Consider the following 57,671-nt stretch of genomic DNA (forward strand, 5'->3'; position numbering starts at 1 on the left):
CCTGCAAGCGCCCCGCCCCATCATCGCGCGGTAGACAGCCCGAATAACCGGCATTTGCACAGGAACCTGCACAAGATTTCCACCCGGTGTCGTTTTCGCGCCGAAAAGCCATTGCGCAAGCCGCGATCCATTGTTACTGGCGCTTCCTCCACACCGAAGGCCCGATGGCGGAGTGGTGACGCAGCGGACTGCAAATCCGTATACGCCGGTTCGATTCCGGCTCGGGCCTCCAACTCTTACATTTTTCCTTTTAATTTCAGATAGTTATGAAGAAAAATGTCTAACCCGATGTCTAACTTTTCCCAAGGTTAGACATTTGCCACGCCGATAGAGCCGATTTTGCGGCCTCCGCGAGCGCATCTTCCTTTTCTGTTTCAGGCAATTTTTCCCAGTCGGAGACTCGGGCGATAGCGGCCGCTGCAAGACGTCTTTGCTCAGCCCCACGGACATAGATTGCCACCTCTTCGTCGCGGCTGTGACCAGATACGGATTTGAGGCCTTGCTGGCTCGTCTCAACGTCAGCCAGGCGCCGCATCATCGCCTTTCGCAGGCCATGCGCCGTGCACTGATGCAATCCGGCCTCGTCGCATCGATCTCGAAACCAGTTTCCAAATCCGGCGTTGGTGAACGGACGCCCCAGTTCATTCAGAAGGAAGCATTCTGCACCTTCCGGCAATGGGGGCATGGCGACGATTGATTCGAGAAGTTGGGGCGCGACGGGTAGCCCAAGGACCTTCCCGCCTTTGGATTGGCTGAGTTCAATACGTCCGGTCGCCACATGCCTGGGACCAAGATGGATGGCATCAATGCGACGCTGCCCGGTCCACAACATCAATTCCATCGCCAGCCGAGCGCGTGATCCCAGAAGATGACATTCGCGATACTGTTCAATGTCGCTCTCAGTCCAACTGTAATAGCCCTTGGAACGTTCGCCAGGAGCGATCTTAATGCGGTCGGCAAGGGCTGCGGGATTGCGATCTATCAGCCGGGATTTGACGGCGAAATCGAACAGGCGGACCAATTCCTTTCGGAGTTTGCGAGCGGCCTCAACGCCGCCTTCGATTCGAGAGCCGACCTTCCGCCTTTCCATTTTGCGCTGCAAGATGGCCTCAACATGCTCAAATTCCAGATCCGCAACAGTGCGATGCCCATGCTCTTTTCTGAACTTCTCCAGGATACCGCGAATTTTTCGCTGCGTCGTTTCAGTGGGGCCGAGCCGTGACGGCAAAGAGCAATAGCGAGCCACCAGATCATCAATAGTTCCCGGAGCACTGCGCTTGACCTTGACTGGTGCGGCCACTTCCCGACCATCCAGGCAAGCTCGATATTCCTGTCGAAACTCCTCGGTTCCCAGCTTGGATTTGAAATAGTGGCTTTCGAATCCGGTACGCCGAAAACGCAAGCGCTCCTTGCCGTGACGGTCGACAAACGCCGTCACGTATTTGGGCAGAAATCGGCGTCTCATCGCAGAAGATCATCCCAGCTGTTCTCACGCTGAAACATCACCGTGCCGGGGGCTGAAACTGCATGGAGGATGATTCGCCCGTTGGGATCAATTTCGATCCGGCCGACATGCATGCCGGCGGCCTCGGCCGCTTTGATTGCGCGAGTAATGTCTGACTGTTTGAAACGGGATGGTTGCGTCATCGCCGAACCAGTCTCAGTTCCGCGCATGGCATGTTCCGTCCGCTCAAATCTCCACCCCGCCCTCCCCTCCCACCTTGGTTTCCTTGGCCAACTTCGAACCAAGTGCGCTGCGTGGGCTTGATGTGCGACAAGCGTAAGCGTCGGACAAAGCGCGCCCGGCATTTCGCCAAAATCGCGCCTACCAACCGGGTCATTGCTGATGAGCGGGGCGCGGCGAGCGCACGTCTGAATGGAAATAAATCCAGTGGCGCCACAGTGATCCCTGCGCACATCAGTGCGCAACAGCTGCGCCAACGATCAAGTCGGCTGCCGCACAAGTCAGCAATGTCTTGGAAGTGAATGACATCCAAGTCCCGGGTTCCTCACGGATTGCCCGGCGCGGTGTCATGAAGCAGCTAAATCCTATACGAATTTCGATGCCGATGGAATGAGCAAATCGAGCTTGCTGGTCGCCGCCGCTTTAAGCACATGAGCCGTTGAGATAGACCGCCTCGATCGCGTAACAAAAATGTCATGGTCCAATTTGCGGCCAGTAGTATATTCATGGTGCTGATCGCGATTTCGAAATCAGGATTGGTTGCGGTCATATCGGTCAGGGCGCACGCACGATGGTTGTCCATGACCATATCTACAACCTGCAGGCGATCAGCCTGGCTGAATGGAAACGCTTCGAAGTAGCGAGAATAGACTGGTCGCCAGCCAAACCGAATGCCTGCGCTCCAACAGGGGAAGTGCTGCATGTTTATCGGTTCAGAGCTTATCGAGTTTTTTCTCTGCCTCGGCCAGGTGCGTTCGGATACGGACTTCTTCGACCTCATGCTGGAGACGACCCGCAGGCTCGGTTTTGAGCAGTTCGCGTTAGTCAGTCACGTCGATCTCGTCACTGCGGCGCAGGAGGCCGTCGCGATATCGAACTACCCCGACGGCTGGGTCGAGCGGATCCTAACCGAGCGCTATTATCTCGACGATCCGATCCATGCAGCCAGCATTGGTCGCAACACACCGTACGCCTGGAATGGCATCGGCACAGAACTGATTCAGAGCCGGCGTCAGCAGACCATATTGAAGGAAGGCGCCAGCTTCGGCCTCCAGGATGGCGTCACCGTGCCGGTCCATTCACCGGGAGAATACCGGGGCACATGCTCCTTCGCGACTTCCCAGCCTGTTTCCATGACGCCGCAAATTCAGGGGGCCGCCCACATAATTGCAGGATTTGGTTTCGAGACTGCACGCAAGCTGGTTCGCATGCGCCTCGGTCTTGAGCGGACGATGCCAACCCTGCCGAGATTCAGTCCGCGTGAGGTGGACTGCGTCGGCCTGGTCGCATCGGGCATGGGAGATACGCAGATCGCCCATGCCCTCGGCCTCTCCGAAGCCACCGTTCATCAGCACATCACCGGCGCCATGCGCAAATGCGGCGTTTTCAAGAGAACCTCATTGGTGTTTCGGGCACTGTTCGATGGCCATATCTGCTTTCACAGTCTGCGCCGGACATCCTCTAAATAGAGGAATTTTCGCGAAGGTCCGTTTCGCTGATTTTTTCGCCATCGCAAAAGGAGATGGCGAACATGACCCATGTCATTCAAGGCGGATGGGTGGCGGCGCAGGGACCGCTGCTTGCCCAGATGTACCAGGAACGCAAGCGCGTATTCATCGATCTGCTGCGCTGGGATTTGCCCGCGCTCGATGGCCGCTATGAGATCGATCAGTTCGACACCCCTTCCACGATCTATCTCATCATCGCCGATACCGACGGCAATCACCTCGGTTCGCTGCGGCTCTTGCCAACCATTCAGCCCCATGTTCTGGGAGATGTCTTTCCCGGCCTCTGCGACCTCGGCAGCCCAAGCGCGTCGGATGTCTGGGAGATCTCGAGACTGTGCCTATCACGCGGCATTCGTGCGGCTGAACGGCGGATTGTGCGCGACAAACTGGCAACGGCCCTGACGCTATTCGCGCGGGATAACGGTATCCGCGCTTACTGCTGTGTGGCCGACATGCCCTGGTATACGCAGATACTCTCCTTCGGTTGGCGCTGCGAACCGCTCGGCCTGCCCCAAGACCTGCCTTGCGGTATGCTCGCGGCCCTGATGATCCACATCGACGACGAGACACCCCGGATGCTGGACGACGCCGGCATCTGGTCGGAGACGCTCGCGCCGCTTGTCGCGCTCAACCAGTGACGAAGGGGAAACTGCGATGACCGCCAATTCACCTTCCTCGCAGGGCTCGGCACGACTGCGCGATCAAGGCTATGCCATCTTCGAGGATCTGGTTTCACCGGACCTGATCGTAGGCTTGAACGCGGACCTCGAGACGCACTTTGCGGGAACCGCATTTTCGCAAGGCTGCTTTTCCGGGACAGGAACGCGGCGCTTTGCCGGACTCCTCAAGCGATCCAGCCATGCAGCACATCTCGTCGAGCACGATGTGATCCTGGCGCTTGCCGACGACCTGCTGGGCCCATGGTGCGATCATTTCTCGCTCAATCTTACGCAAGCGATCGAGCTTGCTCCCGAAGCGAGCCAGCAGGTGCCTCATCGCGACCAGGACATGTGGCCATGCAGCGGCTTCATTGACCGCGAACGCGGCATGGAATTCCTGATCAACGTCATGTGGCCGCTGTCGGCCTTCACGCAGGACAATGGAGCAACGCTTGTCTGGCCTCGGAGCCACCGGCGGCAGGATGAGTTGCTCATCACCCCAGAAGAAGCCGTCATTGCAGAAATGGCACCGGGCTCAGCACTCGTATTCCTGGGCTCGACGCTGCATGCCGCAGGCGCCAATCGCACCGCCCTTCCCCGCCGCGGCGTGATCATCAGCTACTGCCTTGGATGGCTGAAACCCTACGAGCTCCCCTGGCTTGCATACCCACCAGAGGTGGCACGCACATTCCCACGGAGCCTTGCGCGCCTTGCCGGCTACAGGGTGCATCGTCCCAACCTTGGTACGTTCGAGGGCCGGTGCCCTTCCCTGCTACTCGAGGAAGCTGCAGGGCCGAGCGGAGCGATCGATGCCCTCTTGCCCGAACAAGAAGCCCTGATCGCCGCATGGCGCCAAGGTGCTGACGCACCGGGGGGCCATCCAACAATGCTGCCCGCGCATCTGAATTCCGGTGCGGCCTCGCTCGGGACGGAGCAAGCAGGTGGATAGCCCCGGTGCGGCGAACCGGCACCTTCCCCTTTGCCGCGCGCTGATCCGCCAACGAGAGCTTGTTACAGATCTTGTCGGATCGATGCTGTGCGCAAATCCGGTATGGGACATGTTGCTTGACCTGTATGTCGCCGACCATGAGGGCAGATTACCCTACATCTGGCCACTCAGCGTCGCCGGTAAAGTGCCGATTTCCAGTGCCCATCGGAAGATCGACGCCATGGTTCAGCAAGGCCTTGTCATTCGCGTTATTGATGAGAGTGATCGCCGCCGGGTCGGAATTCAGCTGACCGCGGAGTTCCGCGAAAGGCTGGAACTGCTTTTTGACAGGCTGATGCTGGCATTCCACGATGCCTCCTGTTCGTGACGGCGCCGCGATTGAAGCCGCGGCGAACCTGTCATTGCCAGGGCCTTGCCAGTCCCAGTTCGACCAGATGATCGCCAGCATCCCTTCCATCGACTAGAAGACGGGCGAGCGTGCGACCGTATCTATCCGTTCCGCTTCGCGAAATCGCCACATGACCGCCCTTCAGAAATGAAGCGAGTTCATCCCTGCTGCGCACAGCAAGGCTATAGTCGCACCATCCTTGCCGCCGTCTGTCGGCGCATTTGGGGCTATTGGGCAGTTCCGGCGCATCGATATTCTCGATCCGCACGCGTTCTCCGGCGCACGTGCGGATTGTATCGCCGTCGTGTACACTGCCAATGCAAAGCGACGGTGCCGCATTCGTGTCGGCAACCCCGGCGATCCCGGGCCAGCCCGCTTCCATCCATATGCTCAGCCTCAGGCCGATAAGACCGCCTGCGACGAGACCGAGCGCGATGATGAGAAGACCACCATGCCGGCTTGCCCCCTTGCTGGGAACTGTCCTCGGTTTCGGCCTGTATCCCCGGAATTGCACGACGTTTGCCGGACGCCGTGACTGTCTCGATGATCTGCGCATCCCCTTGATATATCGCGCTCATCTGCATTGTCATGGGCACATGCGTCACCTTCATTTCGGTGCAGGCAAGGTTTCAGGCAGATTTTCTGCCGCAAGGGCGGTGACCGGTCGCCTGCGTCCGGCTATTTGAGCAGCCATGTCGCTCCTCTGCTACTTCGGCCGCCACAAGCCTTCGGTGCATTCCATCTCGCGCGGAAAGCAGGGTGGATACGGCGCGCTGTGCGATTCGTGCGGGGTGCCTCTCGAACGGAACGATGCAGGTGCATGGCGCGTTGCCGCTCCAAGTCCTGCCCAGGTCCATCCGCGCACTGAGCGGTAATTTTACCGATAGCACTCCAACACTGGTCGAATTTCCGGCAAAAATCCCGCGCCAACATCGCGACGACCCGAGAGGCCTTTGAGAAATTTAGGCTTGTCTCGGTTTCGTCATCAGTCCATTCTGCAAATGTTCCCGTAAACAGAACGGGAATGGGGCGTGGAAACCCCTCCAAGCGAAACTCGGTCACAATTTTTGCGGCCGGGTGGCACGTGCGTATGTCCAGCCGGCTTGCCGGTAAAGGCACGTGCGCCTGACCGCTTGGCAGGTTTCCAACATCCGGCTTTGGCCGTCGCCCCGAGTGGACATAGGCGCGACGCATGGACCAGAGCTACGGACGGCCAGAATTTGCAAGCGACAATGCCAGCCTCTTCGGGGCCGCGAACTGATGCGCGCCGGGGGCAACCAGGAAGGTTCCGTCCGGCTGCCCCGGCCCGATGAGGCGTGGAGTGACGCTTCCGCGTTCAATGATATCTATCGCAGCGAGGCCCCTGCCCTTGTCCGCTTCCTTCGCTCCAAGCTCAAATCCCAGTGCGACGCCGAGGACCTGGCGCACGAAGCCCTGGTCCGTTTCCTGCGCGCTGCCGACCAAACGCAAATCCAGACCCCGCAGGCCTACCTTAGGCGGATTGCAACCAATCTCCTGATAGACCGGGCCGAACGCGCGGCGACCAAAGTCAGCGACCGATCGGTGGAACTGGCCGATGCCCGGGAACTCGCTGCCCCTGATGATCAGCACCGCGACCTGGTCGGGCGCGAGGAGTTAGACCATTTCAATGAGGTGTTACGCAAACTGAAGCCGCGAACGCTCAAGATTTTCCTGCTCAGCCGCGTCGAGGGGTACACCTACAAGCAGATCGCCCGTAAGCTCGGCATGACGGTATGGGGCGTCAAATGGCATATGCTTAGAGCAATCGAACATGTTGACCGGCATCGGGGCGAGCGATGAGCATCGCCTCCTGGTTCTCTCGCACGCGCAGGATCGAGCGGCAGGCGTCGCGCTGGGTCATGCTCATGATCGACGATCCCCACCGATATGGGGCCCGGGTAAAGCGGTGGATGGAGCGCAGCCCGGAACACCGGGCTACTTACAGCCGCATCGTCGCAGGACTGGGACGCGCCGGTAACGCGGCCCGGATGTTGCCTGAACTGCAGGACGTAGCTGCCCCCAAATCGACCATGGCCCTATGGCAGGTTCGAACGTCAATGGCCCTCGCAGCCCTCGCCGGGCTGGCTGTTATTGGTGTGGCCGCCTACCAGCAATTCAAAGTTGCGCATCTCCATCCCTCCACGATAGCCGACGCGGCCATCTCGCACTCTGAGCCCGGCCAGAAGACGGTCGAGCTCGCCGATGGATCGCGTGTCATCCTGTTTGGTTCGACGAGGCTCATTACCCATTTCAGCGAGAAGGAACGGCGCATCGATCTGCTGGGCGGTAGAGCGCGCTTCAACGTCACCCATGACGCCTCACGTCCTTTCGTCGTCACAGCACGAGGCGGCAGCGTCACCGCACTTGGCACCGTGTTCGAGGTTGAAGTGGGGCAACAAGTAGCGGTTCACTTGCTCCGCGGCCGTATCCGCGTGGTCATGCCCAAGGCTGCCCCAGATCGCCCCTTGAAAGATGTCGTACTGACGCCGGGTCAAAACGTTTCCTACGCACCAGACACCCGCGCCGATGCAAGCATCCGGCACGACGCGCCTGTTGCCTCGTCCGGGAACGCCACCGACCTGCAAATGGATAGCAAAACTTTCGACGATGTACCGGTCTCCACGATTGTCGCCGCCGTGAACCGACAATCCGCAGTGCAAATCGAACTGGCCGATCCTTCCATCGGCCAGGAAAAAATCTTCGCCCAAATAGATTTTTTTAGCGCGGAGTCCGTTGCCCGCAAACTGGCGCAAATCCTGGACCTTTCGATAGATCGCAGCCGCCCCGGACGGCTTCGTCTGGCTAGAGCCAACTAACCACTTTTCGCGCCTCCCGGTCTCCCTCGGTTGAAGCCGCCCTTTTGGAAACGGCGGATCAACAGGGGGTTAGACATGAGAGCAAATCACGGAGTTCTTCTGGCCGGCGCGGCCCTTCTCGCACTTGCAACCACGGAAGCGGCCTGCGCGCAGGATAGGGGCGCGCAAACCTACGACATCGCCGAACAGGACCTCAAATACGCCCTTGGCACCGTTGCCCGCCAGGCCGACCTCGAACTGGTCGTGCGCAGCGATGCCATCAAGGGTAAGCGCGCCGCGGCCCTCCACGGAAATTACACCCCCCGCGAGGCGATCGAGAAACTCCTGAGCGGCAGTGACCTTCGCGCAGAAATCAGAGACGGCACGATTTTCGTCACCGAAGTCTCGACCCCAGTCCCGGGGCGCGCAAGCGCAGGCCCGGAGAGTTCGGAAATTCTTGTTACCGGATCGCGCGTGCGCGGTGCACCGATCGCATCGCCCACCATCAGCATCACCCACGAAGAGATGCTCAATGCCGGTCAATCGCGCTTGGCCGACGTTCTCCGCGACATCCCGCAAAATTTCGGAGGCGGCACCAATCCCGGGATCGGTTTTGGGGTTCCGGAGTCCAAGGGCAACAGTCTCGGCAGTGCGTCAGCCATCAATCTGCGCGGGCTAGGCTCCGATGCCACGCTGACGCTGCTCAATGGCCACCGGCTTACTTACAATGCCGCCGATCAGGGCATCGACATCTCCGTCATACCGCTCGCTACGGTGGACCGCATCGAGGTTGTAGCCGACGGCGCTTCGGCTCTGTACGGTTCGGATGCTGTTGGCGGGGTGGCCAATATAATCCTCAAGTCCGATTACGATGGCGTCGGAATCAGCGCGCGCATTGCCGGATCAACCGAGGGCGGCGGGTTTCAACAGCAATACGGCGCAACGGTAGGACAGGTCTGGAATTCGGGTGGGGTCATCGTCGCCTACGAGTTCGAACGCGACAATGCGCTCATGGGGCGGCACCGGGCCTACACGAAAGACCGCCCCGCCCTCACCCTGTTCCCGTCGATCAAGCGCCACAACGTGCTCGTAAGCGCGCACCAGGAGCTGACCAGTTCGCTGACGTTCTCCGTCGATGCCCTCTACAACCGGCGGCGAACCAAGCGCAGCTATGCCTCGACGAACGATCCCGATTTTCAGGTGGCGGGCAACTACCGGCGCGACAAGTCGAGCGCCTATGCCATCGCGCCCGAACTGGCCCTGGACCTCGGCGCCACGCGCCTGACGCTTTCGGGAATGTACGGCGTCGACAGGACGCATTACCTTGCCAATGTTTACCGCGGTGGCAGCCTCATTTTCCAGTCGGGCGGGTGCTACTGCAACAAGGCCCAGGCTATCGAGCTAACGGGTGAGACCCCGCTGTTCGCCCTTGGTGGCGGGGATGCGCGGATCGCCTATGGCGCGGGCTACCGCAACAACGACCTTCACGGGTTCCGCACCCTCGGCGCAGCACAGGATATCCGGGCCTCGCAGGACAGCTACTACGGCTTTGCCGAGCTGAACCTGCCGCTCATCGGCCCGCAAGACGAACTGTCGTTCCTGCACCGGCTCAACCTGAGCGCGGCCGTGCGTTACGAGGACTATCCGGGCATCGACCGGATCGCGACGCCCAAACTCGGCCTGATCCTGGCTCCAACTCAGGACTTCGAGATCAAGGCATCATGGGGCAAATCCTTCAAGGCTCCCACGCTCTACCAAGGCTACAGCGACAAGGGCGCGGTGGTCGATGCCGCTATCTACTATGGCGGGCACAGCTACCCCTCGTCGGCCCAGGTGTTGGAAGTTACCGGTGGCAACCGAAACCTGAAGCCTGAACGGGCATCGACTTGGACGGTGACATTCGCGGCGCATCCGGTCGCGGTGCCCAATCTTCGCTTCGAGATCAGCTATTTCAACGTGCACTACCGTGACCGGGTGCTGCAGCCGGTCACCTATCTCTCGCAGGCATTGAGCAACGCTGCCTACGCGGACCAGGTATCCTTCGACCCTTCGGTTGCCGACCAGCAGGCCGCGCTCGCCGATGCCCTGTTCTACGACTATTCTCCGGCGGGCTACGATCCTGCCGCGGTCGTCGCCATCGTCACCAACAACTACCAGAACATCGCACGCCAGGTTGTGCAGGGCGTCGATGGATCGCTGCGCTACCAGGCCGATGTCGGCGCGGCGGGCCGCCTGCTGTTCAACGCCTCGGCCTCGTATCTGAAAAGCCGGCAGCAATCGAGCCCGCTGCAGCCCAGCGCAGCCCTTGCCGGCAATATCTTCAATCCGCCCCACCTTCGCGGACGTTTCGGGGTCACCTGGGAGAACGGGCCTTTCACCGCCGCTCTCAATGGAAACTACATCGGCCCGGTCAAGGACATACGCACTGCACCCTCGATTCGCGTCGGCTCGATGACCACGTTCGATATCAACCTTCGCTACGAGTGGGGGCCGGGCAACGGAACCCTGAGCGGGCTCAGCATCGGGCTGCTCGTCCAGAATGCGCTCAATACCCGACCCGATCTGATCGACTCGCCCCGACTCTACCAGGCCCCCTACGATTCGACGAACTACTCCCCGTTCGGCCGGGTGCTGGCTCTCAGCGTTGCCAAGAAATGGTAGCGAACGCCTCCAGCCTGAAGCCGGCGGCCTTGTCCCTTGCCGCCGCTTTCCTCGCGTTCACTGCTACCCCGGGCGCCGCGCAAGCCGGCGTCCGGGGAACCCGGGATCCTTGCACGGGCGTGCTGGCAAGCCCGCTCGCCTCGCCTTCGCAACGGACCGTCTCCGCCCGGGATCTCGTGAGGCTGAGAGACATTGGCTTTTATACCGGCTTTGCTCGCAAGAGCCCCCTCGGTGTCGCACCGGACGGGCGCAGGATCGGCTACGTGATCACACGGGCCGATCCTGACACCAACGCCTGGTGCCAGGCGCTCGTTGTCCAGGATCTGGGTAAATCCGAACCCCGCGTGGTGGACACCGGTGGCACCTACATTCCCGTCATCCGCTATATTCGCGGCAATCGCACGAACACCGGCGCTCCCGATGTGATCAGCCCGGCCTGGTCGCCCGATGGCAAATGGATCGCCTACCGCAAGCGCGTCGACGGCATCACGCAGGTGTGGCGTGTGCGCGCCGATGGCAGCGAAAGTTACCAGGTGACCCACTCGGACGTCGATGTCTCCGACACCGGGTGGTCCACTGACGGCAAGAGCGTGCTCTTCACCCGTGAGACCGGTGTGCTGGAAGCCGCCGAGACCATAAGACAGGAGGGCCTCGGCGGGTATCATTACGACGCGCGAACTACGCCGTTCTCGGGCATGAAACCGGCCGTTTCGGGGCCCCGCCCACTCGAATATCTAGCTATCGACATTGCGACGGGCAAAATTCGACAGGCCACGCCCGAGGAGAAACGGATGCTGGGGGATCGAAAGTTTGACGGCGTGCCTGACGGCGCCTTGAATGTCTCCCAAGGCAGCGACGGTACTCTGGTTTGGAGCATCGCCACCGACCCGCAACGCCTGATGAGCCCGAAGGCTATCTGGCTCAAGCGGCCAGGTAAGCAGCCTGTCGTATGCACCGATCCCACATGCCGCGACATGAAGCGCGATGTCGAAGCCCTCTTCTGGGACGGCAGCGCCGTGCTTTTCCTCAAGCGGGAAGGCTGGGCGGACGCCATGACTGTGCTCTACCGATGGGCGCCCGGAGCCGCCGCGCGCCGCCTCCTCGAAACCGAGGATATCCTGATGGGCTGTACGCTCACGGGAAAGCGCCTCCTGTGCATGCGCGAGGGCACGCGCCAGCCCCGCCGGATCGTCACCATCGATGCCCGCAGTGGCAAGGAGACCGTGATCTACGATCCGAACCCGGACTTTCAGAACCTGAAGCTCGGCAGAACCAAACGGCTCTACTGGCACAATCGCTATGGCTTACCGGCCTTCGGCGATCTCGTGCTGCCGCCCGCCTACGACAAGGGCAAGCCGCTCCCGCTCATCATCGTTCAATACATCACGCGGGGATTCCTGCGTGGAGGTACCGGCGACGAATACCCGATCTGGCTATTTGCTGCTCACGGCTATGCGGTTCTCAGCGTCCAGACGCCACCGATCTTCTACCAGTCTCTGCCCGACCCGGGTTGGCATACGTGGGAAGAAGCCGAAGCCGCCAACACCAAAGGCTGGAGCGAAAGGTGGAGCACGCTCACATCCGTCCTGGCTGGAATTGATGCTGCAAAACGGGAAGTATCCATCGACCCAGCCCGAATTGGCATTACCGGACTCAGCGATGGATCGACGACCGTTCAGTTTGCGCTGGTGAACGCGCCTGAAGCCTTCGCAGCTGCTGCCATTTCATCGTGCTGCATGGGCCCCCAATCCACCCGGGTGACTGGCGGTCCTGCCTTTTATGCCCTGTTGCGCCAGGCGGGCTACCCCTCGCTTGCACAGGACGATCCCGCATTCTGGAAGGACCTTTCGCTTTCCGCCAATGCGGACAAGATCAAGGTTCCGCTGCTCATGCAACTGGCCGATCACGAGACGCTGCTTGGCCTCGATGACTATGCATACCTGCACGACTACGGCGCACCGGTGGACCTGTACGTGTTCCCGGGCGAATATCACATCAAGTCTCAGCCGGCCCATCGCCTGGCGATTTATCAACGCAACCTTGCCTGGTTCGACTTCTGGCTGGGCGGGCACGATGGGGAGGCCGAGGCCCAAACGGAGGAATACAAGCGCTGGAGCGCGATGCGAAAGGCTTTGGCAAACGGACGCCGTGACCGCACATCACCACTGAACCTGCGTCCGGGAAGCTAGACTGCGTGCCCACATCTCGGCGTCTAGGAGTTTCATCACGCACAGGTATTTCTGCCCGATCACCGGCCCATCGCCATGTATGAACATCTCCAAGGCCTGGACGTCGAGCAGCCCTTGCCCGGCAAGTTGCCCGTGACAAAGCCAATCTCTTATCTGCTTCCGATGATGATCGAAGAGTCGGGCAACAAAGCCGTCGGGACCGCCCTTCTCTCGCCGTTCAAGGACCTCGTGAGGGAGCCGATCGGCAAAGGCTCGCCTTGCGATCCAGCGGTCCCGGCCATTCCTGGACCATGACGAGGCCGGGATGCGCAGGCATAGCTCTACGATTGGCTGGGCAAGCAGCGGAGCAATGACCGGACGCTCATGCTCGCGCGCAAAGCCTTCGAGGTGATTATGAATGTTCATGATCGATGCGATGTGTCCGGCCTTGCCCGGAGCCGCGCCACGCGGTGCAGTCAGCCAGTGATGCTCCAGCGGCTGCAGGGGGAGATTCCTGATCTGCTCGCTCAGAAATGTAAAGTCGCGGCGCCAACGAAAATCTGGACGCCGCAGCCACGCCCTGCGTGCGGCTTTTCCCAAGACCTGCAATACGCTTGCCTCTCCGAGGCATCCGAGGTCGCGCGCTGCGAGCAGGGCTGAGATGAACTCACCGCGGCGCAAATGATCGGCAACCGGTGCGGCCGAAAGCAGGAAGCAAAAGACATTGTCACCGCCCGCGCCGCTCAGAAAGGCCCCTGCGCCGACTTCATCGGCAAGTTCCTGGCAGGCCCGATCGATGGACTGCGCGAAGCCGCGTGAAATCGGGCGCGGCAGGTGTGCGCTGTCGCACCGCGTCAGATCCACCGCGCCCATATCCTCGAACCGTTCAACGAGCGGCGCCCCGCAGGCCCTGGCCATCACCTGCGCATAGCGCCGTTCATCGCCCAGCGGTTCCTGTGTCGCCATGGTGAGGCCGGTGAAGCGCGCGCCGATCGTTGAAAGACTGGCCGCCACGATCGAGGAATCGAGTCCGCCCGACAGGGTCAGCACCATGTGCTCGTAGGGCAAGGTCAGCGACCGAACGCATTGCACGATCGTCTTGCGAAGGAGCGAGGCCGCGTGTTCCTCGTCGATGATCTGCCTTTCGCGCGCCGCGAAGGTCCAGGGCGACCATACCGCATCGATCGCCGGATGCTCGGCATGGATGGACAGGCGCTCGCCACCGAGCAGTTCGGTCAGCCCGCGAATGCAGGTTTGTGCCCGTCGCAGCTGGCTCGCCTGGAGATGAACGGCAAGTTCCTCCCAGTCGATGTTCAGGGACAAGTCTGCGCACCGGCTGGCAATGGCGATGTCCGAGGAGATGACCGTCACACGGTCCTGCAAGTGGTAATAGCAGGGCATGCTGGCCGATGGATCACGGATAACGCAAACCTCGCTGCCTTCGCCGCGTATAACGAACACGACGTATCCGCCCCAAAACTCGCGCACCAGCGCCGCGCCGGCGGATTTCAGGATCGCATCGCAAGCGTCAGGTTTCAGCGATGTCAGGCTGGTGTCGCCAAGACCGGAAAAGACCTGTCCGAGAAGGATCACCTCACCTTGGCTGGTAGCTGAAGTGACGGCCGGGCAGTCCGTCACCATGCACAGGCGGCCTGCCGAGATCGTGCGTACATCGGGGCCAAGAAGGTGCGTCGCGCGCTTGATTCGCTGATCAATCTTATGCGACTGCCATCCGGGATGCGGCAGGATCCAGGCGATATAGCGCGGCCGACTCATGCGGCGAGGATCTGCGTAAACTGGCGAACGCGCTCAAGGCGATCGTTGAGGAGCCTGTCCCCCGCCTGGACCCAGGCATGGGCCTGGAAGGGGTTGATCGCAACGCCGATCACGAGCTCGCAGGCGTGTCCGCCCGCACGCAGCGTTGCGGCGAGCGCCAGCGAACGGGACAGGCAATTGCGCAAGGGCGTGACCAGAAGCCCCGCCGCTTCGAAGGCCCAGCAGATCCGCCGCGCATCCTCGGTAGTGTTCGAACTCTCATCATGCTCGGATCGGCATGCCGATAGTTCATTGACGAGATCGTAGAGCGGCCGGGTCTTCAGCTCATGCTGGGAGCGCTTGAGAGCCCAGGCCGCGCGCGCTTGGCGCCACGCTCCAATGGGCAAACGCTCCCCGTCGAGCAGACTTGCCGCAGGAGGAAATGCAGGCTTGAAGGGCAAAATCGAACCCTGCCCGCTCACCTGCTCCAAAATGCCCTCGCGTACCAGGCCATCCAGTCTCGTGGGATCTGCATCCTCCGGACGGTGCCCGTCCATAAGCCGCAAGAAGGCCGCTTCGGACCGCGAGGAAAGACCGAAATACCGGTCGCTGCGAAGATCGAGGAAGATGACGCGTTCACCGAGACGGGCAAACGAAACGCCTTGTGCCAGAACCAGGCCCATGCCGACGCCCCTTGTGGAGCGGTGCACGCCCGAAGGCGCGCACCGCGGGTAGAAGTCAGTCGTCGGAAATGCCGACCTGATTGCGCTGCCCGGCGATATCGAGGCCAGCTTCACCGTTGCCCTCGGTGCGCTCGCTAACCGCGCCGAGTTCGATCACACCGTCTTCGATGTGCTGGGTTTCACGTTCCATGGGAACCTCCTTCTGTCTGCCGCAGGATTGCGGCCTGAAGGATGCTATGCCCCGGCGTACATATACCCGATCACATAAGTTCCCAATCTGGGAGGGATAGCGTGGGCTGAGCGACGCACCATCCGCAACATCCCAAAACCCTCGTCTTTCAAGGCACATAGATCGCGCGAACAATGGCCGGCACCCGCCGCAACCGGCGCCTGTGGTAGGCGCGTATCGCCGCGATCGCGGTCGAAACCGGACCGGCGCTCAGCGCGCTCCAGACCGCGACAAGTTCGGCTGACCGATCACCGAGTTGCGCTTCGTGAAGGCGCGCGAGATGGAGTCGGCTTCCGATAGCCTCGATCGCCACCCCATGTTCCGCATTGGACGAGCCTTGACCGATCGCTGCGAAGAGGTCAGTCGTGGCCTGGACAAGGGCTTCGGGATCGTCGTCGCGCAGCATCAGCAGGCGTGGCAGCAGATCTTCTGCGTCAGCGCCGGAATCGCGGTCTCGCAAGGCAAGACGAACGACGTCCTGGTGCCATGCATAGAGGTTTTCGAGAGCACTCGCTTCAAAGTGCGGGACCTCAAAGCCGCCCCCTGCCTGATGGTGCAACAGCCTTTCCGAGGCGAGGCGCTGCATGGCATCACGCACCGGCGAAATGCTGGTCCCGAATTCCTGGGCGATGCTGTGCGAAATGACCTGAGTTCCGGGTCGAAAGCGCCCGTGCATCACCTCACGCTTCAGGCGCTGGTAGGTGAGTTCAGCGGTAACCGGTTCGGGCGCCACGTGCGAAGACCTCAGGCGCCTGCCGCCGGCGGCGGATGATCGCCGGCAGGCCGGACCTGCTTGCCCAGTGTTTCCAGATAGTAGTCACCGATGCACTTGATCGTGTGATCCTTGAGGCCGGCAAAGTGATCGACGATGAAGCCTACAGGGAATTTCATGTCGCTCTCCATGAACAGGAGCGGTACGAGAAGGTAGGAGACGGGGAGGCCAAGGGCCGCCGCGCACTTGATGTGCAGATCGATGGTCGAGCGGGGATTGCCGGCTTCAATCTCGCGAATCCAGCGCGCACCGATGCCGATCGTTCCGGCCAGTTGACGCTGCGTGATGCGTGCATGTTTGCGCCGCTCCTCGATGGTTCTGCCGGACAGCAGCTTCATCTCGTCCAGCAATTCATGGCCGCTTTGGGCACTGATATATCGGGACATGTCCAGGACTCCCTGAAAACCGCCCAAAAAGGTCCGGAGCTTGGCCCGACAATCTCTATTGCTGGTGTCTTATACACCGCTGGTCAAATACAACAGTTTCCAAATTGAGAAGAACTTGTGCGCATACTCTTTGGATGAGGCCACAAACACCGCTCCAAACACGCAAGGCAGATATGAAGTAGCCATTTCACAATTTTAATTGGGAATGCGCCTTGAGTAGTTGGCTGTCGTCCGTTGCTTCAAAGCCCAGGAGCCCGGCGATGTATAGATCGCGCACCGTAGGGACCGCGGCAAAGTCGGTGGATTCGCCCAACCTTGTACGGATCGCATCCATGCGCTCGGCAAGTTGCGCGGTGGCCCCCACGAAGTGCGGCGTGCTCCCACAGCTGCGGGCGAAGCGCTGCGTAACGAGCTCGGCCGCGATGTCGCAGGGCGCAAGCCCTTCCAGCACGCTCACGGCAACGCCCAGCGTCTGCCCATAGGGAATGAACGCCCTGACAAGGCCGGCAAGGCGGCAGTGGCACGCAAGGTACAGCGACACGCCATCCGCGGACAGCATCAGCTTGTAGGTTCTCGATTTGCGCATCGTGGTGTGAACTCCCGTCAGCGATTCGCCGCTTCTTCCCCTGTTGAGACGCTCCTGGCCGAAAATCGGGCAGTTCAGGCTGTGCGCTGCGCCCTATAATAGGCGTCTTCAGGGCCGATAGCGGAACTCCAGTGCCGATGTGGGCGCCAGAGTGCCCCGACAGGGTCTTGAGTGCCCTCGTCCTTGCAGCACGCCCCCACTCATCGTCATGACAATGGTCGACCCACAGGGAACGGAACGGCCTGGCCCGACAGCCCCGGCTTACCGCCACAGCCCTGGTTCAATCACCGATGATCACCCCGTACGTCCTCGATGAGAGGACGCTCCTGCGAAAGGAGGCCTCGTGCCCGATGCCCGACCCCATGCGCATGGCACTTCTCGCGATGCTCCCGTTGATGCCGCTCACCGCGTGCAACGTGGCGGCGAGGTTGGATCCGCCGCCTCCCATCCGCCCGGCAAGCCGCATCGTTGCCACCTCGCATGGCTTCGCGATCGAAAGGATCGGCCCTGATGACGAGCGGCATTCCAGCGCTGCGCTGGTCCCGCTCGGCCGCACGATCCGCCTCGATCCGGCGCTTCTCCCGTTTCCCTCGCCCTTTCCTACCAGGAGCACGCCCCATGCCCCTTCCCCGCAAAGCGATCCAACGCAGGCGATCGGCGACAGCCACGATGCTGGCCCTCAGTCTGATCGGTACGACGCCGTCCCTCGCTCAGACAGAGCCGGCAACGACCGGTAGCGATGCCAAGGTTCTGAGCCAGGCGGCCGAGGCCGCCCAGCGCCAGCTCCACCAGACCTTCACCAACCTTACATTCGAGGACTTCGGCCCCGCCCCGATCAACGGCGCGATCTACCAGGCCTTCGCCGGCGGGCGGGTGATCTATTATGCCCCGGCGAGCGGCCACATCGTCTTCGGCACGGTCTACGACAAGAACGGCCTCAACATGACCGCGCTGGCCCAGGAGGCCAGCGCCAGGAAGCGCTTCAAGCTCATCGATCCAAAGAAGGCTCTGGCCATCGGCCCGGTCGAAGCACCCACCGTGATCGAGTTCACCGATCCCGACTGCCCCTATTGCCGCGCGCTCGACCGGTTCTGGGCCGCCAAGGCCGCCGAAGGCAAGCCGGTGCGCCGCCTCATCTATTTCGTGAGCAAGATCCACCCGGAATCCGCCGCCAAGGCCGAGCATATCCTGTGTTCGAAGGATCCGGGCGCAGCCTTCCACGCGATCTACGCCGGCGCCGATCCGCAAACGCTACTGACCTGCCCCGAGGGCAAAGCACGCGTTGCCGAGGATGCGGCACTGGTCGAGGCGATGGGCATTGGCGGGACGCCGACGCTTATCGCTGGCGGCAAGCTCATCTCCGGCTTCCGGCTGGCCGACATCGAGGCCTTCCTCGACGGCAAGCAGGCCGGGCATTCCGTCGAAAGCGGGAACGGCGACAATGCCGCGCGCTGACCTGCAACACCCCTATCTGGCGGACGCCAGCTGCCCGGCCCATGGCGGTGCGGCGCGGCGGACCGGAATGCCGGCACGCGCGGTCCTCTCGGAGCCGCCCGCCTCGCGCGACGGCAGGCAGCGATATTCCATCGATGCCGAAAGGCTCATGCCCGGGCGGCTCCTGTCTGATGGAGCGCAAACGATGATACTAAAACTCGGGCAGAATGCCCTCGCCATCCCCAACATGCTCGCCAATCTCGGCGTGCCCCTTGCCCTCATGGTGCTCGTGAGCACCGGTGCCCACGCCTTCACGGCGCCGGCGGCGGGCGATCTTGGCTACGACATCTACGACATCGTCGTGAACAAGGGCGTCAAGGGCCCGCTCGGCTTCGTCGGCGGTGTCGCCGCCTTCCTCTTCGGTGTCTCGCGGCTCTTTTCCAACGTCATGGTCGGCATCCCGACCATCGTTGCCGCGGTCTGCCTCATCAAGTCGGACACCATCCTCCAGACCTTTGGAATGGTGATCTGACATGCGGTGCGCGCCGCGCCCGGGCTATCCCCATGGTTCGGGTTCAGCGCGCACCGCGCCCCAGGCCGAAGGCCGATCCCCGGCCTTTGGACAATGGCGCCTGGCGACAGGTGTCATGAAGCAGGAGGAGAAGGGCATTGGACGAACGTCTGCCCCAGTATCTGCACGGCCCGGTCCAGATCCTATGGTTCGGCTCGGACGAGTTCATCCTGGTCATGTCGACGATCTTCGTCGCCGCCATCGTCGGCGGGATCGTCGGATGGACGCTCATCGGCGCCCTTCTCCTTTTCATACCCTGGAAGCGGGCCCGCCCGCGCGGGTTCCTCTCGCATCTCGCCTGGCGCTGGGGCCTCGTGCGCTTCCGCCACTACCCGGGTCCGACCCAGACCCGCTTTTTCGAGTGAGGCCGGTGATGGCACTGTTCAGCAGGGACAAGGATGCGGGCCAGGATCCGCTCGTCGGCAAGCCCGCAAGCTTCGGCATCCACCGCTACCTCCAGGGTTCGGCCAACCTCTTCGAGGAAAACCGGCTTCTCAAATTCGCGATTCTCGGAACGCTGGGAGTGACGGCGGTGCTGGGCATGCTGCTCTACACGTCGGGCCAGAACCAGCGCACAGTGATCGTGCCTTTCGGCTCGGGCGGTGACCTTTACGTCACCGGCAACAGCCCCTCGCCCCAATACCTGCGCACCATGACCCGCAACGTAGTCAGCCTTGCCGGGACCTATTCGGCCTACAGCGCCGACAGGCAGTTTCAGGAACTGCTGAGCCTCGCGCATCCCAGTGCTTACAACAGCCTTCGCGACAGCCTCAATGCCATTCTCGACGAGCTTGCCAGCAATCCGACGCTCTCGATCGCGACATACATCCGCACCGACCAGCCCGTGACCTGGACCAAGACCGAGATCGTCGTGCCGGTCGAGAAGGTGCGCATCATCGGCGGTGTGATCCGCAAGTTCCGCGGCAATTTCCGGATCGGTTACGCGATCGACAACGGCCGCTTCTGGCTCACCCGCCTTTCCGAGGAAAAGTTCGATGCTGAAACCCACTAGGCGCACAGTGAAGCGCACCGGCGGCACCGCGCTGCTCGCCGCCATCCTGATCGCACCTCCCGCCCCTGCGCTGGCGCAAGCGACCATGGTGCTGCCAGGCCAGACAAGCACCATTCGCCTCTCCAACCGCGACATCAATCACGTGGTCTGCGAGGACGGCGAGATCGAGGACGTGCGCTTTTCCGCTGAAAAGGCGATCGCGGTCGAAAAGGCGGGTTCGGACGCCTGGATCAAGTTCCTGGTCAAGGAGATCGATGAGCTCGGTGCAGTCACGAGGTCCTACGTTACCACCCCGTCGGAATTCTTCGTCTCGTGCAATGGCGCGATCTACACCCTTTATGCCGAGCCGTCCGATATCCCGGCGCAAACCGTGACGCTGGCGCCGGGGCGCATCCAGCGCGCGACGGCCAATGCCGATCTCCTGGGCCCCCTGGTCGAGGAAGAACGCGCGGTATCGATTACTCTTGCCATGCTGCAGGACCGGCTGCCCGCGAGCTTTGCCGAAGTGGCACCCGCCTCGGGCACGCTGACGTTGACTGGCCTTCCAGGCATCGCGCTGACCGAGCGCCGGCATGTCGCGGTCGAAGGCGCAGGGTTGTCGGCTTCGGAATACCTGGTGAGCCCCCAGGCGAACGTAACGCTCGATGAGCGCAGCTTCCTCGACCGAAGCCTCGGCACCCAGATCTTCGCGGTCACACTCGACCGGCTTGCCCTCAAGGCGGGTGAGACCGCGCGTCTCATCGTCATCCGCAGGGGAGAGGCGCAGTGACCAACGGCATCCGTCATCCGGGCGCGATGTCCCGCTCGAACAGGAAGCTCGGCGATGTGCCTGAGCCCTCCCCATCACCACCGTCCTTGGCGCCATCGCTTGTCGATGTCCTGCGCACGCGGTGGAACACGCTGGGCTCGCAAACACGCCTGCGTGCCAAGCAGGCCGCGCTGGCGGGCGCCGTGGGGCTGCTCGGCTATGCGCTCTACTCCGCCAGCAGCGCGAGCGACGAACCGGGATCGTCCAAGCCCGCCGCATCGACCCTGAACATGGGCGCGGGTCTTCGCGGCGACAGTCTCGAGGAGAAACTGCGCGGCGATTTCAAGAAGGTGCTCGATGACCAGAAGCTGCTGGGCGACCGGCTTGCCGCGATCGAGGAAGGCAAGGCGCCGGGCCAGACCAAAACGCCAGGGCTTGAAGGTGCAGCCGGCGATACCGGCGATCTACCCCCGGCACTGGACGGCGAGGCTCCGGCCTTTCCGCCGCCGCCAGAAGGGATCCCCGACAATATCACCGCCACACCGCCCCTGCCTCCGTCAATTCCCGCGGCAGCCCCGCCCGCCCCGCCGGTCGAAAAGGTAGTGGGCGCGATCGGTTCGGCAACGAGCCCGGTGCTCGCCAAGGGCGCCGAAGGAACCGCCGCGGACTCTAAAAAAAAGAATCGGACGATCTATTTGCCGCCTGGTTTCATGAAGGCGCGGCTCCTGACGGGCGTTGATGCCCTGGCGAGCCGCGATGCGACCTCGAACCCCGAGCCGATCATCGCCCGGGTTCAGGCGCCGGCCGTGCTGCCCAACGACGTCAAGGCCAACCTTTCCGGGTGCTTCGTCATCGGCAATGCGACCGGCAGCCTCGCCAAGGAGCGCGTCGAGGTCCAGCTGGTGAGCCTCTCGTGCGTCGACTTCGATGAACATTCCGTGGTCGATCAACCGGTCAAGGGCTTCTTCGTCGATGCCGATGGCAAGAAGGGCCTGTCGGGCCGGGTCGTGACGCGCGCCGGGGCAGCGCTCGCGCGAAGCTTCATTGCCGGGACCATCAGCGGGATCAGCCAGAGCGTCGAGAATACGTTCGGCGAGACCTCGACGTCCGCGCTCGGCACGGTGCGCTCGCTCGATGCTGGCGACGCGGCGAAAACCGGAATCGCGGGCGGGCTTTCCAAGTCCTCGGACAAGCTCACCGACTTCTACCTCGACCTTGCCCGCCAGGCCGGCCCGATCGTCGAGGTGGGCGCTGCCAAGGACGTGGTCGTCGTTATCCAGGAGGGCGTTGCCCTCGAAATCAAACCCGGCGCGGGGGCGCAGTTCTGATGCCGCCGCTTCCCTCATCATGCCCGCCTCCATCATCCGGAGAAGCACCCATGCCCCTGCTCCCCGATCGTTCCACGCCGCGCCGCTCGCAGCTGATTGCGCCCGTGCTGATAGCCCTCGCAAGTTCGATTTCCGGCTGCGCTACGCTCGGAGCGGTCATGTCGCCCTACCCGGAGAAGTTCTCCTGCAAGAACCCCGATCACGGCCAGTGCATCCATCCCGAGCAGGCCTACGAGGACGCCGTCGCGGGTCGCGCGGCACGTTCGGATCCCGCCGTCACCAACGACAGAAAGCTGCTGCGCGCCAGCGGCAAGTCCCTAGGCAAGCCTGGCAGCAGTGCGCGCGATACGGCGGACGCCTTCGCGGGGTACCGTGACAGTGTCTACCGAGAACTGCAGGGCCTGATCGATGCGCCGGTGACGCCGATGCTCAAATCCGGCGAAACGGTGCGCACGCTGATCCTGCCTTATGCCGACCGCCAGCGGCCCGACCGGCTGTTCATGCCGCGCTATGTCTATTCGATCCTCGATCGCCCAACCTGGGTGGTGGGCGGCTATCTGGTGAGGCCGGTATCCCCTGCCGCGCAGCTGCCAGTGCTGGGGCAAATCCGTGAAACGCCCGTCGATGGCACCGCGCCCGGTGGCAGCGAAGTTGCCGCTCCGGCCTCGGAGACGGGCCGATGAGCGCGCGCGCCAACAGGGACAGGGACAGGATTGGCGACCTCAGCTTTGCGGCGCTGCGCCGGCAGGTCTCGCGCGATTCCTACTCCGATCACCTGCCACTCGTTGCCTGGGCCGAGGAGGAAGGCGCGTTCCTCACCATCGACGATGGCTGGGGCTATGCCTGGGAACTGACGCCCTCGGCCTACATGTTCGCCCATGTGCATTCCGCGCTGCTGGGCCTTCTCAACATCCACTTCGAGCCCGGCACCGTCCTCCAGATCATCAGCTTCGCCGATCCGCTCATCGACGACGCGCTCGATGCCTTCCTTGACCTGAAAACCCGCGACGACCCGCTGATCCAGGCATCGGCGCGGCGCACCTACGATTACCTGCGCGAAGGACGCCATGGGCTCGGCGCGCTTCACGGCATTCCGGTCAGGAATTTCCGCACGTTCCTGGCGATCAAGACGCGTAAGCCATTGGGTCGTGATCCCAGGCGCCAAATCGAGGAGCAACTCTCGCGCCTCGGGATCGCGCCGATGCCGCCCGAAACCCTGATGGCCTTCTACCGCCGGGTCTTCAACGGAGTGTTCACGCCCGCGCCCGGCAATTTCGTCAATGGCACCAGCGATGGCAGCATCCCGCGGCCCTTGCGTAAGCAGATCATCGATGCGGGTCCCGACCTGCTCTTTGAAGGCCCTGAAGTCTTCCTCGGCGGCCAAGTCGCGCGGTGCCTGACGCCCAAGGCGCCCGCGCGCCGCATCACGGCGGAACGCGCGAGCAGGCTGACCGGCGGCATCCGCGGATCGGCCGAGGACAGCGATCAGATCGGTGGGCCGTTTCTCTACACCCTGAACGTGCTCTTCGATCACAGCGCATTCGAGATCCACAAGCGCGCGCAGATCCTCTCGGCCCAGAAGGCCGCCGGCTCCTTCGCGGTCGAAGTCGGCAAGCAGATCGAGGAAATCAGCTGGGTGCTCGACGAAGCCGGGAGCAGCCGCTTTGTACGCGTCATTCCCTCGGTCTGGGTCTTCGGCGAGAGCCGTGGCCAGGCCCGGGAGATGGCCGCGCGCGCAAGGCGGCTGTGGGAAGCCGAGCCCCTGCCCTTCATGATGCAGGAGGAAAGCTACCTCAATCCGATCCTGCTCCCCATGAGCCTGCCTTTCGGGCTCTATCCTGACGGCAAGACGCTGCGCATGCTCGAGCGGGACTTTCGCATGCCGGTAAAGGCCGCCGTGCTCATGAGCCCGATCCAGACCGACTTTCGCGGGGGCGGGCGCCCGGCCCTGCTCTACACCGGGCGCAAGGGCCAGCTCATCACGCTCGATCTCTTCGATCCACGCATCAACAACTACAACTTCATCGTCTCGGCCGAGAGCGGCGCGGGCAAGAGTTTCCTCCTCAACAACCTGTGCCAGCAGTACTACGCGAGCGGCGCCCTCATCCGGATCATCGATATCGGCGGCTCCTACCGCAAGCTGTGCACCCTGTGCTCGGGCCGCTACATCGATCTTGGCGAAGAGCGCCTCGTCCTCAATCCCTTCGACCTGGGGCTCGCGATCGACGGCGAGGACAAGCAGTCCGCGATCGCCATGGCCGTTGCCATCGTTGCCGAAATGGCCAATGCCGCCACCCGCACAGGCGTTTCCACCTCGGAATGGAATCTCCTGAAATCCGCCGTTCAGTGGACGATCGATAGCGGCCGCGCCGAGCGGGGCATCGACGCCGTGCGCGAGTGGCTGGGAAGCTATCCGGCCCAGACCCGAACCGATCTCGACAAGGTTGAGCATCTTCTCCCCGTCGCGCGCGAACTCGCCTTCAACCTGAGGGATTTCGGGTCGGACGGCGCCTATGGTCACTACTTCAACGGACCCTCGACGTTCGACATCTCGAGCGACGAGTTCGTGGTGCTCGAACTCGAACGCCTCAAGAACATGCCCGACCTCTTCAACGTCGTTGTCATGGTGGTGGTGAACGCGGTCACCCAGGAACTCTATCTCTCTGGCCGTGACCGTCCGCGCTTCGTGCTGTGCGACGAGGCCGCGCAGTTCATGACCCGCAGCGACGGCCAGGACCTCTCGCGCCTCGCCGAGGCCTTCGGGCAAGGTTACCGCCGCGCTCGCAAGTACCAGGGCAGCTTCGGCATCGTCATGCAGTCGATGAACGACCTCCTGCTTTTCGGCGGCACCGGACAGGTCATTCTCGAAAACGCCGCGACCCGCTTCCTGCTCCAGGGTTCGACTTACGAGAAGGCGGTCGAAAACAAGATCCTCGACTATTCGCCCTTCGTGCTCGACCTCCTGAAATCGGTCCGCAACAACAAGCCCAACTACTCCGAAGTCTTCATCGACTCGCCGCTGGGCCTCGGCATAGCCCGGCTCGTCGTCGATCCCTTCAGCTACTGGATCAACACCTCGGCGCCGACCGAAGTCGCCGCATTCGAGGCGCTCATTCGCCGCGGCCGGTCACCGCTCGAGGCGGTTTGCGAACTTGCCGGAGTCGATCCTGCCGAAATCCTTGGCACCCGCCCGCCGCTCCTCCTCACCGCCGGTGACGAGGAGGCCGCATGATGCGCTCGCGCCGCGCCCATCCCGATCAGATGAGCCTCGACTGGAGCAAGGATGCCGAGATCGAGCGGATCATCGAGGCCCGCGTTGCCATCCGCGCCGAGACCGAAGCCATTCGCTGGCGCTTTCGGCTGATCTTCGTCGAAAGTCTGATGATGGCGGCCCTGGTGCTCGCGGCGGGCCTCACCCTCGGCCAGCCCACGGCGCTGTTGATGCGCGGCGCATTCCTTGTCGGGATCGCCTGCTTTGCCAGCGGCATGCTCCTGATCGTGCTGTCAGGCGTTACCTGCAATATCCTCGATCACGTGCGCCGCCGGAGGCGCCGGTCATGATGCATCCGCCCCGACATGATCGCGCCCGCGCGGTGGCCATTTTCCAGGCCGTAACCGTCGCCACGCTGGTGCTCGCCTCCGCACTGCTCGGCGCCGCCACCAAGGCCGCGACATCGACGATCGGGCGGACCTGGCCCATCGCCGAACCCGATGCCCTGACAGAGATTGAGGCACGCACTGCCAGCCTCCCTGCCGACATGCGAGCACAATTCAGCCCGCGTTCCAAATGGTCGGCGATGAAGGCCGCAGCGCTGGCGCCCGCCACCATCAGCCGGACGCGAAATGTGGTTCCCTTCTACACGCTCGATACCGAGATCCGCCTGCCAGGCGGCGAGGTCCTTTACCCCAAGGGCTACACGTTCAACCCGCTCGACTATGTGACGCTTCCCCAGCGCCTTGTCGTCGTCCGGCCGCGTGACCTCGATTGGGCGCTCAGGACGGCGGGATTGACGGATTTCATCCTGCTGGCGGCCGGCGATGCGCATGACAAGGATGCGATTACGCTCTCGGAGCGATGGGGCCGGCCGATCTTCATTCTCGAAGAGCGCGTGAAGCAGCGCCTCAGCCTCACCGTCGCGCCCGTTGTGGTACGCCAGCAAGGCAGGAAGCTTGAACTTACCGAAGTCCGGCTCGATCGGCAGGGTTCCCGGCCAGTCGCGGCAACGAAACCCGCCAGTGAGCGGAGGCCCTTGCCATGAAATGCAAGCGCGCCCGAACCGCACTGGCCACTATTCTTCTGCTGGCTGCTGGCCTCGCCGCATCATCTCCGGCCCAGGCCTCATCCTGCCCGACAGACACCGTGTTCAATCCGATCACCAAGGTACGCTGGAACTGCATTTTCCCGATCACGATTGGCGGCGTGCGCGTGGGCAGCACCGACAAGCTCTCGCGCGAGCTCGACGCGCAGTCCTCCTCGAAGCCGCTCTGCGCCTGCCGCAAGGGGGCAACCTTCTGGTTCGGCGTGAAAGTCAGCTTCTGGTCGCCGAACCGCATGATCGATGTCGTGACCGAGCCGGGCTGCATGATGGCCCTGGGCGCCGATCTCATGCCCACCCATGGACGCCTCCAGGGAAGCCAGAGCTCCATCTCGGATGGGACGAACACGCGCAAGATGTTCGCGCAGATGCACTACTACATCTCGCCGGTCTGGAAGATGCTCGACATGTTCACCGATCTGCCCTGCCTCGAGGACGACGGCTTCGACGTGGCAATGATCACCGAGGTTCTGCCGACCTGGCAATCGGGGACACTTGGCGCGATCATCCAGCCTGAGGGCATCCTTTTCGGCAATCCCGCCGCGGGACTTGCCTGCATGGCCGACTGCGCCGCGGCTGCCGCAGGCAAGGTCATCGATCCCCTGTTCTGGTGCATGGGTTCCTGGGGCGCGACCTACCCGGTCGCGGGCGACATCCATTTCGATGACAGTGTCGAGGCCTGGGCGGGCCTAGCGGCGCGCGGCACCTTCATGATGGGACGGCTTGGGGCGCTTACCATTTCCTCGGCCGACGGCTGCTCGTTCATCCCCCAGCCCATCTGGACCAAGAGCCGCTACAAGTACCAGCTCATGGAGCCGGTCAAGGGCGGTAGTTGCGTCAATGTCGGGCGGCCGGGCGCGCTGTGGTCATCGGCCAAGCATGCCCCGGGGCAGGACAACGCCCAGTTCATGCTCTTCGAGAAAGTCATCTGCTGCGCCGGAGTGAGCACGCCATGAACGCTCGCCCGGCACGCACCAACCCGCATCCTCATTCCGCGCGCGGCCCGGTCCCGCAATGGTCTGCCCGCCACAGCCACGAAGGCTGCCGGGACGCACGCGGAACAGGAGCGGCCTTGTCTGCCCCCCGGCAGGGCCGCTCCACCCCCGGCCGGCACGGCCGCCAGCGGATAGCCCGGACGTTCCTCCTCTCAACCGTCCCGGGCTGCGCCGCGGCCGTGCCGGCCAACCTTGCTTTTCGCCATTCGGGGAGCCGTTGGTTCGCCTCCAGCGGGCAAGGCCAGTGAGTGCCTGGCCCCGCCTTGCCTCCAGCGCGATCCTGCTGCTCCCCGCTCCTCTCCAGGCCCAGAGCCTAGAGGAGCGCGCCAGAACCGCGGCGGCCGCCTCGCGCGCGAAGACCGGCACCAGCGACGTGCTCCTGGAAACATATGTGACGCCCGCCATGAGCGGAGAGGCCGTAACGACGATCGATGGAAGCAAGAGCTTCACGCCCACGATTGCCTGCCAGAAAAGCGCGAAGCTGCTCGAAGTCCTGATCCAGCCTTCGGCGAGCGGCGACATTGGCCTCGTCCAGGTTTCGCGCGACAAGGACATGGACGGCACCTTCGATACGAGCGCGAACTTGCCCGTTCCGGTCTCGGGCATCTGCGCCAATGGCGTGCTTTCCTGCGATCCCGGCACCTGGAAAAATTGCCGCGCGTTCCGCTGGGAGGTGGATACGGCGAAGGACCTGAAACTCACCGAGGTCCAGATGCCCGAACTTTCCGGATGCTACTGCGTCAACAACAGCTGCGGCAGCAATCTCGTCTTCGGCAATCTGGCGACCGTGCTCAAGGACCTGGGCGGCGGCATGGTGGGGGCGCTCACCACAGCGTTCCCGGCGATTGGCATTGCCGAAGCGCGCATCAACGGTCCCGTAATCGACTATGTCGGCGCGCTCACCACCAGTTGTACCGGCAGCGATACGGCCGCCGAGACTGCCTACCGCAAGAATCCCACCGCGATTGGCGGCGATGCCTTTGCAGTCAGTTCCGCGAACTCGGTGTTCCAGGTCCTGCAGGGATCGGCGGCCGGTTCCGGTAAGGCCGAAGTGACACGCTCCTGCTCGATCAGCCGGGACATCACCATCCGGTCCTGGACGTTCGATGATGTTTTCAGCGTTTCCGGTGCGGTCCAGTCGGTGACCAGCTGCGGCACGAACTGCCGCCGCTACCGGATCGGCGGCGACGGTGCCTGCGGAGCCAATCCCCCCTTCTATACCGCCACGTTCGACGTCCATGAGCCCGACAGGCTGATCTCGGCGCGGATTGTTGAAATGGGAGCCGAAGACTGGGTCCAGGGCCGCGTCAATGGCATGATCGTGGGCTCGGCGGGCAAGCGACCCTGGCTTACCGAAGGCCTGCCTTCGGGCGACTGCCGGATCAGCGGCAGTGCCTGGTACAATCGCACTCGTATCGACATAACGCCGCAACTGAAGGCGGGCTCAACGAGCGTTGCCGCCCGCGTTCGCGCAGGCGGCGGCGGACGTTGGGGCTACCTGGATGTCGAAGTCGAGGCACAGACAGGATGCGAAGTCAGCGAGAGGCTGATCGATCTGTGCGCAGCTAACGCCGCAGACAGCAAGTGCCGCCTCTATAGCGAGAGCGTCGATGGGGTGGACACTGTCGTGAACGGTGTAGGCACCGGCCTTCGGCCCCTGCCCCAGACCCGCCTTTTTGGGACCGGCGCCTGCACGTTTCAGTTCGCCCGCGACTTCTTTTCGCGCGAGCGGCAATACCGATGCATCGTGGATAGCGCAGCGCTTCCCGAGCCGGATCTCAGCCGCGGCGCCTACGTGATCGATCATTCGACCGAAACCCTGCTGGCTGATCGCCAGACGGCGGCCGACGGTACCGTCACGGCCTCGACACGGCCCTTCAGCCTGCCGGCCCGGGTCTCGGTGCCCGCCTGCGAAGCGATCTGCAAAACGCGCGCTCCCAGGGTCAATACCGACGCTGCGCCTGACGGCGTCGTCGGTGCCAAACAGAACGATCCTGCCGGCTACGACACCTTCTACCACGTCTGCGGCAGCGCCAATGCCTGCCCCGCAGGCCCCGGTGAAGAGATTGTAAGCGCCTGCGGCTGCCTCGATGATTTTCCCGAGGCAGTGGTCATGATGCAGACCGTGCGGCTCGCAGGCGCGGACATGGTCTGCACGAGCGCTGCGCGATGAGAGCGTCCGGTCTCCTTCTTGCGCTCATGGCCAGCACAAGCTTCGCCTTTGCGGTCCCCGCCCAAGCCGAAGCGCTTTGCGCCGCCGATCTCGACGGCAACGGCGATGCCGCCGCGCCCGGCGAAACCGCCAGCTGCCTTGCAACCACCACTGGGAATTGGATTTGCCCGATCGAGGAGGCGCAATGCGTGGCAGACGCCGCCGGTGCCTACACCTGCCCGCTTGGAGACCAGTTCGCGTGCGAAACCCCCGCCTCGGGCAGCACTCCCGCCTGTTCGCCCCACGCCTGCCTCGATATCAATGCAACGCCGATCGCCGAGGAGCCAGCCATGAACGATCCGGGCGTTCCGGCCGATGGGGCGCTCGATGCCGAGGGAAACTGCACCGCGCAGATCGAGATCTTTTCCGGGCGCGCCATGCGTTGCCGTCCTCCGGGGCTTTCCGACAGCTTCCAGAATTGCTGCAAGGACAAGGGCAAGATCGTCAAGGACGGCATGGGCTCGTCCGTCGCCTCGATCGGCACCAAGATCGCGGTCGCCAAAGGCGTCTTCACCGGCATGAAAGCCGCCTATACCGCCTTCCAGGCTGGCGCCACGGCAAGTGAGGCGGCGACTGCTGGCGCAAACGCGCTCATCGTCGGGATCGATCCGACCTCAATGGCGATCAGCCTCGCGGTGAATTTCATGATCGAAGTCCTGCTCGCGGGCTGCGACCAGGAAGACATGGAAACGGGCATGCTGCGCGGCTCGGACATGTGCCACGACGTCGGCACCTACTGTTCCTCCAGGATCCTGGGCATCTGCGTCCAGAAGGCCAAAGGCCACTGCTGCTTCAACACCCGGCTCGGGCGCATCATCCAGGAACAGGGCCGCCTCCAGCTCATCGCCCTCAACCAGGTTGGCTGGGGTACGCCCAGGCATCCCTACTGCCGCGGCTTCACGCCAGAAGAGTTCCAGGCCCTCGATTTCTCGAAGATGGACCTCTCCGAATACTATTCGGACATCGAGGCCCGCACCCAGAGCCAAATTCAAATCGATATGGAGGCAAGGATCGATGCCTACTTCCAGCCCTGAGCCCATTTCGGATTTGACTGATACCGGGCTGCGAACGGGCGCGTTCTGCGCTTCCGGTGCTCACGTACTGGAAGTACGCTGCGCGCCGGTTCTCGAACACACCCATTCTCGCTCCGGTCTGAGCCAAATCCGAAATGGGCGCACCCTTGCGTTGTTGGTCTTGTCGCTTTTTGCACCGGCCATTCCTGCTCTATCCGCGGAAGCTTCATCAAATGCAGCTCCGCAAAACGAAAGCCCGATCGCGGAGCAGGGCAACTCAGCCATGGACCGGCTTAAGGAAGCCGTGAGCCGGCAGAAGACGGACACCGTTTCGGGACCCACCGCGTTCCCTGACCTGCCTGACGAAGAGCGGCGCCGGGCCTTTGATGGACTGCGGGCGCGTGCCTCGTCGCCGGTACTGGAAGCGCGGGCGCGTGTGGGGCTCGATCGAGCGCGCGAGGGCGTAGCCGCCGAGCGCGAGGCCATGGCTAGGCGCATGGCGCAGGCGCTGGGGCTCGATGCGCCCGATGCCGTGGCCGTCGCAGATGCCGTGCAAGCACCCGCGGTTGACGCCTGGGTGCCGGTGCTCTTCGTCTCGTCATCGATGCCGGTTGCGGTGCTGCGTACCTACGCGGGCCAGCTTGAGAAAGCGGGCGGGGTCATGGCGTTTCGCGGGATGCCGGGCGGGCTGACGCGCGTCGGGCCGATGGCAAAGCTCTCGGCGCAAATCCTGCGCATCGATCCGGGCTGCGAAGGCCCGGCCTGCGCCATGCGGAGCGCCCAGATCATCGTCGATCCACTGGTGTTTCGCCAGCACGGTGTCACGCGCGTGCCCGCATTGGCGATGATCCCGGGCGATCCGGCTCAGCCCTATTGCGAACGCGGCGACGACGCGCCGACCAGCCCGCATCTGGTCTACGGCGATGCCGCCCTTTCCGGACTGCTTGGCGAATACGCCCGCCTTGACGGCAAGACGGAGGTGCGCGATGCTGAAGCTCGCCTGGAAAACCGCTAGGGGCGCCTGGCCCGGCATAAGGGACCTGCCGCTGCGCGCGGCCGTGGCGCTGGGAAGCTCAGGTCTGGGTGAGCCGGTGCGCCCGGCCCGGCTCTGGAAAGCCTACGCCATCGTACTGCCTGTTGGGCTCCTCGCCTGTTGGGCGATCCCTCAAGTCACATGGGTCATGAGCCCCTCAATCCCCGCCATCGCGGTGCGCGCCGATCCCGGCCCCATCCGCAAGGGAGACTTCGTGATGTTCACGCTCTCGCACCCGCTCGCCGGTCCCGAGCCTGTCAATGTGACCAAGGAAGCGCTGTGCCTGCCCGGCGAGAAGATCACCATGGTCGAACGCCCCTCGATGCAGCCCTCCCTGCGAGCAGGCAAAACCGATGGCGGGTACTACTGCAATGGCGAGCTCCTGGGCATTTCCAAACCGGTCGGTCGCAATGGCCAGGCGCTCACGCACTGGCGTCCGGCAGAGCCCCTGATTCCCGAAGGCATGATCTACGTCGGTTCGCCCCATCCCGATGGTTTCGACAGCCGCTATTACGGACCTGTTTCTATCAGCCGCCTCACCCGCATGAAGAAAGTGCTGTGAACGCGCGCGCTCGGCCATTCCTGCCTCCGCTGGCAACAGCCTTGGCACTGAGCCTGCCGCCTCCCGTGCTCGCGCAGCAAGGGTTCGGGACCCGCGAGGTCAAGCAGGGCTACTGGTGGTATGCGCCGCCTCCCGAGCCCGCAACGGACAGGACAGACGACGCGGATCCGCTGGCCAGGCCCGTCATTCCGCCCATGGCCGAACTTGCGAGCTGGACGCCGCCCCGCATCCGCAAGCTGATCGAGGACCAGCGCGACTATGCCGCGACCGTGCTCACCGTCGATGCCGTCGCCGACTTCTGGCGCCTCGAAGACTTCGCCCGGCGCAAGGCCCGCGCCTTTGCCGGGCTCACCCAGATCGCCATGCTGCAAAACCCTGCACTGAATTCCAAATCAGCCAATCCGATGGTGGGCGATGCAAGGGCCGAACTGACCGCTCACAAGGACCAGGTCCGGCAGCGCTATTTGCGCGCGCACGCCAATGAATTCGCGCTCGTCATGTTCTCGCGTACTACATGCGGCTACTGCCGTGTGCAGTGGCCCATCGTTCAGCGTTTCCAGGATCAAATGGGCTGGCAGGTCACCCTGATGGACCTCGACCGGCGTCCGGACCTCGGCGCACGCTTCGGGGTCGACGTCACCCCCACCACCATGATCATTCGCAGGAACAGTTCGCAAAGGATGGTCATTGCCGCCGGGATCGAGGCCTACCCAAACCTCGCCCAGATGGCCTACCAGGCGGTGAAGCTCCTCACTGGCGACATCCGCCCCGAGCAGTTCATGACGGGCGCAGGCGAGGAAGGCGGTTTCTTCGACGCCCTTTCCGCTGGCCCGATTGCCGCAAGCGATCCGCGTGCGCTGTCCCGGGACCTGGGAATGAGCGATGTGCCTGCCGCTGGGGGGCCTGGTGAATGAAACGAGCAGCACGCCTCCTGCTCCCGGTCATGGCTGCCACCTGCCTGGCCGCGCCTGGCCCTTCCAGCCGGGCCAGGCCTGCGACGCGCGAGGATGCAAGGGCGGCGGCAATCCATCCGGTTGCCGAACCCTCGCAAATGCAAGCCTGGCTTGCACGTGTGCCCGTCACCCGAGACTTTCCTCCCGACTTTGCCGGATCGCTGCACGCTTATGCGCCGGCCTTCGTGATCGAGATAAGCACCGCGCCGGGATGCCTGCCGTGCGCCGATCTCTGGAGCAAACTGGGCACGCTGCACCGACACTATGGCTGGCAAGTTCGCACGCTATCGCGCGAGGACGCGCTGCTGCGCTCGGGCCGGCTTGGCCTGCCCTGGGTCGGCCATCCCGTCGCCTGGGTTCGGCCTATCGATGATCCAAACCGCACTGTTCCCATCGCGATCGGCACCGATCATGCGCCGAACCTTGCCCGCAACGCCTGGCTTGCGGCGCGCATGCTGACCGGCGTTCGTGCTGAAGTGGGCGTACACGCGCTTTCCAAATTCACCGGGATCGTGGGCGCAAGCCCGACATCCCAATTCCACCGCTGAGGGACCGTTCATGGCGGGCCGGTCCCTTCCTCCATTGGCACGAACAGAAAGACGCCCGCCATGGCCCAGCCATTTTCGCGCCTGAACCTTGCCGCAACCGCGCTGCTTGCCTCGTGCGCCGCAAGCTTACCAGCCCATGCCCAGAGCTGGGCGGAGACATGGTTCGACAATGTGACTTATACGAGCCCCGGCAGCTTCGAGGACCAGACCCGCGGCTACGTGACCGCAGGCGGCATATCGGGCCGGGTCGATGTTCATAACGACTACCTGACCTCCCTCACCCTCCCCAAGATCAAGGCGGGCTGCGGCGGCATCGACATGTTCCTGGGCGGTATGTCCTTCCTCGACCCGGACTACCTCGTCCAGAAGCTCGAAAGCATTCTGCAGGCCGCGCCCGCCGTCGCCTTCCAGTACCTCCTCGAAACCCTGGACGAGAAGATGGGTAACATCATCTCCAAGATGGAAGCAGCGACCAACTTCCTGAACTCGATCCAGGTGAACGATTGCCGGCTTGCGAGCCGCATGGTCCAGATCGCCAAGGGCGACGATAACATGTCGGGCATCATCGAGGAGATGACCGGCTACAAGTCGGTCAAGGAAGGGTTCGCCAAGAGCTACCAGCAGAGTCGCGAGAAGATCGAGGCCAACGCCAACAATCCAACCGAGGACCTCAAGGACGCGCTTGCCAACTGCCCGGCCGAGGTCACCGAGATCTTCCGTACCGGATCGCTGCTGTCCCATGCCGCGACGCGGGTGGGCGCGGGCGACTGGGCGAGCGTGATGCGTGCACGGGTGGGCGACGTCTACATGCGCTGGGACGCGGCCGACAAGGTACCGCTCTTCTCGGCGATCCCCGCCTGCCCGCATCAGGATAGCGAAAGCGCCGAAGACTTCCTCACCGGCAAGGTCCAGCGCCGCGCGCTCAACATTCCGGCAACCGCCGCCGACTGCTCGGCCGGAACCGGCAAGGGCGCGCTGGACCTCGCGCGCGAGCGCATGGAAGCTATCGCCGGCAAGATCAGGTCCCGCAGTGCGCTCACCGCCGACGAGCGCCAGTTCGTCGCCAATATCCGTACCCTCCCCGTCTACCGCATGCTTGAATGGGGCGTGCGAAAGGGGGTACCGGCCTCTGTGATCGCAGATACCGACGAACTGGTTGCCCTGACCCTCGCCTATCAGATGCTCAATGACCTGACGCGCAGCATCGACTTTGCTGTCTCGAATGCGGAACGTGGAGCCAGTGCGGCCGGTGCCGCCGATGCCGCGAGCACCAATATCTGCCAGACCCGCATTCTCACCAAGGGCATCGAGCAACTACGCGTTCTTCGCGAGGAAGTGCTGCGCCAGCGGGCGCAGATGCGCCAGAGCTACATGGCAGCGCTCAATGCCGCCAACCTCTCGGCGAATTATGCCGGGCTCATACGCCAGCGCGACCGTGACGCACGCGATGCCGCCGGCGCCGCTGCGGCCCCGGGCCAGTGAGCGAAGCCATGTCCCGCGCCATCCGAGCCGCTTTGGACCTCCTCACCCTGGCTCTCGGCCTGATCGCGACGCCAGCAATGGCGGTCGACACCAGCTTCTACACCTATGACGGCTTTGCCGAGACGGTCGATGCCTTCCGACTTGTCTCGATGATCTTTGCCGATCCGCGCTACGAGACGCTGGTGGTGATTATCGCGGTGGTCGGCATTGCGCTCGGCGCGGTGATCGCCAGCGTGCGGGGACAAGGCATGGGTCTGGTTGCTTTCGGTTTCCAGATTCTGGTCGGTGTCGGTCTCTTCGTGGGGCTGATTGCCACCACCGGCACCGTCCATGTCTACGACAAGGTGCGTAACGCCTATCAGCCGGTGGGCGATGTGCCCAACCTCCTCGTGCTCGTCGCCGGCGTCACCAATCTGATGGAGCGCTCGCTTGCCGAAACGATCGACGACAACACCCTCGATCCCAATGCCAAGCTCGAGTTCGGCGCGGGTGGACAGAGTTTCGACCTGTTCCTCAATGCCGTCTCCCCGAACGGTCCGATGACCGACAGCTTCCTTGATGCCACGATCAAGGATTACTTGCGCCAATGCTATCCGGTTGCGCGGGTCTCGGCGTCCTACCCTGTCGACGATGACCAGCTGTTCCGCACCGCGACGGACCTACCGGCCGCCTTTGCGGCCATGGCGGGGCCATCAACCTTCAGCACGGTCTATACCGCCGCGGACAAGGGCGGGACGACGGTCAGTTGCACCGAGGCCTGGGACCATATCCACACGCGCCTTTCCGATCCTACCCTGTTCGAAGGCTATACCCGGCAGGTCTGCGAGCGCACCGGTTACAATGTGACCGATGCCGCACAGCTCGCGCGTTGCCGCTCGCGCCTTGGCGACATGGGGCAAATGATGATGGGAACGCCGCTCTCGCTCCAGGCCTTCATGAGCGATGTGCTGCTCGGCAACGCGGTGGGTGATGTGCTCTTCGAGGACAGTCCGGCAGCAGCAGCGCGGGTCATGGCCAACCGGGCGATCGTCTCGAACGGCCTTGCCACGATGTCGGTCGCCAACGAGTGGATGCCGACAATCCGGGCCACGGTCTTTGCCATCATGCTCTTTATGGTGCCTATCGCTCTGGTCTTCGTCCTCACCCCCATCAACTTGCGGGTAGCGAGCTTTGCGATCGGGCTCTTCGTCTTCGTCGCGCTGTGGGGTGTGATCGACGCTGGCATCTACCAGCTCACGCTTGGCCGGGCGATGGAAGTCCTAGCGCAAATGCGCAGCAATGCCGCTGCCGCCAACGCCTGGATGCTCGCGCCTTCCGCCGCGATGAAGGCGCTTGCCATCTTCGGCACCTTCCGTACGGCCGCGGCGGGATTGGCCGGGGCCTTTGTCTTCACCGTCTTTCGCTTTTCCGGGAATGTGTTTTCCAGCTTCACCGGCGGCGCGCTCCAGACCCAGGGGCTGGGTTCCGCAGCCGCCGCCCCTATGGCGACGCGCGAAGGCTATGCCTCCGCACTCGAGGCCCAGGCCTCCGCAGGCGGTACGATGGCAAGGCGCAGCGCCACTTCCAGCTTTGGCGATTTTGGCGAGCGTTCCACGTTCGGAGCGAACCGGTCGTTCGGCGCTGCGGATACAGTTCTGGGCGAAGCAAATAGTGGGATGCCGGGTGTCCCTGCCTTCGGGGTGGGCGCGATCGATGCAGCCCGCGAATTGGGCGGTATCGCCCCTGCCCTCTCCGGCCGCAATCCTGCCGATCCAGCGGTCGCGCGCGCGGTGCGGGCCAATGCAACGACGGCCGCGATCCACAATTTTGCCGAGAAGGATGCCCTGCGCAGCCTTGGCACCGGATATTTTGGCGCGGGCCAGTCCGGCGAGAAGGCCCTTGCAGCTTTCGCGCAGAACATGGTGCAGTGGAAGGCCTTCGGTGACGAGCGGGCCTATTCGATGATGTTCCAGGGCGCAGCCCGGCATTTTGAGCGCACTGGATATTCAAAGCCCGACGCGGAACTGAAGGCCTCGGGCGTGATCGGCGAGGCCGGGGCCGATCCCACCTTCGCCAAACTCATCGCCAATGCCTTCGAGCAGGAGCAGATGCTGAAGAACGACCTCACCGGCGCGCAGGTGCAGGTCGGCGCCATGCGGGGCCGGCGTGACTATGCCGGGGATCGCGTGGCTGAAATCGAGCGCAGCAATGTTGCGGCCGAACAGGCCTGGAGAACGGGGAACAACGAAGGCCAGCGCGCCGCCGCCTCCATGCTCGGCCTCCCTCTCGCTGAAACCAGCCGCCGCATCGCGTTCATCAATGCCCTCTCGGGCGAGGCGCGCTCCTCCGCCATTACCCAGCTCTCCCGCGCTACGGGCCGTAATGAGGCTCAGGTCCTTCGTGCCCTGGAAAGCTACAATGCTGCTGTTTCGGTGGGGACCGCCGACGGGGCGAGCGCAGAGGCTGCGCGGGAGGGGACCAGTGTCTACGGCCGCACCCGCGAGGCTGCAGGCTACGACTTTGCGGAGCGGTCCGGCAAGCTCGATGCGCAGCGGGAGGTGGGGACCGGCGGAACCCGCAGTGCAGCGCGCATCGGCGAGCAGCGGCGGCAATCGGAGAATTTTGGCTATGCCGAAGGGGCTGCGGCCGCCGGAACCTCGGTTCGCCAGGCCGCGCGCCTCGACAGCTTCATCCAGGCCCTGCGGCAGACCTCGGGCAATCAGGTCGACATGGCCGAAGGTGGCGTGGAAGCCATCGCCGATCGTGCACGCAACGAGCGCCTCACCCGCATTGTCGACGACGAACGGCTTACCCGCATGCAGAAGCTGCTCTCCGATCACGGCATCAAGCTTACCAGGCGCCAGATCGCGATGGACCAGAACGGGGACTTCAGTCTCAATCTCACCTCGCGGACAGCTGCGGCCCTGTGGCGCGGCGGACTGATCAACGAAAGCCAGCTTGGCGCGATTGCCAATGGCGGTACCGCGCGCTTCTCCTTTGCGCACGACGATGTTCTGGTTTCCAGCGCCGCGGGCTTCAGCCGGTCCGCGCGCAGCGATACCAGCACGCGGTTCGAGGCGGGCAAGCAGGCAGGGCCCGATACGATCGAGCATTTCCTGGGCGGTGGAGAGGAAGGCCACGAGGCGATGGCGAACTGGTTGCGCGGCGGGTTCGAGATGGACCGGCATGGAAACTGGCGGTTGAAGCCGCAGGTGGCTGACACGCTGCAGCGCGATGTTCAGGCGATTATGGCGCAGACGGGGTGGACTCGGAATATCGACCGTTCTGCGCAGGATCAGATTTCAATGGGTACAGATCTTGGCGCATCAGTCTCCGCATCCGTCAGTCGCGGCGGCGCAACAGGCGGCAAAGGAGCAAAGGCGTCCGGAAGTTCGGTCGCGGGAGGTGCGAACGCAAGCCTTGGCTTCAAGAGTTCGGATCGCGGTATAACAACGGAATCCGCCAGCGCGAGAATGGACATTGTGAATTATGATGTTCGCGAAGCCATTGCCAACGCAGAGCGCGCAGCATCCAAATCCGAAAATCCTGCCCAGACCTTCTCAAGTGAATTGAGCCAGCGAATTCTTGGAGATCGCGGCTTGCGCAATCGTTACCTCGAACAGGCGGATTCCGGTCGCGGGACAGTGGATATAACGGGTCCACTGACTTCATTGGAACAGTCCTCCGTCCTGCGAACCGGTCGCTTTTCCACCGATTTGGACAAGGGGCCGTTCGACGGAGACCCAAGTTTCAAGGAACGCTGGGACAAGTGAAGCCTCATTCATTACGGTGAAAATGCTGCCAGTGCAGACCTGAACGAGGATCAAGTGGATCCGACGCCAGATCACTGTATCCTCCGACCGAATGCTCGTGAAACATCTCTTCCTGCGTCGGTTCGACGAATTCCCAGTCGCTTGCTGCAAACCATGCCTGCGCGAAGCCAGCCCCGAGAATGAACAGTGCCGTCATCGGAAAGAACAGAATGTTCAGATAACCGGCGAGCGCGCTGGTGTAGAAGCCTTCTAGCGATGGCACATGGAACGACGCCCATTTACCCGCCCAGTAGACGGCAATGCCTGCCCACCACATTTTGGCCTGCCATGGCCGCCATAGCCAAGCGGACGCCTTTGGCTTGGAAGTGCCATTAGTCGTGTGATTTTCCGTGGTGTTGCTCGGATCGTTCGCGGGTTCCACAGCGGGATCCTTTCCGAATGCAAAGCTACCATCAATGTCGGTCGGCCGAAACCGAATACCAATCGAGCTGTGATGAAATTCCTGCCACATGGCCAATCCTTCGTTGCCTCGGGATAGCTTCCCTCTCCCTCCCTCAAGAGAACGGACATGGCCAACTCGGCAGCTCTGACTTTATTGTCGGCGGTGCCGGACGATTATGGCCGGCGGCTTTTCCGTCCCGCAGGCGCAAAATGGCCGCTAGTTGGCTGGCAACGTCCGGGCTTTCGACCGAAGGAATCGGTAATCACCTGCGGATTTTTCAAAAGGTCGATCCTGGCTGCTGAACGGCGGTCGGCTTTTGACGAGGTAGCCTGCAGATCGACTGCTATAATATGCTGCGGCGGCACTATGGGATTGTCGCCGCGCCGCCGCTGGTTGTACTGGCCACGCAAACGCAGTGCGAGAAAAGGACATCAATCGTGACGCCACGCGCCGCCATCCAGCAGATTGCACGCATGGTTCGGGACGATATCCGCTCGGGCGAACCGTCGCCCGGAGCCCATAGCGTCGGAGATATGCTGGCGTCGCAACCCGAAGCACTGCTGCTGATCGTCGACCTTACCGGTGCCGAAGGGCGTAAGAAGCGGCCTGACCCAACGATGCATCACGCATATTCGTTCATGCTTGGTCAGACTCTCGAGCACCTGCGTCAGCGAAGCGAAGCCGGTAACGGCCATGCGACCATGGCCATGGAGAATGTCAGGGCTGCGATCGCTCAGCAGATGCGTACTGGCAAGCTCGTGCCGACGGCAGCGATCGCGCTTGTCTCTGCGTTTTCGCGGGCTGGAATCGAGGTGGGGGAGGATATCCGCAGCGCAATGGATCACGCGATGATCCAGACCGGCGCTGGTCAGCAGAATCTCCCGCCCCCAGATGTTGCCGAGATGTTGAAGGACCTAGTCAAAGCCTGCGAGGGCGACCCGTTCCTGATCCAGAGCCAGTTCGCCGAATTGACGGCGGCCATGCCTGCCGAGCTGCAACTCAGTCTGTTGGAAGGACTCGTCCTCGCCGAAGATTCCAGCCTGCGCGAGGCCGCTATCGGTTGGCTTCTTGCAGAACCTGCGATCGCTACGCCGTTAGCCTCCATGATGGAAGATACCGCCAGACGAGGGCTTGTATCAGCAACGTCGGTTACGCACCTCATGTTGATCCGCAACTGGGTGCCGGAAGATCGGCGCCGGGCGATCGACGCGATCATCAGAGCCGCGCGAGCTGTCGGATCGGTGCCGGAGAAGCGTCCCGCAATTCAGGTGAGGGAACTTCTGATATCCGAACGCGATGGGGCGGGAGCCCAAAGCATATTCGCATCGATCAAGCAGGACAGAAAAAACGCGCTGGTATCGATTCTGATCAAGCAGGGTCATGGCGTGCGGGACGCCTGGGTGGCGCACTCGCTAAGCAGGCCCGAGATCGATGACATGCTTGACCATATTGCGTCCGAAATGCCCATCCATGAAACGACGGCTGAGGATACGGCCTTGATCCTGAGCAGCGCATTGGCGGATGGCCCGGCTAGCTCGCCACCCCCGTTTGGCCTCGTTCAGGCTATCACGCTCATCGGGCTCTCAGATGTCACGTCCAAGTTTGTATCGGTGGATGATCTCATTGTTTCGATGCTTGCGGACGTCGACACTGCGGTAACCGATACCAAGGCGGTGGAGAGGGCAGTACGCGCTTCCGGCCGGTGGTTGGCGACCAACCCTCAGCTCGATTCCTGGTTTGAGAATGGCGACGACGTCGCTGCAGCGATCAAAGGCAAGCGCAAGATCGAAGACCGGATCACCGCGATTGTCGAGAAGGTGCTGGAACCGAAGCGGGCCTATTGGGCCAGCGTCATCGCTTGGAGTGCATTCGCACAGCGAGGTGATGGCCACGGTTCGGACTGGATCGAAATGGCGCTCGTCGCTCGTGAGATGGCTTCGGAACGACCTCTGACCGAGATTCCACTAGCGCGCTTCATCGCCGTGCAAACGGAGGCGGCAGCCCGGACTTGATCAGTGACCAACCGGGCGCCGGATGTGCGATGCGGAGTGCGACCTTCTGCCGTCCCACAGCGAGCCTTCCCAGTCGTTCAAGTGACCTTTTCAGCCTTCAAGATAGCGGACATATCATGGCCGCTCATGTCGGCTTTGTCGGACAGTCCGGAATGTCTCCTTCCCATATCGCTAACGGGTTAGCAGACATTCGGGCGGCGAATGCTCCTGTCCGCGCTGCTCCGGATAACATCCTCAAACCTGCGTTCCGCGCCCCGCGCAATTTTTTGCGCGCTGCACTATAGGGAGCCTCTCGAAGGAATTTCTCGGGCGAACCTCACACCAGTCCGCAAACCTTGCGGCGATAGCGCAAACTCCAGCGGAGACAATCAAAGTGCCGACGGGCGGACAATGGAACTTTGCGGGCATCCTGTTCCAGCTGCTCGCAACCTTGCGATCGGGCGTAACGGCCGCTGTCAGCGAAGTGCACGAAGGGCGTCACACCTTGTCGGTCCGCCTCATCGCCGAGCCCGCGAGCGGAGGCGACGCCACGACGCTCACTGGCCGGCACCGACAGGTCGATCAGATGAAAATCCGCCGCGGCCAGAAGGGCTGGACCTTGCGCGAAATGGTCGAAAACGTGCTCCCCGACCTGTTCAAAGCGCACGATCAAGCGGGCCCGCCCACCGATTTCCGCTTCGTCACCGACAATCTTGCCGGAACCAAGGCGCTCGCCGGATTTCTTAAGGAGGTCCGCGCGGTTCGCGCGCGGGAACTTGGACCTGCCGGCCTCGAGCCAAACGCAAGACGATTCCGCTGGGGGCAACAGCGCGTCTCCGCCAGCGAGCTCTTCGTCAAAATCGCCGCCCACCTAGCGCCGGACGATTCAGCCGCAGCCTGGGATTTTCTTGGCGCAGTCGAGATCGTGGGCTGCTCCGAAGTCGCGGCCATTGCGCAAATCGATACGCTGATCGGCAAGATGGCCGACGATCTTTCCGAAGTACGGACCAGGCGGATGGCCCTGTGCACCGCCTTGCTGGAGCTTGGCAAAGCGGGCGAAGCTGTCGATCTTGCAGCGCTGTTCCGCAGCGTTCGTCTCGAACCCGACAAGCTGACGATCGAGCGCGATCTGTCGGCTCTGCTGCGAACTGATGTCGAGCGCGAGGCCGCGTTGCGCCAATATGATCGAGCGATGGACGTCCGCGCGGCGCCCGACCTGCCCGCGGCGCCTTTGGTGCTGCTCAGCGGGGATTCCGGACAAGGCAAAACCTGGCGACTTTGCCAGGCAGCGCTGCGCCATGGCGAGGATGGCGGCTGCGGCATCTTGCTCCCGGCGACGGGAACGGTGCCTGAAATCGAGCAGGCGATCGTCGATCTCGTGTGGCGAAATCGCTTCGGCGGGACCGCAAGCCTAGCGCGAGTCGCCGAGCTACTCGGGCCCAGGCTTGCCAACGAAACCGGTGTCTGGCTGACGGTCTACCTCGACGATCTCGCTGATGCCGAGCTCGCGCATGGCCTAGCCCGCCTGCCCTGGCAACGGTGGGGAATCCGCATGGTTGTAACCGCGCAGGACCGGATTGCGCAGCTGCTCGGAAATGCGGTGCCGGCTCTCGCCGAAATCTCGGTCCCAGACTTCACCCTGCCCGAGTTGCGCGACTATCTGACCCGCGCCGGTCGTGACCCGCGGTTCTTGCCCGACGACGTGCTCATGTCGCTGCTGCGACCGGTGCTGGCGAGCATCTTCTGCCGCATTCCCGAAAGCGCGACCTGGACCGCAGTCACCGAATATACCCTGATGGACGAGTACTGGCGCTGGGCGACGACGATCCATCGCAGCCAGCCGATTCATCGCAGCGACGGTGCCGCTGTCGTCGCCCTCGCCGGCGCCGTGCTTGACGGTCCCGCGCTCTATCCCTGGCCGCCAAGCCTCGTTGCCCAGCCCTTGCTCGATGCAGGCACCCGCGACCGGCTCATCACCAACGGGGTGCTGCGCGAGGATGCCGAGGGCGCCCTCGAAATGAGCCATTCGCGGCTGCTCAACTGGGTCGTTGCGCTCGAGATCACGCGGCGGTTCCTCGAAGGCGAGCTGGATCTTCAGGGCGTGGCCGATCAGCTCGGCAAGCTCGACCAAATCACGACGCCGCTTGGTGACCGGATCGGGCAAAGGCTCGGCTATGTCCTCCACGATCTGTTCTGGATGTTGGCGCGCCGGGCAAGGCCCGAAGAGGTGGGCGCGCTCGCCCTCCTAGTCGTCCGTGGCGGCGTGGCCTCGAACGACCATGAGCACTTCTTCACTGCCGGCCTCGGCAGCCTCGGCGCACCGATCGCTCCGGCGTTGGCCTGGATGGCGCGCCAGACCTACCCCGAGAAAGAAAGGCTGCTGCCGCGACATATCGCCGCGGCGCTAGTCGCGGTGAGCGAAGTCGCCGCAGACACCGTCCGCACAATTGCTGGCGCGCTGATCGACGAAAATGGCGCCCACACGCACCAGGTCGCCTTGCAGATCATGCGCCGGCTCGCCGTGCCCTCCGCGCTCGATAACCTCTGGGAGCTCAACCAAGCCCGCGGCCGCGCGCTCGATGCCGCCAGGGGCGACAGCAACTGGGGCGGTTACTATCACGACAAGCAGCAGAGCTACGCCGCGCTCGCGCGCGCCGTGACCGCCAATCCAGATTGGCTCGCTCGCAAAGCGGCCGCGATCACCGAAGGCGACGACGCCACGCAGGCGCTCTGGCTGCTCATCGACCTCGACCTCGCCGTCGCCCGGCCGATCTGGCAGGCGCACAAGGCGAACCTGCTCGACCGCGCGCCGGCTGATGGCAACGCCGCGCCGCGGGCGATCCGTCATTTCCTCGATCGCGAGGAGATCGCAAGAGTAGAGAACGCGTTGGCGGCCTCCTCCGAAATCGTCACCGCGCTGTGGTTCGACACGCTCGCCCGGCTCGATCCCGAGGCGGCGGTCGAGGCGCTCTATCGGCTCAAACCCGGCGACCTGTGCGGCACGTCACACTGGTGGCTGCCGGGGCTCGTCCACCGCACTGGCGAGAAGGCCCGGGATGCAGTGCGCGCGACGCTCGGCGAGCAGCGCTATCAGGGTGATCCGGTGCTGATGACGCTCACCCACGCCTATCAGAGCGCGCCCGAGGTGCTCGACGCCCGAACCTTCGACAAACTTCTCGACAACTACGAGGAATGCCTTGCAGCCGACGCCGCCGGCACGACCGACGGCAAGATCACCCGGCGTCATCTGCGCGCCGTGATAGCCTCGGTCAACGCCCCCGCCTTGCTCGAACGTCTTGCGGCCCGCGCCGGCGGCAGGCTCGAAGCGCTCCTTCTCGAAAAGGCCCGCGCGCGTTCCGGGCGCACCTCGATGTACCGCGATAGTGACGGCGAAGAGTATCATCTGATTCTCGCGGCGATCGGGGGGAGCGGCTATGACGATCTCGTCCTCGCCGAGCTCGAACGTCCGAACGTCCATGGACGGACCGATGGGGTCACCGCAGCCCGCTGGACGCGCAATTCGGCGGTGACGGCAAAGCTCGAAGAGATTGCAAGGGATCCCGACGACGATACCTACCGCCGGGTGATGCTGATGGAATCGCTCGCCGCGCATCACGCCGACGAGGGCCTCACCGCGATGATCCGTCACGGCGCGCCGCTCATCGTGCGTGCCGTTGACATTCGCGAGCACGGACCGCCATGGTCCAACGAAAGCATAGCCGCGGTCCGCGGGCTGCTTGCAGATCCGGACCCGGCCGAGCGGCTCGTCGGCGTCAACCTCTGCGCCTTCCTGCCCGAGCCCATTGCCGGCGACCTGCTCGCGCCCATCCTCGCCGATCCGGCGGCAAGCGAGGACGAGGTGTCGCTGACCGTCGGCGTGCTTGCCCAGCTCGAGCATTACCGGCCGGACTTCCTGGAACGGATCGCGCCGCGCCTCGCCTTGAAGGACGGCGGCATTCTCGCGGCGAACTATCTCGCCTGGAGCGGCGACGAAGCCGCGCGCCGCGTAGTGGCCGACTGGCTCGAGCGCAATCCGCTCAACGAACTGAACTCGGCCGTGCTGCCGATAGCGTTCCGCCTGCTCGCTTTCGGCGACAGCGAGGCCGCGGGCCGGCAATTCCTGCGCAGAGTACTCGACAAGGGCCTGGGCTTCGGCAACGAGGGCGAGCTCTGGGCCATACTTGCGTCGGCCGGCGATAACGAAGCGAGCGAGGCGCTGCAGGCGATCGCCTATCAGAAACCGCGGCGGGGCGCAGACTCGGTCATTGCCGCCACGAAAGCCCTGGCCCAATCGGTACCCGAAGAGGCCCAAGCGGCGGCCGAGCGCTTTTTTCGCAGGGACCGCAACATCGCCGCCGCGGCCTTGCTGATCGAACTCGACACCGAGACCGGCCTTTCCGCGGTGCTCGACGAGTACCAAGATGCGCCAGCGACGACGCAGGATGCTCTCGGACGGCTCATGCGGAGCGCTGTGCCCAGCGCCCGCCTGGCGGACAGTATTGCCGACCTCGCCAGCAGCGACGATGTTAAAGAACGGCTCGTGGCCGCCGAGCTCGGCGCGTGGCTTCCAGCCGAAACCCCATGTCCTGCCCTCACCAGGCTCGCCGACGACGAATCCTACGATGTCGAAAAGGCGGCGCTGTCAGCGCTTGTCCGGCGCCGTGCGGATGCCGAGGCCGCCGAGATCATCGCGCGCATCGAAACGCAGCCGCGTCCGCGCCAATGGGCCTGGCTCCATGCCCTCGTCCGGCTCGCCGATCCCGCCCACCTCGCAAACCCGCGCGATCCCCGTTCGATCCACGCGCTACTTGGTCGGCTCGGCGAGGATTTTCGCGAGGAGGCGAACAAGGCGCTCGAGAAGCGCCGCAAAGACCTCTTCAAGGATGCCGAAAAGCGTGACAAAAATCGGGACTGAATCCAGACCGTCGCGCGCCCCGCTATGCTAGGCCTTTTTCACGCGTTAACGTACGGCCGCATTGAGAGAACAGGTTTCCGCTCGCAGCGTCGACTTTGTCGGCGGTTCGTTCACTTGCGCGCGAAAGCTAGGACACGTTGACAGAAGCCGGTCAGCTCCTGACTGTTGATCGCCTGCGTCTGCCAGGCCGGATTGGTGTCGTGATGGAAATTGTTGCCATAGTCCTTGAGTGCGCGAAGCTCGTCGATGTCTACCTGCGAGAGAAGCTGGTTGGCAGCACCAACTCGCGGGATACAGCGGCCGATGAATGGTCCGATCAGCGACCCTGGGGGGAAGTCTGCTGGAAAGGCAACGCGGAGATAGGCCTCAAGTATCGGGCGCAGTGCAATTGCGGCGGGGCGCTCCTGCGCCGGATCGCCGGTGGCAACGAACCCGGTAACGAGGGCATGATTGCGATCATGTTCCGTGATGCAGTCCTGGTGCACGTCCCATTCGGCGATCGAAGATCCCTGACCATCGCGCCGGACCAGAAACGAACTGCGCAACCCTGTCGTCGCACCTTTCCATATGTCGCAGAGATAAGGCTTGAAATGTGAGAGGACGATCACCTGGCGGACGCGCGCCAGCAACAGCCTGATCTGCTGGACTGTGGCGACCGAGCGATGTTCATCAAGGCTGGTCATAGGGTCGTCGATCACGACGATTGCGTTCGCGAGCTGCGCGTTCTGTTCGAGCGACGCGAAAAAGAACGCGAGCGCGAGCGTATTGCGGTCGCCCGCACTCAGCGTGTTGCGGAAGCTGGCGCCCTCGCTTGCCGTGACGGGAACGGCGACCTGGTTGATAACGACACTGTAGGTGCAGGATGATCCGCCCCGGGTGTTGACCGAGTTTACCGCATCGACCCGGTAGCCAGCGCCAAAGCGCTGGAGATAATCGTTAATCGCCTGCTGATAGGCAGGAAAAACGTTCTGGCGGTAGTTGTCGAGGTCGACGCGCGCGGCGTCTCGCAGCGCTTCGGTCGCCGCCTTTTCTGCCTTTTCGGCGAGATACGCGTCGCACAGCGCGTTGACCGGCCCACCGTGCCGAACCTTGATAAGCTGCAGGCGCGCAAGATCGGCTTCGGTGGTCGGGACATTGGCGCCCGCTGCCTGCTCCTTCACCAGCGCGATATCGCCGTTGCGCTCGACAAGCTGGCCCGCGGCATCAGCAACCTGCTGTCGGCGCCCGTCGTAGAGATTGATCGCGGCGCGCGCGGCGTCATCCAGCGCCGAGGCCTCCAGCGGCGCGCTGAACTTGGCGCGAAGCGCCCGGAGCGCCGCGTCACGCGCGGTGTTCCAGTCGCGCGTAATCGCAGCTGTGTCGAGGTCGAATGCCGGGAGGTCGATGTAGGCACCCCAGAACGTGCGCGCCTCGCCGATTTCACGAACCGAACGCTCGAAGGCGCCGAGAACCTCACCGCGATGCTCTTCGGCAAAGGCCTTGCCCGCCTCGGTGATCGTGGCTTTCAGGGCCTCATAGGCCTCGCTGAAATAGGCCTGATAGTGGCGCAGCAAGGGTGATCCGGCTAGATCCTGCGCGCAAAACGGACAGGCTTCCGTGCCATCATCCACGCGCATGGCGGGCAGGAATCCCATACCCTTGCCGACCCATTCCTCGCCCTCCTTGCCGAGCCGCGTCAAATGCGCGCGTACTCGCGCGATCGCGTCGGCTTCGACATCGACAAGCGTGCGCCCGAGAAGCGTGTTGATCTGATCAGCATCGATGGCGGGTAGCGCCAGTGCAACAAACTCCCCGCGCGCTTGAATCGCTTGGGCGTTCTTCGCCGCAGCGAGCGCGCGCTCGGCATTGGCGATCTTCGGGTCAATATCATCCTCGTCGGGAAGCGCGCAGAATTGGTCGACGGACAGTGCACCCCGCGTGCCAGCGGGGATCGCTGCCTCGTGCTGGCGCAGCGCCTTACTGTGCTCTTCGATCCGTTTAACATGGCCAATCAGTGCGATGTTGAGAGCGACGCCCGGCGCGCCAAGGATCAATTCGTGGAGATTCTGGCGGTGCCCGGCTTCGACTTCGATCCCGGAGCACACATTGGCAGATACGAAGGCATCGTCGAATACGACGATGTCAGGCGTCGGCGCGTTCCACGCGCCGTTTTGGAAAGTGAAATTGGTTCCGGCGAGCGTAAGCACGATGTTCGGCGGATTAGCGGCGCCGAGCCGCCGACGTTCCAACACGCCGGCCGGATCGCCGGTGCTCGCCGATTTGAGGATCGCCGCGAGCGTCGTTTTACCGCGACCATTTTCACCATAGATAAGGCTGAGCTTGGTGAGCGGCGGTAACTGCGCGGCGGCCACCGCATTGTCGAATTGCCCGATATTGCTCAGTAACTGGAAGCGTTCCAACAACGCAGTATCCCCCCATGATTCAACGACGATTGAATCAGTTTTGCGGATCGCTGCCAAGTCGTGTCAGCACTCACTTTGCAATATTTCGCGGAACGCAGGCACAAAATTCAATAATGCCTTGCTGACGATAAGCGGGAGTGTCCGGTCGTCGTTCGACAGTCCACGCCGCCAATCGGTCCTAAATTCTACCGTTGGCAGCCTTATTTAGGCAGATGAACCTACGTCAGGTTTCGAGGACCTGCTCGAGCGCCGCGAACGACGGCTATGTCGGCGCGAGCCGACACCGGTGCCGGGAATCTCAGGTTAGCCGCCGACTATTGCGACCAGGGTGCAGGTACAGCCGGACCGAAGGCATTGTCTCCGAACCGGCGTTTCATGCGCTTCGCCACGCTCAGCGAATAGCGCCGTTGCCGCCAGGCTGTCGGGCTGTGGTAGACCCCAACCGCCCGCCAAAAGTCTCCTGTATCACGCAGCGCCGCGAGAAATATCCAGCGGGCCGCATCCACGTTGAAACAGGCATCGAAGCGGAGCCAATTGCGGACCTCAGGCCCTGACCTGCCCATTAGCTCTGCAATCCTCGGTACCCACCAACTGTTGATCTGCAAGGGGCCAAGATCGTGTGTGCCATTGGTGTTTTCGACCTCTGCACCGATCCAGCCCGCCTCCTGGTCGCGCAGGCCCCAAAGAGTCTTTTCAAGCCAGGGACGGCCCGCTGCAGCGCCGTGGATGCAACTGGCAATACGGGCCTCATCAGACTTGCGCACCGCGGCATGGACCGGTGTTGCCAAAAACATGAAAGCCGATGCTGGTAACCAAAGACGAGACACCTGCCCGAATAGCGTTGGTCGAAGGACATTGGCGATCATGGACGAACTCCTTCACAGTCAGGCAATGGCATCAGCGGTCAAAACCGGATCGATCGTTGGATTTCTGGTGATCTTGATCTGCGGCTGGCGAAGCATGTCCCCTGCCTGCGTGCGCATGACTGCGGCCGGTGCTGGCTCGGCGGTCAAGTGCCGACTTCAGGATACGATCCATGATTTCCGCAATGCCGCGCGCGCCTTCTGCGAGATGCTCACCCAGGCCCTGCGGTGAGCGGCGTTGATCAAGCTGACGTTCCAGCAGCTGGTCGCGCCGATCCTGGCGACGATGTTGCTGGTCCTCGCGCGCCTGCGCCAGACGGCCTGCATGACGATCGGCAAGGGCGCGCGCGGTATCGCGATCGAGCCGACCGAGCCCTTCCAGCGCCGAGGTTTTCTCGCCGGTCCGGGCTTCCAGCTTTTCGACGAGCTTCTTCTCGTTTTCGGTCCAGAGCTTGACGCCCAGACGCGCGCGCGTGATCGCCGTGTAGTAGTTCTGGCCATTGACCAGGGCGGAATTGACCGGCGCCAGGACATAGACCCGCGCATAGGTCTTCGACTGCGCGGAATAGACCGTTTCGGCATAACCGTGGTCCCAGGTCTTGTGCAGGGATAGGTCGATGGTCTGGACGCGCTCCCCGCGGTCCCAGCGGATGATGGCAAGGCTCCCTTCCAGCTTCTCGACCGAACCGCGCTCGGCATTCTTGAGGTCCAGTTCGCGGTTGACGAGCCGCCACTGGATGCGGTCGCCTTGCGCAAGATCACGCTCTTCGCGGTGGAACACGTTGACGTGACGCGCTTGCCCCAGGCGCGGATCCCACCGGATCATGCGGCCATTCTCATCGACAAGGCGAACGACCTGTCTGCCATTGGCATCCTGGCTGAGACCGGCCACCCGGTACTCGGTATCGCGGGCAATGCCAGGACCGGCCAGATCGCGCGCGAAGGTTACGACCTGGCCGCCGGAATAGAAGCGCGCGAAGTGCTTTTCCTGGGCGGTCATGCCTGCGGGCGTGAGCACCGAGAGGCGTGTATCCTCGGCCGCGATCGCGCTCTCGGACTTCAAGGTCTCCCGGATCTTCGCATTGACCAGAAGCCTGGTTTCGTTCTCGAGCACGAGGATATTGGTCGTCGCGCGGGTCTCCGGCTTGAGCCGAGTCCATTCCTCGACGAGTCCCCTCGCCAGGCGTTCCGCGCTTGCCCCGCTCACCACCTTGTCGAGCTTTTCGAGCGAAGCGGCATAGTTGCCAGCGCGGGCCTCGGTGACCGCGGATTTCATCGTTCGCGTTTCCTGACGCATGGATTCCGTCAGCTCGGCGGTCGGAAGTCCCAGGCGCTGAAGGAGCCAGAATGGCTTGCCCTGCTCGATCGCGCCAGTCTGCCGGTTGTCCCCCAGCAGGATGAGCCTCGCGCCTGTCTCCCGGCTTATCTGGAGCAGGCGTTGAGCCTGCCGGTTCCCCAATTGCCCCGCCTCGTCGACCAGCAGGACGTGGGTATCGGTGATCCCGTGCCCGCCGCCTGCCAACAGGCTGGCCACGGTTCTGGCATCAACGCGTGCCCCGTCGCCTAGATTGGAGGCAGCCGAGGAAGTCGGCGCCAGAGCGAGAAAGTGCGTTCCCGGTTCGGCCGCCTCGGCAAGCGTACGCATCAGCATCGACTTGCCTGCACCGGCGACGCCATGGAGCCCTGTCACGCGGTCGCGCGATGACGCGAGCATGACCAGCGCCTGCTCTTGCGCCGGATTGAGCCCTGCGTGTTCGAGCCGTGCCAGCAGGCGATCGGACGGAGCAATGGGCCGGGCATCATCCAGTGCAAGGGCGAGTTCGCGCGACAATGCCTGCTCGAGGCGGGCACTGCGCCGCGTTGTGCGCCCCCGGGTCAAGGGGCGATCGCCGGTCAGCTCGCGCACCGCTAGCAGCTTGCGCCGTGCTTCATGCGCACCGATGAGTGGCCGCACTTCGGCAAGACGGACCTCCCCGACATGGCTCGCCAGCGCATGGCGATAGAGTGAGCCCAGATTCGAAACGGCCTCGCGGGTTTCAGCCTGGCGGATCCCGAACAGGGCTGCACGCCGGCTCGCCATGGGATCGTTTTGCAGCCCCTGCCCTTCGCGCTCTGCCGCCCGGATCGCTAGCGCGGCCAACTCCTTGGCATAAGGCTTTGCACGCTCGGTCCATTGCTCTTTCAGGTCGCCCAGCCCCGCTTTGACCTTGGGTCCACGCGTTTCGTAGAAAGACGCACGGCGCGCGGCCTGCCCGGTAAGGCCATGCTCCTGCGCATGAGCATCGATCTTTCGGGAACGCTGTGAGGTCTCGCGGATGAAGTCCTTGGGCACGCCAGCGATCTCAAAGAGGCCCCGACGCGGGTCGAATTCGATTTCGAAGCCTTGCTCGCGCAGGTCCCGCGCGAGTTCGTTGCGGTACACCTGTCCCGCCACCATCTGCTCGGCAAACATGGCCCGGGTTTCGAGGCTCGCCATGGGCCCGTCCACTTCGCGATTGGTCATGTTGAGGACGACGACATGGGTGTGAAGGTGCGGGTCAAGGTCCCGGCTCGCATGCTCGGTAAAGTGGGCGAAGAGCAGTCTTCCAGTCGTCTCGTGGATGATCGCACCATCCTCGCGCCGGCGGAGCGAGGCATGTTCTTCCAGATAGGAAAGCGCCGCCGTCACCGCGCCCTCGTGCGCCTCGATGATCCGCTCATCGCCCGCGACGAGCGCCATGATCGAAACCGACTTGGGTGCATTGACCGCGAAGTCCCATCCGGGATGGTGCTGGATTTCCCCGTCCGCGCGATGCCGTCCAAGCTGCTGGCCGGCCACGCGCCCGGCAAGCAGTTCGGCAAAGACATGATGATCGACCTTACCTTCGAGCCCGAATTCGTGCGCAAGGCGCCCTCCCCATTGGCTGGGTTCGTCACCACCCTTGGTGTAATAGTCGCCCACCGTATAATAGCGCGCGATATTGCCTGAAGTGCCCTTGAGACGGCGGGGGTGGATCATGCCGGACGGGCCTTGCGCGACGGTCCGCCGGCACGGTTATAGACATCGATCTCGATACGCGGACGGCCGCGCTTTGCGCCAAGTGTGAAGTCCTGCACTTCGCGTGGTTGGCCTGGACTGTCGTCCGGGATGGCCTCGCCCGTATCCGGCGATACGGGGGGAACAGGTTCGCGGGGAGGCTGACCATCTGCATCGCCGGACTTTCTGCCTGGATTGCGTCGCTGCTCGCGCCGGCCTGGATTTCCATTCGCAGTGCCCGCTTGACCGGGTTCGGAGCACACCTCTGGTTCCTCTTGCGCCCGTAGGGCAGCAATGATCGCAGCGCCGTCTCCGTCACGCAGCGGAGGATTGACACGCTCCACAAAGCCTTCGGCAATCGTCGGCAAGGCATTGAACTTGTCCTTGAACCGCACCACCGGCAGGTCCCGGCCGAAGCGCAAATAGCCCGAGAGATTGGGCAGGTTGGTGACCTCGGTGTGCATGACGAGCGGGCGCGTTACCTGCATGCGCGAGAGGTTCACCCCGTCGCGCATGTCGTTGACGCCGTAGGACATGCCTTCATTCGCCTCGATCTGTTCGACCTGGCCCAGGTTCTCCGAAACGTGCTTGGCAGTGGGGGTGTCGTTCGCCCGAAGCGCAACCCAGGTCGAGCAATAGCCCGTGATCGCCGCAGCATCCTGGATCCCGTAAGTCGCTTCCAATTGCGGGTAGGACTGGAACCCGAGAATTCCGCTGCCGCCGTACTTGCGGGCGCGAGCAAGGAAGTCCGACAGGGACGGCAGCTTTTGCAGGGTGGGTAGTTCGTCGACGACGCAGTAGAGGCGACGCCGGTGATCCGGAGCCATGCTCATGATCGCCGAGATCGCGATGTCGAGCCAGACGGTGATGAGCGGTCGCAAGGAAGGAAGCTGGTCGGCCTTCACGGTGATGAAGAGCCAGCTGTCTCCTTCCTCGTTGCTTACCCAGTCGCGGATCGAAAGGCCCGTGCGGGTATCGTCAAGGTAGGAGAAGCTGCGCATGACGGAAGCGAGTTCGGCCTGGATTCCGGCCGATGTCCGGTCTCCTTCAAGGCTGATGAATGCGGCCGCTTCGGTATCCTGCGCAAAGGCGACAAGGTCCTTGAGCCGGGAACGCAGCAGGCGGTCGAGGAGAACCGAAACCAGCATCTCGCCTTCGCGCGCAAGCTTCCTCAGGACCGCGACCAGGGTCCCGCGCGCGGACCTTGCCCAGAACGGATCGCCCGCCTTGTCGGGGATCGTCGATTCCGCCATCTGGTCGTAGTGATATTCGCGCGGAACATCCCCCCAGGGCGACCAGTGGGCCGTTCTGGCATCGAGCGGATTGAGGATGATGTCCTTTCCCGGGCGGTAGAACTTCTCAACGAAGGTCCCTGCCGTATCGTAGACGATCGCGCGCTTGCCCTCCCTGCGAATGCCCTCGAGCATCTTGACGATGATGTTCGTCTTGCCCGTGCCGGGGGCGCCGCACAGGAGTATATGTTCCGGCTCAAAGGCATCGGGCACAGGAACACCGCCGATCCGGAAACTTCCTCGCTCGAATTTGGACAGCACCCCCCTGACCTGCCTGACGGTCCCGAAACGCGCCCCGCGCAGGTATTCGTTCGAGCCAAGCCCCCTGCCCGTGCGGGTAAAGGCATACCAGGCGCAGGCGAGCACGACGAGCGAACCTGCTCCCGACAATATGGCACCCCGGATGCATTCAGCTTCAAAGGCATGGAGGGTTTTCGCGGCGATCGGCGATGCCAACAGCCAGTCGGCCGAGGTCCAGTACTGGGAGCCGGCGGGTGTCTTGAAGAGGACGGGATCGTTCGTTCCGGGGGCGGCCTGAACCTTCATACTCGCTTCAAGAAGCTTGAGGAGGACGAAGCGCTGATAGTCACTGATATGTTCCAGCACCCACCAGACCGTCAGGATCACCCACAATCCCAGCCCGGCCATTACGGTCTGGGAAAAGACCTGCGTGGTCATGCGGACATTATGGACGATCGACTGCCCGCCGCGCGTCCAGCTCCCCAGGGTATCGTTGCGGAAAATGCTCATGAGCGCCTTCCCTCCTGCGCAACAGGGAATGCTTCAGCCCCGAAACGCAGCCCCATCTGGACTGGTTGAGGGACAGCGCCGTGCCCAGCTGGCGACGCCCACACCGCACCCTTTGGGTACCGCGAGCCTCCTGACATGCCCCCCTTCATCGGTCCTGCTCCGGATCGAGGAGGCCCCGTTCGCCGAGGATCGCGCGGGCATCGAGCATCCCTCGCTCGAGAAGTTCGGGCGAACGCGCGCCGATCGAGGTGGCGAGCAAGGTCAGGATCTGGATCGAGGTCGCCAGAACCTCGTCCTGCGAGGAATAAATGTAGCGCCCGTCGGGATCGGCTGCTTCGCCCAAAACCTGGCGGACGAACTCGGATAAGGTGAGGTTTGCGCCGTAGGCCCGGCGCTGAAGTCGCCGGTAAAGGGTGTCGTCCACCCGGACGCTTATTCTGTGCATGCCATTGCTCCGCTGCGCGAAGCCCGGCGTCAGAATGTCATGAAGCAGGAGTTTTCTACCGCAAACCGGCAGAAAACTCAAGAAATGCCGCTGTCCGCCGTGGCACACGCAGGAAAAGCCAGGAAGCCCAAGGGGTTCGCGATGGGAGGCTCAATCGCGATACTACCGGTATGACGCCAACCCCGTCCAGCGGGTGACACGGCACCCTTTGCAAGGCACTGAACTAGCGCAGAAAACGCGCGCAGCACCCGTGCGGACGGTGCATTACAAAATTGCCCCTTGGGGCATGAGTGACGACAACACGCAAGAGCTTGCTCTTGCGCCCGCAAGTCCTGGCCCGGGAGGGTCAAAAGGCTGAAGGTCATGGACTTTTTCTTGTCCTTCTTCGGTCCGGATCGAGGGACTCGGTGTCGGCAAAATCGTGCGTGCAATGGCTGTCCATGAAGTTCCCCGCGTGTCCCCGGGAACTTGCCCCGGTGACGCGCTTCTTCCCCGGCGCGTCTGCGCCGGAGACATGGAGTGCTTCAATGCGCCGCACCAAAAAGATCGACCTGGCCGGGGTCGACATTCCCTCATTGCCCCTGCCCTCAACGGGCGAGAAGCTGATCCACGACAGCGAGGCCCTGGGCCTGGCCCTTCGTCTGCGAGCGTCCGGTTCGAGAACCTGGATCGTGTTTGAAAGCGGCAAAGGTAAGACCCGCCGGAAGACCCTGGGGGATGCCTTCTCTCTTCCCGTTCAGTCCGCGCGGGTGTGCTGCTCGGCGCCCCTGCCCACCCCGCAAAAGGGCAACTCTGGCCTCTATTCCGAGACGGCAAGCGTCGCTGAAGTGATGGCGGGCTATCTCGCTTTCGGAGAAGATCGGCGATGGAAACCATCCACGGGACGGGTCATGGAGGGGGCCGCTCGCCTCCATATTCTTCCCCCGCTCGGTGCTCGCCAGGTGCGAGCGGTCACCCATAGCGAGGTCATGAAATGGCATCAGGAGCTCACCCGGACGACGAGCGCGGCGCGCATGGCGCTCTCGACGCTGTCAGGAATGATGCTCTACGCCGAGGATCATGGACTGCGCAAAGGCGGCTCGAACCCGTGCCGAGGTCTGCGGAAGAAGGCGCGGGGCGAGCGAGGCAGTCACCTCACACCTGCCACCATGCGCCGCCTGTGGAAGGCGATCGAAGGGCACGCCGAGCTCTACCCTGATCCGTGCGACGTCATCCGGCTGCTCCTTCTCACAGGAGCCCGCAAGAGCGAGATCCTGACCCTCGAATGGGATCGTGTCGAAGACGGCCGGGCAGTTCTGGAAGACTCGAAATCGGGGCCGAGGACGGTCTGGCTCTGTGCCCCCGCCGTGGCCATTCTCGATCGGCGGCGTTCCCTGTCCCGCACGCGTTTCGTGTTCCCCGGTATGAACGATGATGCCCCGAGATCGTCGGTGGATTTCGCGTGGAAAAAGATCAGGAAGGCCGCCGGGGTCCCCACGCTGCGGCTCCATGACTTACGCCATCACTTCGCCTCTGTCGGGGTATCGAACGGGCTTGATCTCAGGGTGGTTGGCGCCCTTCTCGGGCACCACGACATAGACAGCACACTCGTCTATGCGCACATGCCGACCTCCGCGATCAAGCGATCCGCAAACCGCGTCTCGCGGCTGATCGATGACGCCCTCTCCGATCCCGGCGCACCCTCACCTACCCGACACCGTCCCTCCCGCGCGCGTTCGCAGCAGCGCGTCCGGTCGTTCGCGGGCACCCTCACGGAGGTGGGAAATGGCTAACCTCAAGACGCAACTGACCGACGCGATCTGCAGCAGAGCTCGACCAGGAGCACGCGAATATGCACTGCGCGACGAACGTCAGGCATGCCTCAGTCTGCGCGTGCGTCCATCCGGCACCAAGACATGGGAAGTGCGGGAACGATCCAATGGCCTTCCTGTAAGATCGACACTTGGGACCTTCCCGGCCATGGGGGTGAAAGCCGCCCGAATGGCGGCGGTCGCATTCCTAGCCGGAGACAGAAAACCCGTCAGGCGATCTGTGACCTTCCGCGAATTGTGCGCCCAGCATGAACTGCGGCATGCGGCAAACCTCAAACCGTCGGGCCTCCGGACCTATCGAACCTACGTCCGGCTGCAACTGCTCCCGGCATTCGGATCATGCCCAATCGATACCATTACCCGCCGCGATGTTGTGTGTTGGTTCGAGCGATACGGGATGACCAGCCCGGGCGGTGCAAACCGGGCACTCGGCATTCTGAGCCATATGCTCACCTCGGCTCAGCGGTGGGACATGCTGCCACCAGACTGGTCGAACCCGGCGGTCGGAATTCGGCTGAACCGGCGGCGCGCTATCGGCACG

The 57,671-nt window shown here is 63.2% G+C and carries 47 protein-coding genes and 1 tRNA gene (1 of these 48 running past the window's edge); 33 read left to right on the plus strand and 15 right to left on the minus strand.

Annotated elements, in window-relative coordinates; genetic code table 11:
- Positions 1 to 158 precede the first annotated feature (158 nt).
- Positions 159 to 232: transfer RNA gene (locus FMM79_RS18945), tRNA-Cys, on the plus strand.
- Positions 233 to 292: 60 nt separating this feature from the next.
- Here the strand turns inward: FMM79_RS18945 and FMM79_RS18950 are convergent.
- Positions 293 to 1,465: a tyrosine-type recombinase/integrase gene (locus tag FMM79_RS18950; RefSeq protein WP_148629015.1), complete on the minus strand. Its 1,173-nt coding sequence runs from the start codon at positions 1,463 to 1,465 to the stop codon at positions 293 to 295.
- On the minus strand, positions 1,462 to 1,674 hold the full coding sequence (locus FMM79_RS18955; protein WP_148629017.1) for a hypothetical protein: 213 nt from the start codon (positions 1,672 to 1,674) through the stop codon (positions 1,462 to 1,464). The genes FMM79_RS18950 and FMM79_RS18955 overlap by 4 nt, the downstream gene beginning before the upstream one ends.
- Positions 1,675 to 2,385: 711 nt before the next feature.
- On the opposite strand from FMM79_RS18955, the gene FMM79_RS18960 reads away from it, so the two are divergent.
- From FMM79_RS18960 to FMM79_RS18975, 4 genes are all read left to right on the plus strand, one after another.
- The gene (locus FMM79_RS18960; protein ID WP_148629019.1) at positions 2,386 to 3,153 is read left to right on the plus strand and encodes a LuxR family transcriptional regulator; all 768 of its coding nucleotides are present in this window, start codon (positions 2,386 to 2,388) and stop codon (positions 3,151 to 3,153) included.
- Positions 3,154 to 3,215: 62 nt separating this feature from the next.
- Positions 3,216 to 3,830, plus strand: coding sequence for an acyl-homoserine-lactone synthase (locus tag FMM79_RS18965; protein ID WP_162853563.1), 615 nt, complete (start codon positions 3,216 to 3,218; stop codon positions 3,828 to 3,830).
- Positions 3,831 to 3,846: 16 nt separating this feature from the next.
- Positions 3,847 to 4,800, plus strand: coding sequence for a phytanoyl-CoA dioxygenase family protein (locus FMM79_RS18970; protein ID WP_148629024.1), 954 nt, complete (start codon positions 3,847 to 3,849; stop codon positions 4,798 to 4,800).
- A complete protein-coding gene (locus tag FMM79_RS18975) occupies positions 4,793 to 5,167 on the plus strand; it encodes a MarR family transcriptional regulator (RefSeq protein WP_148629027.1) in 375 nt (124 codons plus the stop codon). Before FMM79_RS18970 ends, FMM79_RS18975 begins: the two co-directional genes overlap by 8 nt.
- A 31-nt stretch (positions 5,168 to 5,198) precedes the next feature.
- On the opposite strand, the gene FMM79_RS18980 is transcribed toward FMM79_RS18975, so the two are convergent.
- The gene (locus tag FMM79_RS18980; protein ID WP_371710959.1) at positions 5,199 to 5,744 is read right to left on the minus strand and encodes a thermonuclease family protein; all 546 of its coding nucleotides are present in this window, start codon (positions 5,742 to 5,744) and stop codon (positions 5,199 to 5,201) included.
- A 704-nt stretch (positions 5,745 to 6,448) separates the two neighbouring features.
- Here FMM79_RS18980 and FMM79_RS18990 point away from each other — a divergent pair.
- From FMM79_RS18990 to FMM79_RS19005, 4 genes are all read left to right on the plus strand, one after another.
- Positions 6,449 to 7,009 carry an RNA polymerase sigma factor gene (locus FMM79_RS18990; RefSeq protein ID WP_148629031.1) on the plus strand — a complete coding sequence of 187 codons (561 nt, stop codon included), beginning with the start codon at positions 6,449 to 6,451 and terminating at the stop codon, positions 7,007 to 7,009.
- Positions 7,006 to 8,025 carry a FecR family protein gene (locus FMM79_RS18995; RefSeq protein ID WP_148629033.1) on the plus strand — a complete coding sequence of 340 codons (1,020 nt, stop codon included), beginning with the start codon at positions 7,006 to 7,008 and terminating at the stop codon, positions 8,023 to 8,025. The genes FMM79_RS18990 and FMM79_RS18995 overlap by 4 nt, the downstream gene beginning before the upstream one ends.
- Positions 8,026 to 8,100: 75 nt before the next feature.
- Positions 8,101 to 10,665: a TonB-dependent receptor domain-containing protein gene (locus tag FMM79_RS19000; protein ID WP_148629035.1), complete on the plus strand. Its 2,565-nt coding sequence runs from the start codon at positions 8,101 to 8,103 to the stop codon at positions 10,663 to 10,665.
- Positions 10,659 to 12,854 carry an Atxe2 family lasso peptide isopeptidase gene (locus FMM79_RS19005; RefSeq protein ID WP_148629037.1) on the plus strand — a complete coding sequence of 732 codons (2,196 nt, stop codon included), beginning with the start codon at positions 10,659 to 10,661 and terminating at the stop codon, positions 12,852 to 12,854. The genes FMM79_RS19000 and FMM79_RS19005 overlap by 7 nt, the downstream gene beginning before the upstream one ends.
- Here FMM79_RS19005 and FMM79_RS19010 read toward each other — a convergent pair.
- From FMM79_RS19010 to FMM79_RS19035, 6 genes are all read right to left on the minus strand, one after another.
- Positions 12,825 to 14,609, minus strand: coding sequence for an asparagine synthase C-terminal domain-containing protein (locus FMM79_RS19010; RefSeq protein WP_148629039.1), 1,785 nt, complete (start codon positions 14,607 to 14,609; stop codon positions 12,825 to 12,827). The genes FMM79_RS19005 and FMM79_RS19010 overlap by 30 nt on opposite strands.
- Entirely contained in the window at positions 14,606 to 15,271 is a 666-nt protein-coding gene (locus FMM79_RS19015; protein ID WP_148629041.1) for a lasso peptide biosynthesis B2 protein, read from the minus strand. Before FMM79_RS19015 ends, FMM79_RS19010 begins: the two co-directional genes overlap by 4 nt.
- 55 nt (positions 15,272 to 15,326) lie before the next feature.
- Entirely contained in the window at positions 15,327 to 15,461 is a 135-nt protein-coding gene (locus FMM79_RS21425) for a benenodin family lasso peptide (protein ID WP_162528555.1), read from the minus strand.
- Between the two features lie 148 nt (positions 15,462 to 15,609).
- Positions 15,610 to 16,233, minus strand: a complete 624-nt coding sequence (locus tag FMM79_RS19025; protein WP_148629045.1) for a GntR family transcriptional regulator — start codon at positions 16,231 to 16,233, stop codon at positions 15,610 to 15,612.
- An 11-nt stretch (positions 16,234 to 16,244) separates the two neighbouring features.
- Positions 16,245 to 16,658, minus strand: coding sequence for a helix-turn-helix domain-containing protein (locus tag FMM79_RS19030; protein ID WP_162853565.1), 414 nt, complete (start codon positions 16,656 to 16,658; stop codon positions 16,245 to 16,247).
- Between the two features lie 187 nt (positions 16,659 to 16,845).
- A complete protein-coding gene (locus tag FMM79_RS19035; RefSeq protein WP_148629047.1) occupies positions 16,846 to 17,244 on the minus strand; it encodes a hypothetical protein in 399 nt (132 codons plus the stop codon).
- 350 nt (positions 17,245 to 17,594) lie between these two features.
- On the opposite strand from FMM79_RS19035, the gene FMM79_RS19040 reads away from it, so the two are divergent.
- The 20 genes from FMM79_RS19040 (at position 17,595) to FMM79_RS19135 (ending at position 39,203) form a co-directional block, all read left to right on the plus strand.
- Entirely contained in the window at positions 17,595 to 17,981 is a 387-nt protein-coding gene (locus FMM79_RS19040) for a hypothetical protein (protein ID WP_148629049.1), read from the plus strand.
- A complete protein-coding gene (locus tag FMM79_RS19045; protein ID WP_148629051.1) occupies positions 17,914 to 18,699 on the plus strand; it encodes a DsbC family protein in 786 nt (261 codons plus the stop codon). Before FMM79_RS19040 ends, FMM79_RS19045 begins: the two co-directional genes overlap by 68 nt.
- 184 nt (positions 18,700 to 18,883) lie before the next feature.
- Positions 18,884 to 19,210 carry a hypothetical protein gene (locus FMM79_RS19050; protein ID WP_148629118.1) on the plus strand — a complete coding sequence of 109 codons (327 nt, stop codon included), beginning with the start codon at positions 18,884 to 18,886 and terminating at the stop codon, positions 19,208 to 19,210.
- A 137-nt stretch (positions 19,211 to 19,347) separates the two neighbouring features.
- Complete coding sequence (locus tag FMM79_RS19055) at positions 19,348 to 19,614, plus strand: type IV conjugative transfer system protein TraL (protein WP_067736503.1); 267 nt, start codon at positions 19,348 to 19,350, stop codon at positions 19,612 to 19,614.
- 8 nt (positions 19,615 to 19,622) lie between these two features.
- Positions 19,623 to 20,261, plus strand: a complete 639-nt coding sequence (locus FMM79_RS19060) for a TraE/TraK family type IV conjugative transfer system protein (RefSeq protein ID WP_148629053.1) — start codon at positions 19,623 to 19,625, stop codon at positions 20,259 to 20,261.
- Complete coding sequence (locus FMM79_RS19065) at positions 20,245 to 21,030, plus strand: type-F conjugative transfer system secretin TraK (protein WP_148629055.1); 786 nt, start codon at positions 20,245 to 20,247, stop codon at positions 21,028 to 21,030. The genes FMM79_RS19060 and FMM79_RS19065 overlap by 17 nt, the downstream gene beginning before the upstream one ends.
- Positions 21,027 to 22,337 (plus strand): TraB/VirB10 family protein, encoded by a 1,311-nt coding sequence (locus FMM79_RS19070; protein WP_240339312.1) that lies wholly within the window; start codon positions 21,027 to 21,029, stop codon positions 22,335 to 22,337. The genes FMM79_RS19065 and FMM79_RS19070 overlap by 4 nt, the downstream gene beginning before the upstream one ends.
- 50 nt (positions 22,338 to 22,387) lie before the next feature.
- Positions 22,388 to 23,020, plus strand: coding sequence for a TraV family lipoprotein (locus FMM79_RS19075; RefSeq protein WP_148629057.1), 633 nt, complete (start codon positions 22,388 to 22,390; stop codon positions 23,018 to 23,020).
- Positions 23,017 to 25,569, plus strand: a complete 2,553-nt coding sequence (locus tag FMM79_RS19080) for a TraC family protein (RefSeq protein WP_148629058.1) — start codon at positions 23,017 to 23,019, stop codon at positions 25,567 to 25,569. The genes FMM79_RS19075 and FMM79_RS19080 overlap by 4 nt, the downstream gene beginning before the upstream one ends.
- Positions 25,566 to 25,898: a hypothetical protein gene (locus FMM79_RS19085; RefSeq protein WP_371710960.1), complete on the plus strand. Its 333-nt coding sequence runs from the start codon at positions 25,566 to 25,568 to the stop codon at positions 25,896 to 25,898. The genes FMM79_RS19080 and FMM79_RS19085 overlap by 4 nt, the downstream gene beginning before the upstream one ends.
- Positions 25,898 to 26,596, plus strand: a complete 699-nt coding sequence (locus FMM79_RS19090; protein WP_371710964.1) for a conjugal transfer protein TraW — start codon at positions 25,898 to 25,900, stop codon at positions 26,594 to 26,596. The genes FMM79_RS19085 and FMM79_RS19090 overlap by 1 nt, the downstream gene beginning before the upstream one ends.
- A complete protein-coding gene (locus tag FMM79_RS19095) occupies positions 26,593 to 27,609 on the plus strand; it encodes a TraU family protein (protein ID WP_148629061.1) in 1,017 nt (338 codons plus the stop codon). Before FMM79_RS19090 ends, FMM79_RS19095 begins: the two co-directional genes overlap by 4 nt.
- Before the next feature lie 283 nt (positions 27,610 to 27,892).
- On the plus strand, positions 27,893 to 29,821 hold the full coding sequence (locus tag FMM79_RS19100) for a hypothetical protein (RefSeq protein ID WP_148629063.1): 1,929 nt from the start codon (positions 27,893 to 27,895) through the stop codon (positions 29,819 to 29,821).
- Complete coding sequence (gene traN, locus FMM79_RS19105) at positions 29,818 to 30,894, plus strand: conjugal transfer protein TraN (protein ID WP_162853566.1); 1,077 nt, start codon at positions 29,818 to 29,820, stop codon at positions 30,892 to 30,894. The genes FMM79_RS19100 and traN overlap by 4 nt, the downstream gene beginning before the upstream one ends.
- Positions 30,895 to 31,177: 283 nt before the next feature.
- Positions 31,178 to 31,888, plus strand: a complete 711-nt coding sequence (locus FMM79_RS19110; protein WP_371710961.1) for a type-F conjugative transfer system pilin assembly protein TrbC — start codon at positions 31,178 to 31,180, stop codon at positions 31,886 to 31,888.
- Positions 31,860 to 32,468 carry a S26 family signal peptidase gene (locus FMM79_RS19115; protein ID WP_148629068.1) on the plus strand — a complete coding sequence of 203 codons (609 nt, stop codon included), beginning with the start codon at positions 31,860 to 31,862 and terminating at the stop codon, positions 32,466 to 32,468. Before FMM79_RS19110 ends, FMM79_RS19115 begins: the two co-directional genes overlap by 29 nt.
- Positions 32,465 to 33,382 carry a conjugal transfer protein TraF gene (locus tag FMM79_RS19120; RefSeq protein ID WP_371710962.1) on the plus strand — a complete coding sequence of 306 codons (918 nt, stop codon included), beginning with the start codon at positions 32,465 to 32,467 and terminating at the stop codon, positions 33,380 to 33,382. The genes FMM79_RS19115 and FMM79_RS19120 overlap by 4 nt, the downstream gene beginning before the upstream one ends.
- Complete coding sequence (locus tag FMM79_RS19125; protein ID WP_148629070.1) at positions 33,379 to 33,969, plus strand: hypothetical protein; 591 nt, start codon at positions 33,379 to 33,381, stop codon at positions 33,967 to 33,969. The genes FMM79_RS19120 and FMM79_RS19125 overlap by 4 nt, the downstream gene beginning before the upstream one ends.
- 60 nt (positions 33,970 to 34,029) lie before the next feature.
- Positions 34,030 to 35,451, plus strand: a complete 1,422-nt coding sequence (locus FMM79_RS19130) for a conjugal transfer protein TraH (protein WP_148629071.1) — start codon at positions 34,030 to 34,032, stop codon at positions 35,449 to 35,451.
- Between the two features lie 8 nt (positions 35,452 to 35,459).
- Complete coding sequence (locus FMM79_RS19135; RefSeq protein ID WP_148629073.1) at positions 35,460 to 39,203, plus strand: conjugal transfer protein TraG N-terminal domain-containing protein; 3,744 nt, start codon at positions 35,460 to 35,462, stop codon at positions 39,201 to 39,203.
- 4 nt (positions 39,204 to 39,207) lie between these two features.
- Here the strand turns inward: FMM79_RS19135 and FMM79_RS19140 are convergent, their stop codons facing one another.
- On the minus strand, positions 39,208 to 39,714 hold the full coding sequence (locus FMM79_RS19140) for a hypothetical protein (RefSeq protein ID WP_148629075.1): 507 nt from the start codon (positions 39,712 to 39,714) through the stop codon (positions 39,208 to 39,210).
- Positions 39,715 to 40,082: 368 nt separating this feature from the next.
- Between FMM79_RS19140 and FMM79_RS19145 the strand changes: the two genes are divergently transcribed.
- Both FMM79_RS19145 and FMM79_RS19150 read left to right on the plus strand, forming a co-directional pair.
- A complete protein-coding gene (locus FMM79_RS19145) occupies positions 40,083 to 41,657 on the plus strand; it encodes a hypothetical protein (RefSeq protein ID WP_148629125.1) in 1,575 nt (524 codons plus the stop codon).
- Between the two features lie 373 nt (positions 41,658 to 42,030).
- Entirely contained in the window at positions 42,031 to 46,551 is a 4,521-nt protein-coding gene (locus FMM79_RS19150; protein WP_148629077.1) for a hypothetical protein, read from the plus strand.
- A 110-nt stretch (positions 46,552 to 46,661) separates the two neighbouring features.
- Here FMM79_RS19150 and FMM79_RS19155 read toward each other — a convergent pair whose 3' ends face one another.
- The 5 genes from FMM79_RS19155 to FMM79_RS19175 all read right to left on the minus strand — a co-directional run bounded on the left by FMM79_RS19155 (position 46,662) and on the right by FMM79_RS19175 (position 55,319).
- Entirely contained in the window at positions 46,662 to 49,010 is a 2,349-nt protein-coding gene (locus FMM79_RS19155) for an AAA family ATPase (RefSeq protein WP_240339313.1), read from the minus strand.
- Between the two features lie 257 nt (positions 49,011 to 49,267).
- Positions 49,268 to 49,819: a lytic transglycosylase domain-containing protein gene (locus FMM79_RS19160; protein ID WP_371710963.1), complete on the minus strand. Its 552-nt coding sequence runs from the start codon at positions 49,817 to 49,819 to the stop codon at positions 49,268 to 49,270.
- Between the two features lie 31 nt (positions 49,820 to 49,850).
- Positions 49,851 to 52,814, minus strand: coding sequence for a MobF family relaxase (gene mobF / locus FMM79_RS19165; RefSeq protein WP_148629079.1), 2,964 nt, complete (start codon positions 52,812 to 52,814; stop codon positions 49,851 to 49,853).
- The gene (locus FMM79_RS19170; RefSeq protein WP_148629081.1) at positions 52,811 to 54,874 is read right to left on the minus strand and encodes a type IV secretion system DNA-binding domain-containing protein; all 2,064 of its coding nucleotides are present in this window, start codon (positions 54,872 to 54,874) and stop codon (positions 52,811 to 52,813) included. The genes mobF and FMM79_RS19170 overlap by 4 nt, the downstream gene beginning before the upstream one ends.
- Before the next feature lie 145 nt (positions 54,875 to 55,019).
- Positions 55,020 to 55,319, minus strand: coding sequence for a ribbon-helix-helix protein, CopG family (locus tag FMM79_RS19175; RefSeq protein WP_162853567.1), 300 nt, complete (start codon positions 55,317 to 55,319; stop codon positions 55,020 to 55,022).
- Between the two features lie 527 nt (positions 55,320 to 55,846).
- Between FMM79_RS19175 and FMM79_RS19180 the strand changes: the two genes are divergently transcribed.
- Together FMM79_RS19180 and FMM79_RS19185 are read left to right on the plus strand one after the other, a co-directional pair.
- A complete protein-coding gene (locus tag FMM79_RS19180) occupies positions 55,847 to 57,091 on the plus strand; it encodes a site-specific integrase (protein ID WP_162528556.1) in 1,245 nt (414 codons plus the stop codon).
- Positions 57,084 to 57,671: the 5' portion of a site-specific integrase gene (locus tag FMM79_RS19185; RefSeq protein WP_162528557.1), read on the plus strand. Its footprint extends 612 nt past the window's final position; the window shows 588 of its 1,200 coding nt (coding positions 1–588); the start codon lies at positions 57,084 to 57,086; its stop codon lies beyond the right edge, outside the window. Before FMM79_RS19180 ends, FMM79_RS19185 begins: the two co-directional genes overlap by 8 nt.

Source organism: Novosphingobium sp. BW1, assembly GCF_008107685.1.
GTDB lineage: Bacteria > Pseudomonadota > Alphaproteobacteria > Sphingomonadales > Sphingomonadaceae > Novosphingobium.

Coding starts and splice junctions, on each gene's coding strand:
- FMM79_RS18950 (WP_148629015.1), bottom strand. CDS start 1,465: ATGAGACGCCGATTTCTGCCCAAATACGTGACGGCGTTTGTCGACCGT.
- FMM79_RS18955 (WP_148629017.1), bottom strand. CDS start 1,674: ATGCGCGGAACTGAGACTGGTTCGGCGATGACGCAACCATCCCGTTTC.
- FMM79_RS18960 (WP_148629019.1), top strand. CDS start 2,386: ATGTTTATCGGTTCAGAGCTTATCGAGTTTTTTCTCTGCCTCGGCCAG.
- FMM79_RS18965 (WP_162853563.1), top strand. CDS start 3,216: ATGACCCATGTCATTCAAGGCGGATGGGTGGCGGCGCAGGGACCGCTG.
- FMM79_RS18970 (WP_148629024.1), top strand. CDS start 3,847: ATGACCGCCAATTCACCTTCCTCGCAGGGCTCGGCACGACTGCGCGAT.
- FMM79_RS18980 (WP_371710959.1), bottom strand. CDS start 5,744: ATGCGCAGATCATCGAGACAGTCACGGCGTCCGGCAAACGTCGTGCAA.
- FMM79_RS18990 (WP_148629031.1), top strand. CDS start 6,449: ATGCGCGCCGGGGGCAACCAGGAAGGTTCCGTCCGGCTGCCCCGGCCC.
- FMM79_RS18995 (WP_148629033.1), top strand. CDS start 7,006: ATGAGCATCGCCTCCTGGTTCTCTCGCACGCGCAGGATCGAGCGGCAG.
- FMM79_RS19000 (WP_148629035.1), top strand. CDS start 8,101: ATGAGAGCAAATCACGGAGTTCTTCTGGCCGGCGCGGCCCTTCTCGCA.
- FMM79_RS19005 (WP_148629037.1), top strand. CDS start 10,659: ATGGTAGCGAACGCCTCCAGCCTGAAGCCGGCGGCCTTGTCCCTTGCC.
- FMM79_RS19010 (WP_148629039.1), bottom strand. CDS start 14,609: ATGAGTCGGCCGCGCTATATCGCCTGGATCCTGCCGCATCCCGGATGG.
- FMM79_RS19015 (WP_148629041.1), bottom strand. CDS start 15,271: ATGGGCCTGGTTCTGGCACAAGGCGTTTCGTTTGCCCGTCTCGGTGAA.
- FMM79_RS21425 (WP_162528555.1), bottom strand. CDS start 15,461: ATGGAACGTGAAACCCAGCACATCGAAGACGGTGTGATCGAACTCGGC.
- FMM79_RS19030 (WP_162853565.1), bottom strand. CDS start 16,658: ATGTCCCGATATATCAGTGCCCAAAGCGGCCATGAATTGCTGGACGAG.
- FMM79_RS19035 (WP_148629047.1), bottom strand. CDS start 17,244: ATGCGCAAATCGAGAACCTACAAGCTGATGCTGTCCGCGGATGGCGTG.
- FMM79_RS19040 (WP_148629049.1), top strand. CDS start 17,595: ATGCCCGACCCCATGCGCATGGCACTTCTCGCGATGCTCCCGTTGATG.
- FMM79_RS19045 (WP_148629051.1), top strand. CDS start 17,914: ATGCTGGCCCTCAGTCTGATCGGTACGACGCCGTCCCTCGCTCAGACA.
- FMM79_RS19050 (WP_148629118.1), top strand. CDS start 18,884: ATGATACTAAAACTCGGGCAGAATGCCCTCGCCATCCCCAACATGCTC.
- FMM79_RS19060 (WP_148629053.1), top strand. CDS start 19,623: ATGGCACTGTTCAGCAGGGACAAGGATGCGGGCCAGGATCCGCTCGTC.
- FMM79_RS19065 (WP_148629055.1), top strand. CDS start 20,245: ATGCTGAAACCCACTAGGCGCACAGTGAAGCGCACCGGCGGCACCGCG.
- FMM79_RS19075 (WP_148629057.1), top strand. CDS start 22,388: ATGCCCCTGCTCCCCGATCGTTCCACGCCGCGCCGCTCGCAGCTGATT.
- FMM79_RS19080 (WP_148629058.1), top strand. CDS start 23,017: ATGAGCGCGCGCGCCAACAGGGACAGGGACAGGATTGGCGACCTCAGC.
- FMM79_RS19085 (WP_371710960.1), top strand. CDS start 25,566: ATGATGCGCTCGCGCCGCGCCCATCCCGATCAGATGAGCCTCGACTGG.
- FMM79_RS19090 (WP_371710964.1), top strand. CDS start 25,898: ATGCATCCGCCCCGACATGATCGCGCCCGCGCGGTGGCCATTTTCCAG.
- FMM79_RS19095 (WP_148629061.1), top strand. CDS start 26,593: ATGAAATGCAAGCGCGCCCGAACCGCACTGGCCACTATTCTTCTGCTG.
- traN (WP_162853566.1), top strand. CDS start 29,818: ATGAGAGCGTCCGGTCTCCTTCTTGCGCTCATGGCCAGCACAAGCTTC.
- FMM79_RS19115 (WP_148629068.1), top strand. CDS start 31,860: ATGCTGAAGCTCGCCTGGAAAACCGCTAGGGGCGCCTGGCCCGGCATA.
- FMM79_RS19125 (WP_148629070.1), top strand. CDS start 33,379: ATGAAACGAGCAGCACGCCTCCTGCTCCCGGTCATGGCTGCCACCTGC.
- FMM79_RS19130 (WP_148629071.1), top strand. CDS start 34,030: ATGGCCCAGCCATTTTCGCGCCTGAACCTTGCCGCAACCGCGCTGCTT.
- FMM79_RS19135 (WP_148629073.1), top strand. CDS start 35,460: ATGTCCCGCGCCATCCGAGCCGCTTTGGACCTCCTCACCCTGGCTCTC.
- FMM79_RS19140 (WP_148629075.1), bottom strand. CDS start 39,714: ATGTGGCAGGAATTTCATCACAGCTCGATTGGTATTCGGTTTCGGCCG.
- FMM79_RS19160 (WP_371710963.1), bottom strand. CDS start 49,819: ATGATCGCCAATGTCCTTCGACCAACGCTATTCGGGCAGGTGTCTCGT.
- mobF (WP_148629079.1), bottom strand. CDS start 52,814: ATGATCCACCCCCGCCGTCTCAAGGGCACTTCAGGCAATATCGCGCGC.
- FMM79_RS19170 (WP_148629081.1), bottom strand. CDS start 54,874: ATGAGCATTTTCCGCAACGATACCCTGGGGAGCTGGACGCGCGGCGGG.
- FMM79_RS19175 (WP_162853567.1), bottom strand. CDS start 55,319: ATGCACAGAATAAGCGTCCGGGTGGACGACACCCTTTACCGGCGACTT.
- FMM79_RS19180 (WP_162528556.1), top strand. CDS start 55,847: ATGCGCCGCACCAAAAAGATCGACCTGGCCGGGGTCGACATTCCCTCA.